The 53,671-nt window shown below is 72.3% G+C and carries 59 protein-coding genes and 4 pseudogenes (1 of these 63 cut by a window edge); 39 read left to right on the top strand and 24 right to left on the bottom strand.

Features of this window, described 5'->3' with window-relative positions:
- Window positions 1–86 carry the 3' end of a hypothetical protein gene (locus ACFY2B_RS31775; protein WP_390766516.1) on the top strand. It extends 133 nt beyond the left edge of the window, so only the last 86 of its 219 coding nucleotides appear in the window; its start codon lies beyond the left edge, outside the window; it ends in the stop codon at window positions 84–86.
- A gap of 68 nt (window positions 87–154) precedes the next feature.
- On the opposite strand, the gene tgmB is transcribed toward ACFY2B_RS31775, so the two are convergent.
- The 4 genes from tgmB to ACFY2B_RS31795 form a co-directional block, all read right to left on the bottom strand.
- Window positions 155–1,135, bottom strand: coding sequence for an ATP-grasp ribosomal peptide maturase (tgmB, locus tag ACFY2B_RS31780; protein WP_390766517.1), 981 nt, complete (start codon window positions 1,133–1,135; stop codon window positions 155–157).
- Between the two features lie 15 nt (window positions 1,136–1,150).
- Entirely contained in the window at window positions 1,151–1,342 is a 192-nt protein-coding gene (tgmA, locus tag ACFY2B_RS31785; protein WP_390766518.1) for a putative ATP-grasp-modified RiPP, read from the bottom strand.
- Between the two features lie 193 nt (window positions 1,343–1,535).
- On the bottom strand, window positions 1,536–2,402 hold the full coding sequence (locus ACFY2B_RS31790; protein WP_390766519.1) for a fructosamine kinase family protein: 867 nt from the start codon (window positions 2,400–2,402) through the stop codon (window positions 1,536–1,538).
- A 23-nt stretch (window positions 2,403–2,425) separates the two neighbouring features.
- Window positions 2,426–2,899: a hypothetical protein gene (locus tag ACFY2B_RS31795; RefSeq protein ID WP_390766520.1), complete on the bottom strand. Its 474-nt coding sequence runs from the start codon at window positions 2,897–2,899 to the stop codon at window positions 2,426–2,428.
- Window positions 2,900–3,036: 137 nt separating this feature from the next.
- On the opposite strand from ACFY2B_RS31795, the pseudogene ACFY2B_RS31800 reads away from it, so the two are divergent.
- A pseudogene (locus ACFY2B_RS31800) lies at window positions 3,037–3,610 on the top strand (alpha/beta fold hydrolase); the annotation flags it as partial.
- On the opposite strand, the gene ACFY2B_RS31805 reads toward ACFY2B_RS31800, so the two are convergent.
- The gene (locus tag ACFY2B_RS31805; RefSeq protein ID WP_390766521.1) at window positions 3,597–4,328 is read right to left on the bottom strand and encodes an ATP-binding protein; all 732 of its coding nucleotides are present in this window, start codon (window positions 4,326–4,328) and stop codon (window positions 3,597–3,599) included. The pseudogene ACFY2B_RS31800 and the gene ACFY2B_RS31805 sit on opposite strands and share 14 nt — an antisense overlap.
- Window positions 4,329–4,651: 323 nt before the next feature.
- Here ACFY2B_RS31805 and ACFY2B_RS31810 point away from each other — a divergent pair, with 323 nt between their 5' ends.
- The 3 genes from ACFY2B_RS31810 to ACFY2B_RS31820 all read left to right on the top strand — a co-directional run bounded on the left by ACFY2B_RS31810 (window position 4,652) and on the right by ACFY2B_RS31820 (window position 6,648).
- On the top strand, window positions 4,652–5,527 hold the full coding sequence (locus ACFY2B_RS31810; RefSeq protein WP_390766522.1) for a helix-turn-helix domain-containing protein: 876 nt from the start codon (window positions 4,652–4,654) through the stop codon (window positions 5,525–5,527).
- 25 nt (window positions 5,528–5,552) lie between these two features.
- A complete protein-coding gene (locus ACFY2B_RS31815; protein WP_389021184.1) occupies window positions 5,553–5,765 on the top strand; it encodes a DUF397 domain-containing protein in 213 nt (70 codons plus the stop codon).
- A 67-nt stretch (window positions 5,766–5,832) separates the two neighbouring features.
- Window positions 5,833–6,648 carry an SAM-dependent methyltransferase gene (locus tag ACFY2B_RS31820; protein ID WP_390766523.1) on the top strand — a complete coding sequence of 272 codons (816 nt, stop codon included), beginning with the start codon at window positions 5,833–5,835 and terminating at the stop codon, window positions 6,646–6,648.
- A 123-nt stretch (window positions 6,649–6,771) separates the two neighbouring features.
- On the opposite strand, the gene ACFY2B_RS31825 is transcribed toward ACFY2B_RS31820, so the two are convergent.
- Window positions 6,772–7,956 carry a PP2C family protein-serine/threonine phosphatase gene (locus tag ACFY2B_RS31825; protein WP_390766524.1) on the bottom strand — a complete coding sequence of 395 codons (1,185 nt, stop codon included), beginning with the start codon at window positions 7,954–7,956 and terminating at the stop codon, window positions 6,772–6,774.
- Between the two features lie 235 nt (window positions 7,957–8,191).
- On the opposite strand from ACFY2B_RS31825, the gene ACFY2B_RS31830 reads away from it, so the two are divergent.
- The 3 genes from ACFY2B_RS31830 to ACFY2B_RS31840 all read left to right on the top strand — a co-directional run bounded on the left by ACFY2B_RS31830 (window position 8,192) and on the right by ACFY2B_RS31840 (window position 12,361).
- A complete protein-coding gene (locus tag ACFY2B_RS31830; protein ID WP_390766525.1) occupies window positions 8,192–10,456 on the top strand; it encodes a heavy metal translocating P-type ATPase in 2,265 nt (754 codons plus the stop codon).
- A 499-nt stretch (window positions 10,457–10,955) separates the two neighbouring features.
- A complete protein-coding gene (locus ACFY2B_RS31835; RefSeq protein ID WP_390766526.1) occupies window positions 10,956–11,615 on the top strand; it encodes a hypothetical protein in 660 nt (219 codons plus the stop codon).
- 290 nt (window positions 11,616–11,905) lie between these two features.
- Window positions 11,906–12,361, top strand: a complete 456-nt coding sequence (locus ACFY2B_RS31840; protein WP_390766588.1) for a tellurite resistance TerB family protein — start codon at window positions 11,906–11,908, stop codon at window positions 12,359–12,361.
- 75 nt (window positions 12,362–12,436) lie between these two features.
- On the opposite strand, the gene ACFY2B_RS31845 is transcribed toward ACFY2B_RS31840, so the two are convergent.
- Together ACFY2B_RS31845 and ACFY2B_RS31850 are read right to left on the bottom strand one after the other, a co-directional pair.
- Window positions 12,437–13,378: a M56 family metallopeptidase gene (locus ACFY2B_RS31845; protein WP_390766527.1), complete on the bottom strand. Its 942-nt coding sequence runs from the start codon at window positions 13,376–13,378 to the stop codon at window positions 12,437–12,439.
- 5 nt (window positions 13,379–13,383) lie between these two features.
- Window positions 13,384–13,767, bottom strand: a complete 384-nt coding sequence (locus tag ACFY2B_RS31850; protein ID WP_390766528.1) for a BlaI/MecI/CopY family transcriptional regulator — start codon at window positions 13,765–13,767, stop codon at window positions 13,384–13,386.
- 334 nt (window positions 13,768–14,101) lie between these two features.
- Between ACFY2B_RS31850 and ACFY2B_RS31855 the strand changes: the two genes are divergently transcribed.
- From ACFY2B_RS31855 to ACFY2B_RS31875, 5 genes are all read left to right on the top strand, one after another.
- Window positions 14,102–14,677: a TerD family protein gene (locus ACFY2B_RS31855; RefSeq protein ID WP_390766529.1), complete on the top strand. Its 576-nt coding sequence runs from the start codon at window positions 14,102–14,104 to the stop codon at window positions 14,675–14,677.
- Between the two features lie 96 nt (window positions 14,678–14,773).
- Window positions 14,774–15,448: a hypothetical protein gene (locus tag ACFY2B_RS31860; protein WP_390766530.1), complete on the top strand. Its 675-nt coding sequence runs from the start codon at window positions 14,774–14,776 to the stop codon at window positions 15,446–15,448.
- Between the two features lie 37 nt (window positions 15,449–15,485).
- Window positions 15,486–16,070: a TerD family protein gene (locus ACFY2B_RS31865; protein ID WP_390766531.1), complete on the top strand. Its 585-nt coding sequence runs from the start codon at window positions 15,486–15,488 to the stop codon at window positions 16,068–16,070.
- 106 nt (window positions 16,071–16,176) lie between these two features.
- Entirely contained in the window at window positions 16,177–17,385 is a 1,209-nt protein-coding gene (locus ACFY2B_RS31870) for a TerD family protein (protein ID WP_390766532.1), read from the top strand.
- 171 nt (window positions 17,386–17,556) lie between these two features.
- Window positions 17,557–18,252, top strand: a complete 696-nt coding sequence (locus ACFY2B_RS31875) for a lytic transglycosylase domain-containing protein (protein ID WP_390766533.1) — start codon at window positions 17,557–17,559, stop codon at window positions 18,250–18,252.
- Between the two features lie 29 nt (window positions 18,253–18,281).
- Here ACFY2B_RS31875 and ACFY2B_RS31880 read toward each other — a convergent pair whose 3' ends face one another.
- The gene (locus tag ACFY2B_RS31880) at window positions 18,282–18,503 is read right to left on the bottom strand and encodes a twin-arginine translocase TatA/TatE family subunit (protein WP_390766534.1); all 222 of its coding nucleotides are present in this window, start codon (window positions 18,501–18,503) and stop codon (window positions 18,282–18,284) included.
- 231 nt (window positions 18,504–18,734) lie between these two features.
- Between ACFY2B_RS31880 and ACFY2B_RS31885 the strand changes: the two genes are divergently transcribed.
- The 5 genes from ACFY2B_RS31885 (at window position 18,735) to ACFY2B_RS31905 (ending at window position 23,101) form a co-directional block, all read left to right on the top strand.
- Window positions 18,735–19,130 (top strand): cold-shock protein, encoded by a 396-nt coding sequence (locus ACFY2B_RS31885; protein ID WP_390766535.1) that lies wholly within the window; start codon window positions 18,735–18,737, stop codon window positions 19,128–19,130.
- A 158-nt stretch (window positions 19,131–19,288) separates the two neighbouring features.
- A complete protein-coding gene (locus ACFY2B_RS31890; protein ID WP_390766536.1) occupies window positions 19,289–19,966 on the top strand; it encodes a hypothetical protein in 678 nt (225 codons plus the stop codon).
- A 218-nt stretch (window positions 19,967–20,184) separates the two neighbouring features.
- Entirely contained in the window at window positions 20,185–20,430 is a 246-nt protein-coding gene (locus tag ACFY2B_RS31895) for a ferredoxin (RefSeq protein ID WP_390766537.1), read from the top strand.
- Window positions 20,420–21,811, top strand: a complete 1,392-nt coding sequence (locus ACFY2B_RS31900; RefSeq protein ID WP_390766538.1) for an NAD(P)/FAD-dependent oxidoreductase — start codon at window positions 20,420–20,422, stop codon at window positions 21,809–21,811. The genes ACFY2B_RS31895 and ACFY2B_RS31900 overlap by 11 nt, the downstream gene beginning before the upstream one ends.
- A gap of 51 nt (window positions 21,812–21,862) precedes the next feature.
- Window positions 21,863–23,101 carry a cytochrome P450 gene (locus ACFY2B_RS31905; RefSeq protein ID WP_390766539.1) on the top strand — a complete coding sequence of 413 codons (1,239 nt, stop codon included), beginning with the start codon at window positions 21,863–21,865 and terminating at the stop codon, window positions 23,099–23,101.
- A 77-nt stretch (window positions 23,102–23,178) separates the two neighbouring features.
- Here the strand turns inward: ACFY2B_RS31905 and ACFY2B_RS31910 are convergent, their stop codons facing one another.
- The 3 genes from ACFY2B_RS31910 to ACFY2B_RS31920 all read right to left on the bottom strand — a co-directional run bounded on the left by ACFY2B_RS31910 (window position 23,179) and on the right by ACFY2B_RS31920 (window position 25,999).
- Window positions 23,179–24,087 (bottom strand): PfkB family carbohydrate kinase, encoded by a 909-nt coding sequence (locus ACFY2B_RS31910; protein WP_390766540.1) that lies wholly within the window; start codon window positions 24,085–24,087, stop codon window positions 23,179–23,181.
- Window positions 24,088–24,162: 75 nt separating this feature from the next.
- Window positions 24,163–25,140 (bottom strand): hypothetical protein, encoded by a 978-nt coding sequence (locus ACFY2B_RS31915; RefSeq protein ID WP_390766541.1) that lies wholly within the window; start codon window positions 25,138–25,140, stop codon window positions 24,163–24,165.
- A gap of 166 nt (window positions 25,141–25,306) precedes the next feature.
- Window positions 25,307–25,999, bottom strand: coding sequence for an alpha/beta fold hydrolase (locus tag ACFY2B_RS31920; RefSeq protein WP_390766542.1), 693 nt, complete (start codon window positions 25,997–25,999; stop codon window positions 25,307–25,309).
- A gap of 436 nt (window positions 26,000–26,435) precedes the next feature.
- Between ACFY2B_RS31920 and ACFY2B_RS31925 the strand changes: the two genes are divergently transcribed.
- Window positions 26,436–27,545, top strand: coding sequence for a GNAT family N-acetyltransferase (locus ACFY2B_RS31925; protein ID WP_390766543.1), 1,110 nt, complete (start codon window positions 26,436–26,438; stop codon window positions 27,543–27,545).
- A gap of 58 nt (window positions 27,546–27,603) precedes the next feature.
- Here the strand turns inward: ACFY2B_RS31925 and ACFY2B_RS31930 are convergent, their stop codons facing one another.
- From ACFY2B_RS31930 to ACFY2B_RS31945, 4 genes are read right to left on the bottom strand one after another with little or no spacing between them, the layout of a single operon-like run.
- The gene (locus ACFY2B_RS31930; protein WP_390766544.1) at window positions 27,604–28,764 is read right to left on the bottom strand and encodes an oxygenase MpaB family protein; all 1,161 of its coding nucleotides are present in this window, start codon (window positions 28,762–28,764) and stop codon (window positions 27,604–27,606) included.
- Window positions 28,761–28,910 carry a hypothetical protein gene (locus tag ACFY2B_RS31935; RefSeq protein WP_390766545.1) on the bottom strand — a complete coding sequence of 50 codons (150 nt, stop codon included), beginning with the start codon at window positions 28,908–28,910 and terminating at the stop codon, window positions 28,761–28,763. Before ACFY2B_RS31935 ends, ACFY2B_RS31930 begins: the two co-directional genes overlap by 4 nt.
- A 49-nt stretch (window positions 28,911–28,959) precedes the next feature.
- Window positions 28,960–30,015, bottom strand: coding sequence for a polyprenyl synthetase family protein (locus tag ACFY2B_RS31940; protein ID WP_390766546.1), 1,056 nt, complete (start codon window positions 30,013–30,015; stop codon window positions 28,960–28,962).
- Entirely contained in the window at window positions 30,005–30,283 is a 279-nt protein-coding gene (locus ACFY2B_RS31945; RefSeq protein ID WP_390766547.1) for a polyprenyl synthetase, read from the bottom strand. The genes ACFY2B_RS31940 and ACFY2B_RS31945 overlap by 11 nt, the downstream gene beginning before the upstream one ends.
- Before the next feature lie 188 nt (window positions 30,284–30,471).
- Between ACFY2B_RS31945 and ACFY2B_RS31950 the strand changes: the two genes are divergently transcribed.
- The 4 genes from ACFY2B_RS31950 to pgm all read left to right on the top strand — a co-directional run bounded on the left by ACFY2B_RS31950 (window position 30,472) and on the right by pgm (window position 34,445).
- A complete protein-coding gene (locus ACFY2B_RS31950) occupies window positions 30,472–31,086 on the top strand; it encodes an O-methyltransferase (RefSeq protein WP_390766548.1) in 615 nt (204 codons plus the stop codon).
- 42 nt (window positions 31,087–31,128) lie between these two features.
- Window positions 31,129–31,674: a kinase gene (locus ACFY2B_RS31955; protein WP_390766589.1), complete on the top strand. Its 546-nt coding sequence runs from the start codon at window positions 31,129–31,131 to the stop codon at window positions 31,672–31,674.
- 205 nt (window positions 31,675–31,879) lie between these two features.
- A complete protein-coding gene (locus ACFY2B_RS31960) occupies window positions 31,880–32,695 on the top strand; it encodes a DUF427 domain-containing protein (RefSeq protein ID WP_390766549.1) in 816 nt (271 codons plus the stop codon).
- Between the two features lie 109 nt (window positions 32,696–32,804).
- The gene (gene pgm, locus ACFY2B_RS31965) at window positions 32,805–34,445 is read left to right on the top strand and encodes a phosphoglucomutase (alpha-D-glucose-1,6-bisphosphate-dependent) (RefSeq protein WP_390766550.1); all 1,641 of its coding nucleotides are present in this window, start codon (window positions 32,805–32,807) and stop codon (window positions 34,443–34,445) included.
- A gap of 80 nt (window positions 34,446–34,525) precedes the next feature.
- Here the strand turns inward: pgm and ACFY2B_RS31970 are convergent, their stop codons facing one another.
- Window positions 34,526–34,672: a hypothetical protein gene (locus ACFY2B_RS31970; protein ID WP_390766551.1), complete on the bottom strand. Its 147-nt coding sequence runs from the start codon at window positions 34,670–34,672 to the stop codon at window positions 34,526–34,528.
- Between the two features lie 56 nt (window positions 34,673–34,728).
- Window positions 34,729–35,241, bottom strand: a complete 513-nt coding sequence (locus ACFY2B_RS31975; RefSeq protein ID WP_390766552.1) for a carboxymuconolactone decarboxylase family protein — start codon at window positions 35,239–35,241, stop codon at window positions 34,729–34,731.
- An 85-nt stretch (window positions 35,242–35,326) separates the two neighbouring features.
- Here ACFY2B_RS31975 and ACFY2B_RS31980 point away from each other — a divergent pair, with 85 nt between their 5' ends.
- From ACFY2B_RS31980 to ACFY2B_RS32000, 5 genes are all read left to right on the top strand, one after another.
- On the top strand, window positions 35,327–36,280 hold the full coding sequence (locus tag ACFY2B_RS31980) for a pirin family protein (protein ID WP_390766553.1): 954 nt from the start codon (window positions 35,327–35,329) through the stop codon (window positions 36,278–36,280).
- Window positions 36,281–36,390: 110 nt separating this feature from the next.
- Window positions 36,391–36,762 carry a hypothetical protein gene (locus ACFY2B_RS31985; RefSeq protein ID WP_390766554.1) on the top strand — a complete coding sequence of 124 codons (372 nt, stop codon included), beginning with the start codon at window positions 36,391–36,393 and terminating at the stop codon, window positions 36,760–36,762.
- Between the two features lie 2 nt (window positions 36,763–36,764).
- On the top strand, window positions 36,765–37,136 hold the full coding sequence (locus ACFY2B_RS31990; RefSeq protein ID WP_390766555.1) for a hypothetical protein: 372 nt from the start codon (window positions 36,765–36,767) through the stop codon (window positions 37,134–37,136).
- A gap of 66 nt (window positions 37,137–37,202) precedes the next feature.
- Window positions 37,203–37,874 carry a DUF3105 domain-containing protein gene (locus ACFY2B_RS31995; RefSeq protein WP_390766556.1) on the top strand — a complete coding sequence of 224 codons (672 nt, stop codon included), beginning with the start codon at window positions 37,203–37,205 and terminating at the stop codon, window positions 37,872–37,874.
- 62 nt (window positions 37,875–37,936) lie between these two features.
- The gene (locus ACFY2B_RS32000; protein WP_390766590.1) at window positions 37,937–38,593 is read left to right on the top strand and encodes a DUF305 domain-containing protein; all 657 of its coding nucleotides are present in this window, start codon (window positions 37,937–37,939) and stop codon (window positions 38,591–38,593) included.
- Between the two features lie 33 nt (window positions 38,594–38,626).
- On the opposite strand, the gene ACFY2B_RS32005 is transcribed toward ACFY2B_RS32000, so the two are convergent.
- Window positions 38,627–39,271, bottom strand: a complete 645-nt coding sequence (locus ACFY2B_RS32005) for a class I SAM-dependent methyltransferase (protein ID WP_390766557.1) — start codon at window positions 39,269–39,271, stop codon at window positions 38,627–38,629.
- A 434-nt stretch (window positions 39,272–39,705) separates the two neighbouring features.
- On the opposite strand from ACFY2B_RS32005, the pseudogene ACFY2B_RS32010 reads away from it, so the two are divergent.
- The 3 pseudogenes from ACFY2B_RS32010 to ACFY2B_RS32020 all read left to right on the top strand — a co-directional run.
- A pseudogene (locus ACFY2B_RS32010) lies at window positions 39,706–39,927 on the top strand (cytochrome c biogenesis CcdA family protein); the annotation flags it as partial.
- Window positions 39,928–39,971: 44 nt separating this feature from the next.
- Window positions 39,972–40,109 (top strand): annotated as a pseudogene (locus tag ACFY2B_RS32015) (transcriptional regulator); the annotation flags it as partial.
- A 2-nt stretch (window positions 40,110–40,111) separates the two neighbouring features.
- Window positions 40,112–40,842, top strand: a pseudogene (locus ACFY2B_RS32020) (cation transporter).
- 277 nt (window positions 40,843–41,119) lie between these two features.
- On the opposite strand, the gene ACFY2B_RS32025 reads toward ACFY2B_RS32020, so the two are convergent.
- Window positions 41,120–41,311: a hypothetical protein gene (locus tag ACFY2B_RS32025; RefSeq protein WP_390766558.1), complete on the bottom strand. Its 192-nt coding sequence runs from the start codon at window positions 41,309–41,311 to the stop codon at window positions 41,120–41,122.
- A gap of 287 nt (window positions 41,312–41,598) precedes the next feature.
- Here ACFY2B_RS32025 and ACFY2B_RS32030 point away from each other — a divergent pair, with 287 nt between their 5' ends.
- Entirely contained in the window at window positions 41,599–43,224 is a 1,626-nt protein-coding gene (locus tag ACFY2B_RS32030) for a multicopper oxidase family protein (RefSeq protein ID WP_390766559.1), read from the top strand.
- 590 nt (window positions 43,225–43,814) lie between these two features.
- The gene (locus ACFY2B_RS32035) at window positions 43,815–45,875 is read left to right on the top strand and encodes a SpoIIE family protein phosphatase (RefSeq protein ID WP_390766560.1); all 2,061 of its coding nucleotides are present in this window, start codon (window positions 43,815–43,817) and stop codon (window positions 45,873–45,875) included.
- Between the two features lie 136 nt (window positions 45,876–46,011).
- Here ACFY2B_RS32035 and ACFY2B_RS32040 read toward each other — a convergent pair whose 3' ends face one another.
- A complete protein-coding gene (locus ACFY2B_RS32040; protein WP_390766561.1) occupies window positions 46,012–46,479 on the bottom strand; it encodes a nuclear transport factor 2 family protein in 468 nt (155 codons plus the stop codon).
- 96 nt (window positions 46,480–46,575) lie between these two features.
- On the opposite strand from ACFY2B_RS32040, the gene ACFY2B_RS32045 reads away from it, so the two are divergent.
- The 4 genes from ACFY2B_RS32045 to ACFY2B_RS32060 are packed head-to-tail and all read left to right on the top strand — an operon-like array spanning window position 46,576 to window position 48,023.
- Entirely contained in the window at window positions 46,576–47,172 is a 597-nt protein-coding gene (locus ACFY2B_RS32045; protein ID WP_390766562.1) for a TetR/AcrR family transcriptional regulator, read from the top strand.
- Window positions 47,173–47,183: 11 nt separating this feature from the next.
- Window positions 47,184–47,429: a hypothetical protein gene (locus ACFY2B_RS32050; RefSeq protein ID WP_390766563.1), complete on the top strand. Its 246-nt coding sequence runs from the start codon at window positions 47,184–47,186 to the stop codon at window positions 47,427–47,429.
- A gap of 53 nt (window positions 47,430–47,482) precedes the next feature.
- Complete coding sequence (locus ACFY2B_RS32055) at window positions 47,483–47,779, top strand: DUF6400 family protein (protein WP_390766564.1); 297 nt, start codon at window positions 47,483–47,485, stop codon at window positions 47,777–47,779.
- Window positions 47,766–48,023: a hypothetical protein gene (locus ACFY2B_RS32060; protein WP_390766565.1), complete on the top strand. Its 258-nt coding sequence runs from the start codon at window positions 47,766–47,768 to the stop codon at window positions 48,021–48,023. The genes ACFY2B_RS32055 and ACFY2B_RS32060 overlap by 14 nt, the downstream gene beginning before the upstream one ends.
- Before the next feature lie 22 nt (window positions 48,024–48,045).
- Here ACFY2B_RS32060 and ACFY2B_RS32065 read toward each other — a convergent pair whose 3' ends face one another.
- Both ACFY2B_RS32065 and ACFY2B_RS32070 read right to left on the bottom strand, forming a co-directional pair.
- On the bottom strand, window positions 48,046–49,617 hold the full coding sequence (locus tag ACFY2B_RS32065; protein WP_390766566.1) for a glycerol-3-phosphate dehydrogenase/oxidase: 1,572 nt from the start codon (window positions 49,615–49,617) through the stop codon (window positions 48,046–48,048).
- Window positions 49,614–50,213, bottom strand: a complete 600-nt coding sequence (locus tag ACFY2B_RS32070) for a TetR/AcrR family transcriptional regulator (protein ID WP_390766567.1) — start codon at window positions 50,211–50,213, stop codon at window positions 49,614–49,616. The genes ACFY2B_RS32065 and ACFY2B_RS32070 overlap by 4 nt, the downstream gene beginning before the upstream one ends.
- Before the next feature lie 114 nt (window positions 50,214–50,327).
- On the opposite strand from ACFY2B_RS32070, the gene ACFY2B_RS32075 reads away from it, so the two are divergent.
- Together ACFY2B_RS32075 and ACFY2B_RS32080 are read left to right on the top strand one after the other, a co-directional pair.
- The gene (locus tag ACFY2B_RS32075) at window positions 50,328–51,941 is read left to right on the top strand and encodes an FAD-binding oxidoreductase (protein WP_390766568.1); all 1,614 of its coding nucleotides are present in this window, start codon (window positions 50,328–50,330) and stop codon (window positions 51,939–51,941) included.
- A 93-nt stretch (window positions 51,942–52,034) separates the two neighbouring features.
- A complete protein-coding gene (locus ACFY2B_RS32080; protein ID WP_390766569.1) occupies window positions 52,035–52,916 on the top strand; it encodes a diacylglycerol/lipid kinase family protein in 882 nt (293 codons plus the stop codon).
- Between the two features lie 59 nt (window positions 52,917–52,975).
- Here the strand turns inward: ACFY2B_RS32080 and ACFY2B_RS32085 are convergent, their stop codons facing one another.
- Entirely contained in the window at window positions 52,976–53,455 is a 480-nt protein-coding gene (locus ACFY2B_RS32085; RefSeq protein ID WP_390766570.1) for a hypothetical protein, read from the bottom strand.
- Between the last annotated feature and the right edge of the window lie 216 nt (window positions 53,456–53,671).

The following is a 53,671-nucleotide window of genomic DNA, read 5'->3' on the forward strand; positions in this document are numbered from 1 at the left end:
TGCCCGGCGGCCTGCCGGCGGTGCCCCCGAGCCGGCCCGGACAGTGGCAGCGGGTGCAGCAGTTGCCGGGCACCGGGGCGCCCTGAGCCCCGGAGAGGGCGCGGCGGGAGCCCGGACCGCCGCGGCGGGGCGGGGCCGTGCGTGGCGTGGGCCGTCACCGGGCCGGACCGGTCTCGCCGGCCGGTCGGCGCGGTTCGCCGGGCGGGCTCGCCAGCCACTGCGCGATGGCCCGGGCGATGGGCTGGTCGGTGTCCATCTCGACGAAGCCGAACTGGCCCGACTGGTTGCACTCCAGGAACCACCAGACGCCCTCCGTGTCCTCGGCGAAGTCGAACGCCCCGTAGGCGAGTCCGGCCTCCCGCAGATAGGTGTGGACGGCCGTCGCGACCGGTGGCCTCACCGCCGCCGGGGCCCACGGGGACAAGGACGGAGCGAACCTGACGTCCACGTCGTCCGGGTCGGCGTCCGGCTCGACCGCCTTGCGGGCGGCGAACAGCCGGTCGCCGACGGCGGTCAGCCGGATGTCGGCCCGCTTCGGCACCCGCCGCTGCAACAGGGTCGGACCGAACGCGACGGCCGAGAAGTCGGTGTCCGGCGCGACCCTGCTGGTCGGCACCGCCCGCGGCGGTTCCTGGGGGTGCGTGCCGGAGACGGGTTTGACCACGAGGTCCGGGAAGCGTTCCGAGAACTCGCGGGCGGCCTGCGGGAACGTCGTGATCAGGGTGGCGGGCACGGGCAGCCCGCTGCGTTGGGCGAGCCTCAGCTGCCACGGCTTGTGGCGGGCCCGCCGGGCGGCATCCGGATGGTTCATCCAGTGTGCGTCGGTGCAGCGCAGCATGCCGTACAGCGCCTGGGACGCCTCCTCGGTCAGCCAGGCGGACGGCTGGGCGGCCCGGGCGGCCGGTGCGCCCGGTCTGCGTACCCAGACGGAGCGCAGACCGCTCATGCTCACCAGACGGCCCGCGACGGACAGATGGCCGTGGCTGACGCCCTGCACGTACTCGGCGGACAGGGCGACCCGGCTGGGGAGATCCGCTGGATCGAGACGCACGACGGGCACGCCGGCCTCGTTGAGCCGGAGGACCACCATGTCCGCCGTGACGTCCTCTTCACTGGTCAGGATGAGCACGGTCATCGTGGGGGCTCGTGGTCAGTCGTCGAAGTGCGTCTTGGAGCCGGCGGTGGAGGTCGTGGTCCCCAGCGCTCTGAGTGTCGCGTGGTCGGTCGCGGCGATCCGGCCATCGGGGAGCACGTTCAACTGCAGTCCGGAGTCGTACATGTACTCATGGGTGACTTCCAACTGCACTGCCGGTCGGGCGTAGTTGAGCGTGAACGGTTGCATGGTCTCTCCCTGTTTCGGCTTCCATGCACTTATACGATTCGAACGCCTGGTTGGTTTCCTTACTCTCCGTAATCTCAGTCCTAATTAAGGACGTATTAAGGAAGTAACGGAGTCTTGTTCCACTGGTGGCCCGAAGAACGCACATCCGTCCGGCACATGACGACAAGGGGGAGCCTTCCCCGTGCGAACCGGGTCAGGCAGTCAGGATCCGCCGGGCCTCCGCGACGGCCTGCTCGGCGTAGCCGCGGCCGAACAGCACCGCGTGGACGAGTAGCGGGAACAGTTGGTGCAGTCCGACACGGTCGCGCCAGCCCTGTGCCAGGGGCCTGGTCTCCTGGTAGCCGTCGAGCACCCGGTCCAGGTGGGGGCAGCCGAACAGCCGGAGCATCGCCAGGTCGGTCTCGCGGTGCCCGCCGTGCGCGGCCGGATCGATGAGCCGGACGCGGCCGTCGGTCCCCCACAGCACATTGCCGGCCCACAGGTCGCCGTGCAGCCGGGCCGGTGGTTCGGCGGGGCCCGCCAGCCGCGGCAGTCGTTCGCAGACCCGCTCCAGCAGGCCGGCCTCCTCCCGGCCGATGGTGCCGTCGTCGACGGCGTGTCGCAAGTAGGGGAGCATCCGGTGCTCGGCGTACCAGGCCGGCCAGCCGGCGCCGGGGACGTTGCGCATCGGAGCCGGGCCGATGTACGCGTCCCTGGGGCCGTCGGGCGGCGCGGAACCGAAGGCGGGCGCGCCGGCGGCGTGCAGGCCGGCCAGCTCACGGCCGAACCGGACCGCGGCGTCCGCGTCGGGCCGCCCGGTGGGAACCCGGTCGACCACCAGCCACCGCGCGTCCTGGCCCCGGACGGCCGGTACCCGGACCGTGCCCGCGGCGGCCAGCCAGCGCAGCCCGGCCGCCTCGGCCGCGGTGGCACCCGGCGCGTGTCCGCGTTTGACCACCACGACCGGCCCGCCGTCGAGGGTGACCTCGCTCAGCGCCGCGGACAGCGGACGCTCGCCGCTCGCCGGTCGCCCGGTGAGCCGGGACGCCGCCGCCCCCGCTCCCTCGCCGCTCAGCACCATGCACTCCAGCGTATCCCCGGTGATCAGCTGCCCCAGGTTCCCTGGTCGACGGCGCAGTTCCAGCCGTTTCCCGACAGGGTGAACCTCGTCTTGTGCGTACGGGTGTCGAGCAGACGCGTGCGGACCGTGACGTCGAGGCTCGCCATTTTCTTCAGCGTCGCCGTGTGGACCGGCACCGACTTCGGCGTCTGGTGGCCGATCTTGCCGCCGTTGGCTTTCGCCGAACCGAACCGCACGTGCTTGGCCTTCGTGACGGTGAAAGCGACCTTCTTGAAGCTTTTCGTGGTGCGCTTGTTCTTGATCCCGAAATACCGGCCGCCGCCGGTCACCCGGCCGTGCGTGTCGACGGAGAAACGGGACGGATGCGCGACGGCGAGCGGGCAGTCGGAACTCTGGGCGGTGGGCTGCGCGGAGGCGGCCTGGGACAGGCCGAGTTGAGCGGCGGTGAGGAGTCCGGTCGTGGTCAGGACCGTGACGTCCGTACGGATGCGGTTCACGCGGTCTTACCTCCCCCTGTGGCCTCGACGGGCCGACAAAAAATTGTTAGCACGTGTTCGCGCACAGCAGGACGCGGAGAACGGCATTCCGCGCATCGGTGACAGAATCCGAACAAATGCGAGCCAGTCCGTGACCTGGACCGCTCGTGCTCCTCGTGCACGGATTCCCAGATTCCTGGATTCCCGGAGTCCTGGTACTCCCGGCGCCGTCGGCTGACCGTGCCGACGGCCGCCGGATACCGGGTCGTGGTCATCGACGTACGCGGCCACGGCCGCTCCGCCAAGCCCGCCGGGACCGGTGCCCACCGGATGCTCGAACTGGTGCCGGACGACGGCGCCGTGGTGGAGGCGCTGGGCGAGCGGTCCGGGGTGATCGGGGGACACGACCGGGGCGCCACCGTCGCCGCGACCTCGGCCCTGGTCAGGCCCCCCGTCCGTGCGGCGGAGTTCGAGCGCACCGGTCTGACCGGCGCGCTGAACCGCTGCCGCACCATGGACCGGACCGCCCCCGGCGGTGCGGGCGCGGGGGACGGGACGCGGGTTTCGGTGAGGGGGTCACGCGTGCGCGGCGCCCCCGACCGGGCCCGGTTTGGGACGCGCGCCCGTCCAGGACGGGTCGGCCGCGTGCAGACGTGCCGTGCGGTGGATCGGGATCGCCGCGGGGGCAACCGGGTGGGCGGCGCGCCTCAGGTCCCGGTCAGGGCTGGGTGAACCATGGTCCATGGGGCAGACGTCCTTCGGCCGAGTGGGGGATGGACCGATCGGGGTGCGGGGCCGACGGAGCGCCGGTGTCCGGGGCCGTGGTCAGCTCGGCCCACACGACGCGTCCGGAGCGGCGGGCGTCGGCGACACCCCAGTCACAGCTGAGTGCTTCGACGAGGAGCAGTCCGCGTCCGTTCTGGTCGTCCGGGTCGGGCCGCCGGGGCGTCGGCAGCGCGGCGGCACGGTTCTGGTCCTCGACCTCTATGCGGAGCCGGCCCGCGGTACTGCGCAGCCGGCAGGCGATCCGCTCGCTGGCCGAATGGTTGACCGCGTTGGTGACCAGCTCGGACGTGACGATGACGGCGTTGTCCAGGACGTCGTCGCCGGTACCCCACCCGGTCAGCAGTTCGCGTACGGCCCTGCGGGCCGCGCCGACCGATTCCGGGGTCGCGGGCAGGTCGAACGCGTGCAGACGGCCGGGTGGCTGAGCCCCGGAGGCGAGAGGGTCGGGACCGTCGGGCCCGGGGAGTCGACCGGCGTGCTCGCCTCCGGGTGGTCTGGTGGAGCCCGCCGACCGGGTCGAGCAGCACGAGCGGTCCGCTCCGTGCGAGCCGGCGAATTTCTCGCTGCCCGGCACCAGGCCGGGGCGCCAGTTCCCCGGCGGCCCGTCGGGGGATCGGTCGTCGGAGAGTCGGTCCAGCGGCTGGGGGAAGGAGGGCGGAGTCATCGCCGTACGCCTTTCGTCCGGCCTCGCAAAGTGGGGGGTGTCGGTCTCACCTCGGCCGGCCGCGCACGACGAACAGGCGGCAACCCGGGCCCGAGGGCGCACGGGTGCAGCCCGAAGTCCCCCAACTGGGCTGTCTTGCCTGCTCTTTCGTAGAGCCGGGTCGGTACGCCCACTCTGGCATCTGCCAACATCCGTTCGCAACCAGCAAGTTGAAATTTTCAGGTGGCCACGTGCATGCTGCATACGTCAACGGATGACCGGACGAGGGGCCTTGATCGACCGCGTGAGACTGTGAACCAGGAACCTGGTGTGAGGGGGTAGGCGTGGCCGCGGAGACCGACTGGGGTGGCGTCCCTTCCGTCCTGCGCATGATCCTTGGCAGGCAACTGGAGGAACTGCGCGTCCGGGCCGGTCTGACGTACGACCAGGCGGGCGCGGCCATCGGGGTCAGCCACTCCACCATCCGCCGGATGGAGGCCGCCAAGGTGGCCCGATTGCGGCTGGCCGACGCCGAGAAACTGCTCCAGGTCTACGGCGTGACGGACCCGGCGGAGGTGGCCACCTTCCTGCAGTCCGCGCGCGAGGCCAACAAGCGCGGCTGGTGGCACACGTACCGCGACGTCATGCCGGACTGGTTCGCCGCGTATCTGAGCCTGGAGCAGGCCGCACTGCAGATCCGCGTCTACGAGAACGAATTCGTCCACGGGCTGCTGCAGACACCGGAGTACGCGCGCGCCCTGCTGACCGCCGGCAACCCGCACGCCCCGGCGGAGGCCACGGAGCGGCGGGTCGCGCTGCGCCTGCGGCGCCAGGAACTCCTCACGCGCGAGGCGCCGCCGCGGCTGTGGGTCGTGATGGACGAGACGGTGCTGCGCTGGCCGGTCGGTGGATCCCCGGTGATGCGCGCGCAGATCGACCACCTGATCGAGGTCAACCGGTTGCCGCAGGTGACCGTGCAGATCATGCCGTTCGCCAGTGGCCCGCATCCCGCCATGCGGGCCGGTGCCTACCACCTCTTCCGGTTCCGGGCCCGTGAACTCCCGGACGTCGTCTACCTCAACGGCCTGGTGGGCGCGGTCTACCTGGACAAGAGCGACGACGTCGTGGTGTACCGCGAGGCCCTGGACCGGTTGGGCGCCCAGGCGGCGCCCGCCAGGAAGACCGAATCCGTCCTCGGTGCGATACGGAAGGAGTTCTGACGTGTGCGATCCCATACACAACGGCATGCCGTCCCGTGAACTCGGCACGTGTGGCTGGTCCAAGCCGTGGAGCGACGACGCCGGCGGCGCCTGCGTGGAAGTGAAGCGGCTCGCCGACGGGCGCGTCGCCGTACGCCAGTCGACCGATCCCGACGGCCCGGCGCTGGTCTTCACCCCGCGGGAGGTGACCAGCTTCCTGACCGGTGTGAAGGCGGGTGCCGCCGACTTCCTCCTGTGAACCGCCCTGTTATCGCTGTTGTTCCACCGACCCCTCTGCATTCCCGACTCGAATGGGAGACACGGCGTTGCCCGACAACGGATGGCCGGCCGACCGCATCGACACCGAGAACGCCCACTCCGCGCGGATCTACGACTACATACTGGGCGGCAAGGACTACTACCCCGCGGACAAGGAGGCGGGCGACGCCATGTCCCGGGAGTGGCCCGCCCTGCCCGTCCACATGCGCGCCAACCGGGACTGGATGAACCGGGCCGTGCGCTGGCTCGCCGAGGAGGCGGGCATGCGCCAGTTCCTGGACGTCGGCACCGGCATCCCGACCTCGCCGAACCTCCACGAGATCGCCCAGGCGGTGTCCCCTCGGGCACGGGTCGTCTACGTGGACAACGACCCCATCGTGCTCACCCTCTCCCAGGGCCTGCTGGCCAGCACGCCCGAGGGCAGGACGGCGTACATCGAGGCCGACTTCCGCGACCCGGCCGCCATCCTGGACGCCCCGGAGCTGCGCGAGACGCTCGACCTCGGCAGGCCGGTGGCGCTCACGGTGATCGCCATCGTCCACTTCATGCTCGACGAGGACGACGCGGTCGCCGTCGTGCGCCGTCTCCTGGAGTCGCTGCCCTCCGGCAGCTACCTGGCGATGTCCATCGGCACCGCCGAGTTCGCGCCCGAGGAGGTGGGCCGGGTCGCCCGCGAGTACGCGGCCCGCAACATGCCGATGCGGCTGCGCACCATCGACGAGGCAAACGAGTTCTTCGACGGCCTCGACCTGGTCGGGCCGGGCGTCGTCCAGGTCCATAAGTGGCACCCGGACGGCACGGGCGAGAAGGACATCCGCGACGAGGACATCGCGATGTACGGAGCGGTGGCCCGCAAGCCGTGAACCCCGGGGCCGGGGCACCGCCGGGACCCGGCGGCGCCCCGGCCCCGTTCCCGGCATGCCTTTCCGTCCGTCCCTTCGCCGGCTCCCGGGTGCGCCCGCCCACGTCCCGGTGCGCCGGTCCGGTCATCCGGTGGGGGAGCCGGGCCGGACGCCGAGGCGCAGCGCGTCCGCGCCGATGATCCGCCCGTGGTGCCGTCCGTGCTCGGCGGAGGTGCGGTGCAGGGCGACCAGCGCGGCGTCGTCGTTGAGGAGCCCGCCGGTATGGGCGACCAGATCCCGCCGGACCCGCTGGACGAGGGTCTCGGGCGGCGCGTCGGTCCACCGGGCGATGCGCTCGGCCAGCGGGTAGAACCGGCCGTCGGCGTCGCGGGCCTCGATGACGCCGTCCGTGTAGAGCAGCAGCGTGTCGCCCGGCTCGAAGGGGACCTCGTCCAGCACCCGCTCGCCCGGCTCGGTGGGCTGGACCCCCAAGGGGGGAGAGGGGTGCAGGGTCGGCACGGTGAGCGTGCGGCCCTGGCTGACGAGCAGCGGCGGCGGGTGGCCGCAGGACGCCAGCCGGACGATCGGATGGTCGTCGGGGATCTCCACCAGCAGGGCGGTCGCGAAGCGCTCGCCGGCCTCCTCGGGCGGCTCGAAGTCGGCGGCGTAGCGCTGCACGCTCTGCTCCAGGGCTTCGGCCAGGTCCGTCAGCACGGGGCGCCGGGGCGCCGCCTCGCGGAACGCCCCCAGCAGAGTGGCCGCCTCGCCGACCGCGGGCAGCCCCTTGCCGCGCACGTCCCCGATCAGGACCCGTACGCCGTCGAAGGCCCGGGTCGCCGCGTACAGGTCGCCGCCGATCTGGGCCTCGTCCTCGGCGGCCAGGTACAGGGAGGCGATCCGTACGAACCCCAGCTGCTCCGGCAGCGGCCACATCAGGACGTGCTGGGCGGCCTCGGCCACCGAACGGATCCGGGCGAGCTGGTCGCGCTTGCGGTCCCGGACCGCGCAGTAGAGCACGACCAGCACGGACAGCACCGAGAGGGTGATGATCTGCACGATGTTGTTGGCGGCGGACAGCCCGCCGTGCACGGCACCGATGAGGGTCTGCGCCGCCACGGCCAGCACCCCGACCGCCCCCGTGGTCCGCGGGCCGGCGAAGGACGCGGTGAGCGCCGGGGCGATGACCAGGGCGGGACCCAGGTGGATGTCGTCGGTGAACTGGGTGTCCACCACCGTGATCGCGGCGATGAGCGCGAACGGAAGCAGCAGCAGTACCTGACTCGACTGCCACGCCTGCCCGAGACCCGCCACGTCCTGCCGGTCACTCATGACATCAAGCCTGCCCCACCCCCGGGCGGTCGGCCATCCTGTGCCGGGCGAAAGGATCTGCCGGAGCCTGGGCCGCCCGGGCGAGGGCCCGGCAGCACCCGTGGATACCCCACAGGAGTACAAAAAAATCTCCCTCACCCTTGCGTCATATACCGGGTAGGGGTATAAGTGGAGTCATGGAGATACCCCTGAGGGGTATAGTGATCGTGGATACGGTCCGTGAGGAGGAGCAGACATGACCACCACCGCTTCCGATGCTGCCGAGGTCGAACTCGCCATCGGCGGCATGACCTGCGCCTCGTGCGCCGCGCGGATCGAGAAGAAACTCAACCGCATGGACGGAGTGCGGGCCACCGTCAACTATGCGACCGAGAAGGCCAAGGTCGCCTTCGACGACGGTGTCGCCGTGGCGGACCTCATCGCCACCGTCGAGGCCACGGGGTACACGGCTCAGGAGCCGACCCCCGAACCCGTCCGGGACGCCTCGGCCGGTTCCCCGGCCGACCGTCCGGACGACGAGCTGCGCACCCTGCGGCAGCGGCTGACCACCGCCGTGGTCCTCGCCGTGCCGGTGATCCTCATGGCGATGGTCCCGGCGTTGCAGTTCGAGTACTGGCAGTGGCTGTCCCTCACCCTGGCGGCGCCGGTCGTGACCTACGCGGCCTGGCCCTTCCACCGTGCCGCCTGGACCAACGCCCGGCACGGCGCCTCCACCATGGACACCCTGATCTCGGTCGGTGTGTCGGCCGCCTTCCTGTGGTCCCTGTGGGCACTGTTCCTCGGCACGGCGGGGACGCCCGGCATGACGCACCCCTTCGAGCTGACCATCGCCCGCACCGACGGAGCCGGGAACATCTACCTGGAGGCCGCCGCCGGCGTGACGGCCTTCATCCTGGCCGGACGGTACTTCGAGGCCCGGTCCAAGCGGAAGGCAGGCGCCGCGCTCAAGGCACTGCTGGAACTCGGCGCCAAGGAGGTCACCGTCCTCCGCGACGGCCGGGAACGCCCGCTCCCGATAGGGGAGTTGAAGGTCGGCGACCGCTTCGTCGTACGGCCCGGCGAGAAGATCGCCACCGACGGTACCGTCGTCGAGGGCTCGTCCGCGGTGGACGCGTCCATGCTCACCGGCGAGTCCGTCCCGGTCGAGGTGGGCGTCGGGGACGGCGTCACCGGGGCCACGCTGAACGCGGGGGGACGCCTCGTCGTGGAGGCCACCCGGGTGGGCGCCGACACCCAGCTCGCCCGCATGGCCCGGCTCGTCGAGGACGCCCAGAACGGCAAGGCGGCCGCGCAGCGGCTCGCCGACCGGATCTCCGGCGTCTTCGTCCCCGTGGTGATCGCCCTGGCCCTGGCCACCTTCGGCTTCTGGCTGGGCAACGGCGCCGGACTCACCGCCGCCTTCACCGCCGCGGTCGCCGTCCTGATCATCGCCTGCCCGTGCGCCCTGGGGCTCGCCACCCCGACGGCACTGCTGGTGGGAACCGGCCGAGGCGCACAGCTCGGCATCCTCATCAAGGGACCCGAGGTGCTGGAGAGCACCCGCAGGGCCGACACCGTCGTCCTCGACAAGACCGGCACCGTCACCACCGGCCGGATGACCCTGCTCGCCGTGCACCCCGCCGAGGGCACCGACGAACCGGAGGTGCTGCGCCTCGCCGGCGCCCTGGAGCACGCGTCCGAGCACCCCGTGGCACAGGCCGTCGCGGCCACCGCGGCGGACCGGGTCGGACCGCTGCCCGTACCGGAGGACTTCGCCAACGTCCCGGGGCGCGGAGTGCAGGGCGTCGTCGACGGGCATGCCGTCCTGGTCGGCCGCGAGCAGCTGCTCGCCGACTGGGCCATGTCCCTGCCGGAGGAACTGGCGCGGGCGAAGGCCGCCGCCGAGACCGCGGGTCGTACGGCCGTCGTGGTCGCCTGGGACGGGGAGGCCCGCGCGGTCCTTGAAGTCGCTGACGCGGTCAAGGAGACGAGCCCGGAGGCCGTACGGCGACTGCGCGACCTCGGACTCACCCCGATCCTGCTCACCGGGGACAACCGCGCCGTGGCCGAGGCCGTCGCCGCGGAGGTGGGCATCGCACCGGAGCACGTCTTCGCGGAGGTGCTGCCGCAGGACAAGGTGGACGTCGTCAAGCGCCTGCAGGGCGAAGGCCGTTCGGTCGCGATGGTCGGCGACGGGGTCAACGACGCCGCGGCGCTGGCCCAGGCCGACCTGGGCCTGGCCATGGGCACCGGGACCGACGCCGCGATCGAGGCGGGCGACCTGACGCTCGTCCGCGGGGACCTGCGCGTCGCCGCCGACGCCATCCGGCTCGCCCGCAGGACGCTCGGCGTCATCCGGTCCAACCTGTTCTGGGCCTTCGCCTACAACGTGGCGGCCCTGCCGCTCGCCGCGGCCGGGCTGCTGAACCCGATGATCGCCGGTGCGGCGATGGCCTTCTCCTCGGCCTTCGTGGTCGGCAACAGCCTCCGGCTGCGCCGCTTCCGGGCCACCGCCGGCTGACCGGTCCGGCCGGCCGGAGCCACGGGGCGTCCGCCCTGCCCACGCCGTACCGTTCGGCGCCGGCGGGGCGGAGGCCCCGTGGCTCCCTCGTTTCCACGGGCAGCCGGCAGGGCCCGTTCGCCGGCGGACGGAAGCTCGCGGGCCGGGGGCAGCGGAGCCACCGGGCCCCGGGCGGCGAGGTGCGACCCGTCCGTGCCCGGCGGCACGTTCGTGTACATCCCCGGTCGCGAAGGTGACGCGCACCGCGGCACCTGCTCGCGCGCACGGCGACGGCGTCCCTGCTGGGCACGGCCGCTCCGCCGTCCGCTTCCGCCCGCCTCGCCTCTCGCGGATCACGCAAGTGGCACGCTGCCCCGTCCGTCCGACGTGCGGATCCCCGGACGAGTCTTTAAAGGTTGCGCAATTCGGGAACCATTAGACTCGCCATTCCTCAACCGCCGTATGGTGCGGCAGCCGAGCATGCCGTGAGCGCCGCCGGCTTTCACTCTTCGGGGGACACATGTCGGATCCCGCGCTGTCGGGTACGGAGATCGGTGTCGTGTTCGAGCGGGTGCTCTCGCAGGCCCTGGGCTCCACGCAGATCGTGGACGCGCTGAAGCGCCCCGGCGCGACGCTCGACCGGGAGCGGCTGCGAGCCCGGGCGGCGAAGGCACGTACGGCCATCACCGCCGCGGCGGCCGTCGAGTACCAGGACTACCTCGTCGCGAGATCGGCGGACGCGGGACGGGGCGGGCCACCGGAGGCCGCGGGCCTCGCGGCGCCGTCGGTGAGCCGCACGGGCGGGCTGCTGGCCCTGTTCGCCGTGGCCGTACCGGGCCTGTCGGCCGTGGCCGCCGCCGTCTTCCTGATGTCCGGCTACGCCCTGCGTGTCGTCGGCGGCCGTCCTTACGTCGGCGACGGCCTGATCACGGTCGGCCTCCTCGCCGCCGCGGTGGCCGCCGGGGCGGCGATCGGCGACCTGGTCTGGATGCTGGCGACGGCGGCGCGCAACCATCCCGCCGGCGAGCCCGGCAGCGCCCTGGCCGACACCGGTCCGGAGGTGGCCGCGGCGCGGGCGGCGTGGGAACTCGCCCTGCTGGAGCGGGGGATGGTGCCGTTCCTGCTCGGCCGCATCGAGGAGGCGCGCATGCGGGAACGGGGCGATCACGCCGTGCGTTGAGTGCCCGCCGCACGGGCCGTGCCGCGCTGCCGTACGGGCGGTACGGCGTCGTCGTCCGGCCGGTACCGGCCGTGGGTGTTGCTGCCGTACGGGCCGCGCAGGTACCGGCCGTGCCCCGCGAGGCGTCGCCGGATCGCATCGGCCGCCTCGCTCGACCCGCCCCCGGCGAGGCGGAGGCGGGCGCCGGGCCGGACACCGGCCCTGCTATCTTCTACAGCACTGTAGAGGGAAGTTGGCTGCCGGTCCGCCTTGAGGCGTGGCGCGGCGGCCCCGGAGCGAGGGAAGCCGACATGGCCCTGTGGGACCGCATCAAGGACTCGGCGTCGCAGATGCAGACTCAGCTGGTGGCGAAGAAGAACGACCTGAAAAGCGGTGCGTTCCGGGACGCGAGCACGGCGATGTGCGCGCTCGTCGCCGCCGCCGACGGGACCATCGACCCGAGCGAGCGGCAGCGGGTCGCCCAGCTGATCGCCACCAACGAGGTGCTGCAGAACTTCCCGGCGGACGACCTGCGGCGCCGTTTCGAGGAGAACCTGGGCAAGCTGACCGCCGACTTCGACTTCGGCAAGGTCAGCGTGCTCCAGGAGATCGCCAAGGCGAAGAAGAAGCCCGCCGAGGCCCGGGCCGTGATCCAGATCGGCATCGTCATCGGCGGCGCCGACGGCGACTTCGACGCCACCGAGCGAGCCGTGGTCCGGGACGCCTGTTTCGCGCTGGACCTGCCGCCCCACGAGTTCGACCTGTGAGCGAGCCCCCTGTGGGCCGGACCGCGTCGCGGGGGCGAGGGACCGCGGCCCGCCCGCCGCGTCACCGGGACCGGATCACAGGGGTGTGGCCGCGTGCAGGAGCAGCAGCAGCGTGAAGGCCGAGTTGGCCGAGAACATCGCCGACAGCAGGGCTCCGGTCGCGGCGGTCCACAGGGCCAGGCCCACGGCGGTGAAGACGGGCGGCCAGGCGCGCCCGGCCGGTGCCGGCCCGAGCAGGGCCGCCACCCGGCGGGGGAGCGGCCCCGGCGAAGCGAACGCGGCGAACGCGGCGAACGGGGAGGCGGGCGTGGAGCGCGAGACGAGCGCCGCCTTGCCGATCGCCCGGGCGACCACCCGGCGGCTGCCGACGGCCTGGGCCGCCGCCTCGTCGGCCCAGCGCTCCGTCGTATAGGCCACGGCGCTCCGCAGCGGCCACAGGAACGGGTTGGCGCAGGCGGCCAGCCGGACCAGCAGCAGATGGCGGTGGTGCCGGGCCGTGAGATGGGTGCGCTCATGGGCGAACAGGGCCCGGCGTTCCGGCGGGGCGAGGTGGCCGAGCATGCCCGTCGAGACCACGACGCGGTCACGCGGGCCGCCCGGCAGCGCGTAGGCGTACGACTCGGTGGTGGGCAGCACCGCCACCTCCGTACGGGGCAGCCCGGCCAGGGCGCGGTGGGCGCGGCGCCGCAGCCAGTGGTGGCGCAGCAGCGTGCGCAGACCGCCGCCGAGCACCGCGAGCAGCGCGGGGATCGCGGCCTTGCCGACGATCTCGTGGCGCGGCACGCTCTCCCGCACCTCGGAGTCCGACCAGGCGTCCGGCAGCGGATTGCCGGGCAGCTGTGCGGTGCCGACCACCATCAGCAGCGCCAGGCACACCGTGCTGCACAGGGCCATGACCGAGGAGACACCGGTCAGCAGCAGTGTCGCGGTCCGGGGATGGAGACGGTGTTCGGCCAGGCGGGCGATCGGCCACGCGGTCAACGGCAGCAGCAACGGGAGGAAGACGAAGATCCCCATGGTGGTCAGTCCTCGTCGTCGGCCTGGTCCAGCAGCTCGCGCAGCAGCTGCTCGTCGTCCTGCGGCAGCGTGGTGACGAAGCTGGCCAGCACCGCCTTGCGGTCCCGTTCGCCGTCCAGGACCCGGTGCATCCTCAGCGCGGCGAGACCGGCCTCGTCCGCGGCGGGCAGCCACACGAACGAGCGGCCTTCACGCCGGCGTGTGACGGCGTCCTTGGCCAGCAACCGGGCCAGCACCGTCATCACGGTGGTGTAGGCGAGGCCGGCGGCCAGTCGGTCCTGCACCCAGCCGGCGGTCACCGGGCCCCCTGCCTCGTGGAGCGCCGCGAGCACCTGTGTCTCCAGTGCGCCCTGTGCCCGGCGCGGCCGGGTCGGATCCGGCTTCGCCACGTGCCCTCTCCCTTCTGCTCCCCCGCTGCCCGGCCTCTCCGGCCGACGGCGTCACATCGTATAGAGCCGGCGTACGGGGCCGGACCGCAGCGGTGGTCTGTCACCCCAGGGGCGTTTGGACCGGAGCCCGCCGGGAGCGCGGCGGCGCGGATCGCTGCCGCCGAAGGCCCGGGCCGGCTCCCGCCCTCCGGCCGCCCGCGGCTGTGCGGCGACCGCCTGGCGCATTCGATGAGGTCCGCACGCGCCGTCTCCACGATTACTTCTACAGTGTTGTAGATTCTAGTTCGGGTCCCGACACGGACCCGAACCGACCGTGCGTGTGGAGGAATGGAACATGGGTGTTTCCCTGGCCAAGGGCGGCAATGTCTCGCTGAGCAAGGAGGCGCCGGGCCTGAGCGCGGTGCTCGTGGGGCTGGGCTGGGACGTACGGACCACCACCGGGGCCGACTTCGACCTGGACGCGTCCGCGCTGCTGCTGAACTCCTCCGGCAAGGTCGTCTCGAACCAGCACTTCGTCTTCTACAACAACCTCAAGAGCCCGGAGGGTTCGGTGGAGCACACCGGCGACAACCTCACCGGCGAGGGAGAGGGCGACGACGAGTCCATCAAGGTCGATCTGGCCACCGTTCCCGTCGAGATCGAGCGGATCGTCTTCCCGGTCTCGATCCACGACGCCGAGTCGCGGGGCCAGAGCTTCGGCCAGGTCCGCAACGCCTTCATCCGCGTGGTGAACCAGGCGGGCGGCGCCGAGATCGCGCGCTACGACCTGTCCGAGGACGCCTCGACGGAGACGGCGATGGTCTTCGGCGAGCTGTACCGGGGCGGTGCCGAGTGGAAGTTCCGCGCGGTCGGGCAGGGATACGCCGCGGGCCTCGCGGGCATCGCCGCCGACTTCGGAGTCGATGTCTGAGCCGCCGGCGCACATCACAGACCCGTGTGAGGGCCGCGCCCCCGGCCCTCATACGCCTGTGCGGCCGGCGGGCCCGGGCGCCGGCCGGAGCGGAGCGTGAACGACCGGCCGTCGGGCCTGTGCCCGGCGGACCGGGCGGACTTCGCGCAGGTGGTCCTGGCGGCCCTGGACACCGCGGAGATCCGCGGCGCCCTGAGCACCGATCCCACCGGCAGGGCCGCGCTGCGGCTGCGGACCTGGGCGCTGGCGGCGGAGACGGAGATCGCCGCGGCCGTCCCCGACGAATACGGCGCCCATGTGGCAGCCCGGGCGCCCACCGACGGCGTCCGGACGGCTCCGCCCGCGCGTAACCGGCCCACCGGCCGGGATCTCCGGTTGCCGCCCGCCGCGCTGATGCCCCTGATCTCCGCCCTCTCCGCAGCCGTCCTGCTGCTCATCGGCTACGGGCTGCGCCTCGCCGGTGCGGCGACCCGGTTCGCAGGCTCGGTCCGCACGGCGGGCTGGACGCTGGCGGTGGTCGCGCTGGCCGGCGCGGGGATCGGCCTGTCGGCGCTGTCCCGGACGGTCCCGCGCACGGACGGCGGGCCGGACACGCGGAGCGCGCCCGGGACACCGCCCCGGCGGAGTGCGCCGGGGCAACCGGCCGGACCGGGCGGGTCCGGGGCGGCGGCGGACGCGGAGCGGGCCCGGCAGGCATGGCGGCAGGCACTCCTGGACCGTGGCGTCCTGCCGCATCTGCGGCGCCGGCTGCCCGAATCCCTCACCCCCTAGGCACCGAACACCCCCACGACAGAAAGAGAGACGACACATGTCGGTCAATTTGAGCAAGGGCCAGCAGATCAGTCTGAGCAAGTCCGACGGCAGCGCGCTGACCGCCGTCCGGATGGGACTCGGCTGGCAGGGCGCCCAGCGCAAGGGCTTCCTGGCCAAGCTGGCCGGCTCCCGGGACATCGACCTGGACGCCTCGGCGCTGCTCTTCGGCCGTCGGCAACTCGCCGATGTCGCCTTCTTCCAGCACCTGACCAGCGACGACGGATCCGTACGGCACCTCGGTGACAACCTCACCGGCGGCAGCGGCGCCGGCGACGACGACGAGGTCATCCTCGTCGACCTCGACCGGGTCCCCGGGCACGTCGACCAGATCGTGTTCACGGTCAACTCGTTCACCGGACAGACCTTCGCCGAGGTGCAGAACGCGTTCTGCCGCCTGGTCGACGAGAACACCGGACAGGAACTGGCCCGGTACACGCTCAGCGGCGGTGGCTCGTACACCGCGCAGATCATGGCCAAGCTGCACCGCGGGACGGGCGGCTGGCAGTTGCAGGCCATCGGCGAGCCCGCGGCCGGCCGCACCTTCCAGGACCTGCTGCCCGCGATCGTCGAACACCTGTGAGCCGGGCATGGCGTTATTCATTCATTGCGCAATCGGGGAACTGTATGGGTCCGCCCCCCGTTGATCACGATGGACGCGGGACGCGGAGCAGTAGCGGAGGACATGCATGAGTGTGCCCCTGACCAAGGGCGGCAACGTGGCACTGGGACGGCAGGCCCCCGGCCTGACCGCCGTGACGGTCGGCCTGGGCTGGCAGGCGAAGACGGGTTACGACCTGGACGCCAGCGCGCTCCTGTGCGACGCCTCGGGCAAGGCGCTGTCCGATGAACACTTCGTCTTCTTCAACAACCTGAGCAGCCCGGACGGTTCGGTCCGTCACTCCGGTGGCGGCCGCCCGGCGGGCCCGGACGACCAGCAGATCCAGGTCGACCTCGATCGTGTCCCGGTGGACGTGGTGAAGATCGTCTTCCCGGTCTCCCTCTACGAGGGCGTGGCCCGCGGCCAGTCCTTCGCACAGGTCCACCGGGCGCACATCCGCGTCCTCGACCAGCACGGCGGCGCCGAACTGGCCCGCTACGACCTCGCCGCGGGCGGCCTGTCGAACGAGACCGCGCTGGTCTTCGGCGAGTTGTACCGACAGGGCGCGGAGTGGAAGTTCCGCGCGGTCGGCCAGGGGTACGCCTCCGGGCTCACGGGCATCGCTGCCGACTACGGCGTGGACGTCCTGCGCGAGCCGGCGCCGGACCCGGTGCCCTTCGCCCCGGCGTCGGATCCTGCCGTCCCCGCCCCGCCCCCGCCGGCCACCGCTGTCCCCGCTCCGTCCCCACCTGGCGCGGCGGCCCCCGCCCAGCCCCCGGCCGCGTACGGATCACCGTCCGCCTCCATGGCACCGCCGCCGGCCGTCGTCGCCGCGCCTGTCCCGACATACCCCGCGTCATCCCCAGGGAGTTCCTCCGTGACCTGCTTCTTCGACCCCGACCACGGCCCCGGTGCGATGACGGTGAGCTGGTCCCCGCAGTGGGGCGTGCCGCGCCCGGTCCAGGTGTGCGGCGGTTGCGCGCAGCGCGTGCAGACCACGGCGCCGCCGTTCTACACACCGCCCCAGCCGGGGTATCCGCAGCCGATGCAGCAGGGGTATCCGCAACAGGCACCCGTGCAGCAGGGGTATCCGCAAACGGGCCCCGTGCAGCAGGGTTATCCGCAGCAGGGCTACCCGGCCCCGCACGACGACCAGCACCAGCAGGGCGGCCGTCGCTTCGGCACCGGCGCGCTCATCGGCGCGGGCGCCGCGGGCCTGGTCGGCGGCGCCCTGCTGAACGAGGCGTTCTCCGACGACGAACCGGACGTAGTGGTCAACAATTACTACGAGGAGTGACCGGCATCGGCGAAGAGTGACCGGATGTCATGAGAAGTGACCGGCCGTACCCCGCGGCAGCACGCCGTCCCGGGGCACGGCCGGGACCGCCCGGCGCCGCCTCACCTGGCCCCAGGCCCAGGTGAGGTACAAGGGTGCTGGTCGCGGGAGGGACACGAGGAAGGGCAGGACATGTCCGATGCCCGAGGGCCGAGGCGCCTGCGCTGGCTGCTGCCCGTAGTGGTCTTCGCCCTCGCGGTGTACGTCATCGTGCGCGCGGCCAACACTCCGCAGGGCGACGCCTCGCAGGGCGACCCCCCGCCGTCGCCGGGGCCGTCGGTCTCCTCCTCCGTCACCCAGGCCGGCCGGCCCACCGCCCCCGAGTCCCCGGTGGCCGCGTCCACCTACGACCCCGCCGACTACGCCTCCCAGGTCCGGGACTGGGCCCGGCGCACGGGGGTCGGCGCGCAGTTGCTGATGGCCGTCCTCTACAACGAGGCGTACAAACCCCACGACCCGAGCCTGGAGCGGGCCTGGCAGAAGATGAAACCGGACGCCGCCTTCGGGATCGCGAACATGCACCGCGCCACCTTCGACGAGGTCAAGAAGGGCCGCGACTTCGCCGGGCGCCGGTGGGAGGAACTGCCCGACGACCGGGACCTCGCGATCGAGTCCGAGGCGTGGTACCTGCACGACCTGGGCGCCCAGCTCCCCGCGCAGTGGCCCGCCTCCTACGACAGGGACGAACTGCTGGCCCTCGGATACAACACGGGCGCGAGCAACATGCTGGCCTTTGCCCGGGGGACGCCCCCGGGCAGTCAGGCCCGGTCCTACCTCGACAAGCTCCACGCCAACTGGGCCAAGGCGGGCCGGGCGGTCGGCACCTGACCCCCGGCGACCGGATGCCGGGGCGCCCGTCAGCTACGGGGTGTGCCGTCCCGGTCGACCACCCTGCCGGTGATCACGGTGCCGGCGGCGGACGAGCCGTTCGGCGGGTCCGTCTCCTTGAGCGCCTTGGCCTCGCTCTTGAAGATCCGCGCCGCCTTGCCCGCCGAGCGCGTCAGCTCGGGCAGCTTCTTGATGCCCAGGACCACGATGACGACGATGAGGATCACGGCCAGTTCACTCAAGCCGAACATCAGAGAAGCCCTTTCCCACGGTGGCGGAGCCGACCGGCACGGCGTACCGGCGACACCCTGCAATCTACACTGCTGTAGAAGTCTCTCCCGGAGGGAGACCGCTCGACAAGTCCGCCCGCCGGACGCGACGCCCGCCGGCCGTCACCGGCCCTGTGACGGAGCCCGGGGCGACTGCTAAACTTGCGGGTCGATTCATTTCGGGCAGGTGGCCCGGGTTGTTTGGGGGTTGGTGTGGCAACAGGTCGTGTGGTGAGGTTCGACAGCGCTCGCGGATATGGGTTCATCTCTCCGGATCACGGGGACGAGGACGTCTTTCTGCACGTGAACGACCTCAAGATCGCCGAGTCCATGGTGCGTACCGGACTTGAGGTCGAGTTCGAGATCGAGGAAGGGGAGCGCGGCCCCAAGGCGTCGTTCATCCGGCTGGCACCGGGAGCGAGCGCACGGCTCGGCTCCGCGGGGGCCGCCGACGACTCGCTCTGCGACGTCCTGCAGACGGTCGAGTTCACCAACGAGATCACGGAACTCCTGCTCCAGGCGGCGCCGACCCTGACGGGTCAGCAGATCGTGCAGATCCGCCGCGAGTTCCTTTCGTTCGCCAAGAAGCACGGCTGGACCGAGGACTGATCCTCCGGCCGGCCAGGACGGACGCCGGGGCGGCAGCCGCCCCGGCAGTTCCGTAGGACTCACCCGCGGCGGTTCCGTTCGGGTGTGCTCCGGTGGCGCCGGGGCTCGCGAAGCGGCTTGCTGGTGGCATCAGCCGCCGGACAGGAAGCGAGCCGCGGATGCAGACGACGGCGTCGGGCAAGCCGGTGCTGCGGACCCCACGGGCCGCCGGCGTCGCGGGAATCGTCTTCGCGCTGCTGCTCGGCGCGGCCATGGTACTCATCCGGCTCGGCATCCCCGAAGGCGCCGAGGCGGTCACCGCCGCCGGTTTCGCCGACACCACGCGGCGCGACGCGGTGCACGCGGCGCTCGTCCTCGTACCCTTCGCCGGGATCTTCTTCCTGTGGTTCGTCGGCGTCGTACGCAGCCACGTGGGCGAGGCCGAGGACCGGTTCGTCGCCACCGTCTTCATCGGCAGCGGCCTCGTCTTCGTCGCCACCCTGTTCGCGGCGGCAGCGGCGGCCCAAGCGGTACTGGCCACCGCGCACACCCACGGTCCGCCCCCGGGGTTGCCGACCTGGGACTTCGGCCGCCACCTGGCGTACACCCTGATGACCGGATACGCGACGCGCATGGCGGCCGTCTTCACCTGTTCCCTGTCGGTGATGGGCCACCGGTTCGGCGTCCTGCCGCGGTGGCTGACCCTGCTGGGCTTCCTCACCACCCTCACCCTGGCCTTCGTCTCCTCGAACGTCCCCTGGGCCGAGCTGGTGTTCCCGGCATGGGCGCTGGTCGTCAGCGTTTACATCCTCGTCGTCGGCGACCGCCCACCCCTGGCCCCGACGGCGGGGGCCTGACCGGCACGCGACCGTGGTCCCGCGATCCGCACGCCGCCCAGCGCCGCAGCCGCACCGCCCGTGGGTGTCCGGCCGCGTCCCTCACCCGATCGGTCCGCGCCGACGGGCGGGGCCCGCCCCGCCGCTCCCATCCTGGCGAGGGGAGATGACCGCCGTCCGGAAGTGGCCGCCGAGCGGGCGGCGCGCGACGGACCTGGCCGCCGGAGGGCCGAGCGCTGATGAGGCTTGTCGTCGATCTCAACAAGTGCCAGGGATACGCCCAGTGCGCCTTCCTCGCTCCGGACGTCTTCGCCATGCACGGCAATGAGTCGCTCATCTACGACCCGCGGGCCGAAGAGGAACAGCGCGAACGAGTCGCCCGGGCGGTCGCCGCCTGCCCCGTACAGGCGATCACGGCCGACGGTACGGACGGCCACCCGGACCGGCCCGCCGGTTCTGCCCAGGAGGCGACCCATGGCCGCTGACTACATCGAATGGCTCCGCCACGAGGGCCGGATCGTCGTCGTCGGCGCCTCGCTGGCCGGACTGCGGGCCGCCGAGACGCTGCGCGCCGAGGGCTTCACCGGGTCGCTCACCATGATCGGTGACGAGCCCTACGACCCCTACGACCGGCCGCCGCTGTCCAAGGCGGTCCTGCTCGGCATGGCCTCCGCGCACCACACCGAGCTGCCCAGGCGCCTGGAGATCGACGCGAAGTGGCGCCTCGGCGTAGCGGCGACCGGCCTCGACCTGACCGGCAAGAAGGTCCGGCTGGCGGACGGGGACGAGGTCGAGTACGACCGGCTGCTGATCACGACCGGCGTCCGGGCCCGGCCCTGGCCCGACAGGTCCGAGGCGTCCCTGGACGGCGTCTTCCTGCTGCGCACCCGGGACGACGCGGCCAACCTCTATCGCCGGCTGAAGGCCGGCCCGCGCCGGGTGTTCGTCATCGGCGCCGGTTTCTCCGGTTCGGAAGTCGCCTCCGCCTGCCGGGAGATGGGCATTCCGGTCACCGTGGCGGAACGAGCCGGTGGACCCCTGGTGGGCGCCCTCGGCGGGGTGATCGGCGCGGTCGCCGCCGACCTGCACCGGGAGCACGGCGTCGACCTGCGCACCGGCGTCACCGTCACCGCCCTGGAAGGCGACTCGGTGGGCAGGGTGCGCGCCGCGCACCTGTCCGACGGGAGCGTCGTCGAGACGGACGTCGTGATCGTCTCGCTCGGCGCGATCCGGAACACGGACTGGCTCACCGGTTCGGGGCTCGCCGCGGGACCGCGGGGCATCGCCTGCGACGCGGGCTGCCGCGCCTTCGACTTCCGGGGCATCGTCACCGACGACGTCTTCACGGCCGGTGACGTCGCCCGCTCCCCGCACGCCCTCTTCGGCTACCAGTTCCTCTCCCTCGAACACTGGGGCAACGCCGTCGCCCAGGCCGAGGTCGCCGCGCACAACATGGTCAGCCACGGCGCGGACCGACGGCCGCACCTGTGGGTGCCCGCGTTCTGGTCGTCCCAGTTCGGCGTGAGCATCAAGTCGGTCGGCGTGCCGCCGATGGGCGAGGAGATCATGATCACGCAGGGTTCGCTCGCCGAACGCCGGTTCGTCGGTGTCTACGGCCACCAGGGCCGGATCATCGCAGCCGTCAGCTTCGACAACACCCGGTGGCTGGAGTTCTACCAGCGGATGATCGAGGAGGGCGCGCCGTTCCCGGTGGAGTTCCCGACCGTCGACCGCCGGCCCGAGGGCCGCAGACCGGTCCCGGCCGACTTCCCCGATCCGTCCCTGCCGACGCACGGCCCGACCGTCACCCTCACCGGCTACTCACCGTCGGACCGGCGGCTGGTCTTCACCCCGGCCCGGCACTGACGGACCCCGGCCGCCGCCGCCCTCGACACCCCCACGCCCGAAGGACCCGTCATGACGCACGCCTCGCTCCTGCGCCAGATCACCGATTACGCCACCCGCGCCGACCCGTACCCGCTGTACGAGGAACTGCGCAAGACCCCGGTCCTGCACGAGGAAGAGGGCGGCCCGTACGCCATCAGCGGGTACTACGACATCGAGAGCCTCCTGCACGATCCGCGCATCAGTTCCGACGCCACCAACCTCGCCGCGATCGGTGACGATCAGCCGACCGGGCCGGAGGCGGCGGGACTGCCGCCGAGTTTCATCCGGCTCGACCCGCCGGAACACGACCGGCTGCGGCGGATCGCCAACAGCTCCTTCGGTCCGCCGCACCGCCCGCGGCGGCTGGACTCCATGCGCGACGAACTCCTGCAGATCGTGACGGACCTGATCGACGGCTTCGGGGACGCCCGCCGGATCGACCTGGTCGACCAGTTCGCCTACCCCTTCCCGGTGACCGTGATCTGCCGGCTGCTCGGGGTCCCGCGCGAGGACGAACCGCGCTTTCGCACCTGGGTCGACCCGATCGTCGCGAGCCTGGACCCGGCCCTCCACGCGCAGGAGAACGCCGACCAGCGCAGGGCGGCGCAGGAAGCGCGCGTCCAGCTCGGCATGTACCTGGCCGGACTGGTCGAGCAGCGCGCCAAGGACCCCCACGACGACATGCTCTCCGACCTGGTGACCAGCCACGGCGAGGACGGCGCCATGACGATGATGGAGGTGCTCAGCACCTCGGTGCTGCTGCTCATCGCGGGCCACGAGACCACGGTGAACCTGATCACCAACGGCATGCTCACCCTGCTGCGCCACCCCGAGTACCTGCACCGGCTGCGCGACGACCCCGGCCTGGCCGCCAGGATCGTGGAGGAACTGCTGCGCTACGAACCCCCCGTGCAACTCGTCACCCAGCGCACCTGCATCGCGGACGTCGACGTGCGCGGAGTGACCATCCCGCGGGGCTCACGCATCTGGCTCGTCCTCGCCGCGGGCAACCGCGACCCGGAGCGCTTCCACGAGCCCGACCGGTTCGACCCGGACCGCGGGGACATCCAGCACCTCGGCTTCGGCAGCGGCATCCACAGCTGCTTCGGCGCGCCGCTGGCCCGGATCGAGACCCAGATCGCGCTGTCGGAACTGGCCCGCCGCCTGGACAACCCCCGCCTCGTCGAGGACCCGCCGCCCTACCGGGAGAACGCGCTGCTGCGCGGCCCCCGCCACCTGGACGTCAGCTTCGACGACCTGCGGCCCTGACCGGCGGCGCACCACGGGGACGATCACCGACCCCGGCAGGCCCAGCCAGGAGGAGCCGGTCCGCCACGGCGGACACCTCACGTCCTGAACATCCAGGAACGGGTGCCGAACGCCGTGCACGACCGTGACGCCACCTCCGCGGCCCGCGCCAGGGCCACGGCGAAGTGGCCGGCGCGGTCCCGTTCGCCGTCCCGCCCGGCCGACGCCCAGTGGTAGGCGAACGCCCCGTGCAGGAAATCGCCCGCGCCGAGGGTGTCCACCACCGCCGTCGGCCCCACCTCGACCATGCCCTCTCCGTCGGGACCGGACCAGACCAGAGGTTCCGCGCCCCTGCTGACGGCGGCCCAGGTCACCCCCTGTTCATGCAGGTACGCCAGCGTCGAAGCGGGCGTCGTCGCGCCCGGCGGCCGGAAGTCGGCCGAGCAGACCGCCACGTCGACGAAGGACAGCAGGGTCTGCGTGCCCTCCTTCCAACTGCCGCCGTCCAGCACGGTGGGACGGCCCGCGGCACGCGCCGCCCGTGCGGCGGCGATCGCCACCTCCATGTGGTGACCGTCGAGTTCCACGACGTCGCAGTCGGCCACCAGGGCGTCAAGGCCGTCCGGCGCGACCAGCCGGTGGCGGGTGGCGTTGGTGGAGGCGACCGCCCGCCTGCCGGTCGCGGCGGTCACCAGGACCGACGAGACCGCGGGCGGCTCCGCCGTGTCACCCGCCAGGTCGTCCACCGTCACACCCAGGGCCGCCAGATCGGCCGTGGCCGTCAGCGCCAGCGGATGGCGGCCGAGCCCGGTGAGCAGTCCGGCCCGGCCGCCCAGATGGCCGAAGACGGCGGCGGCGTTGGCGGCGGGCCCGCCGGCGGCCACCGTCTGGTCGAGGGCCGTCAGTTTCTCGTCGGGTCCGGGTACCCGGTCCACCAACTGGACCACGTCCAGGGTGCACAGGCCGACGAACAGCCCCGCGGGACGCCGCCGTGTGCCGTGTTCCATCCGTCGGCTCTCCTCCCGCCGTGGCGCCAGGCGATCAGTGTACGAACGTGCCCGGCCCGCGGTGGGGTGCGCCCGCTACCTGCTGAAGTGCCGGCGCAACTGGGCGACGAGCAGGTTCGGGTCCTTGCGGGTGGAGCGGGCGGCGCCGGGCACGTAGACAGTGCGCCCGCGCACGGCCACGGAGGTCGGGTCGGACAGGCCGTCCCGCTGCACGAGCACGACCGTGTGGGTGCCGTCCGGGCGGACCAGAGCGACCCGGTTGGTCTCGGACAGCGCCGCGAAGACGGTCGTACCGGGCCCGGGGAAGGCGAAGTCGTCGATCCCGCCCAGCCCGGTCGCCCGGGTCTCGATCGCGCCCGCCGAACCGTCCGACCGGACCGGGATGCGCAGCAGCGTCCCGCGGTCGGAATTGGACACCCACACGGCGTCGCGGTGCACCTTGACCCCGTTGGCCCCGAAGCCGTCCGTCCGGCGGACGGAGGCCGGCCGCAGCGCGGACGCCCTGGCCCAGGCGGTGGGCGTGCCGCCGTCCCGCGGAATGCGCCACACCGTGCCCAGCACCGAGTCGGCCGCGTAGAGCACGCCCCGCCGCTCGTCCAGGGCCAGGCCGTTGGGCAGCCCGTCGGTGGGCAGCTGGGCGATCTGCCGGGGCGCGGAGCCGTCCCGGCCGATGCGCCAGACGCCGGTCCTGCCGGTCCCGGTGGCGTAGGTGACATACAGCGTGCCGTCCTGGGCGCGGACGATGCCGAAGACCAGGGCGTCGTGCACGACGGGCGTGTCCGGGCGGGCCTCGGCGGGCAGGGTGGCCAGCACCCGGGTGCGGCCCTGCGCGGTGACGTTGGCGACCTGCCGGGCGGACGCGAAGGTCAGATCGGCCGAGCCGTCGGGCTCCAGCGCGATGTTCTCCGGCGTCTGACCGGCGGCCAGGTCGAAGTGGGCGACGACCCGCGGAGCCGACATCAGCGGCTCGCCGCTCACCGCGGGAGCCGACGTGAGCACGCTGAGGCCGACCGCGGCCGCGGCGACACCGGCCAGGCGGGGGAGTCGGGGCATGGGTACCTCTCTTCGGGCGGAGCGGGTGGCACCGGGCGTGCGGCGCGGCGCGACACCAACATGGCGGCGGTCGTCCCGGGCGGCGGCAGCCGTGGCCGGAATGTCGCCCGAGCGGCCCATGCCGGTCGGCTGCTTGCCACGCGCCCGGGTGATGCCTCGACCGCCCTCAGACCCAGCCGTCCAGCGCCTCCATGAAGCCGTCGAAGTCGTCGCGGTGCAGGGTGTGGCCGGCCCCGCTGACCGTCCGCACCTCGAAGCCACGCCGCGTCAACTGCCCCTGCAGGGCGGCGGTCACGAGAGAACTGGGATCGGCCGCCAGCACCAGCGAGGGCACCACGGCACGCGCCGGGGTCCGGCTGACCGCGTACACATCGGCGATCGCGTACGCGGTCGTGGGATCCCAGTCCGCGAGTGTGGCCAGTTCCACCTCCACGTCAGCCTCCTCCCAGCGCGGGTTGAGGCCGGAGATCACCTCCCGGGTGGCGTGCTTGAACGCGGTGAACCGCGCCGCCCCGGCCCCGGCCGCCGGCCTCATCTCCCAGGCCGGGTCGCAGTAGACGGCACGGGCCGGAGCGAGCCGTTCGACGGCGCCGGCCAGCGCCATCGCCCCCAGCGAATGCCCGATCGCCAGCTCCGGAGCGGCCGGAAGGGTGTCGACCAGGTCGTCGGTCCAGCTGTCGGCGCCGTACTCGCCCCGTCCGCTCGCGCCGTGGCCGCGCAGGTCCACCGCGACCACCCGGTAGCCCCGGTCGGCCAGCGCCGGACCGACACGGCGCCAGGTCCTGTGGTCCGCCATGATCCCGTGGACCAGTACGGCGACCCGCTCGCCGTCGCCCCACTCACGGGTGTGCAGCTTCATCGGCATGTCCCTTCCGGCCCGGTTCGCCACGATCCTGGGCACCGGGTTCCGCCGATCCTGTCACCGGACCGACGCCGGGACCGGGAACGGCGTCACCGACGGCCTCCGTCCGCGGCGCGGGCGTCCCCGTCCCGGCGCGCCGGTCCGCGGTCCGCGGACTTCCGCTGCTTCAGGCGCCCTTGACAGTGTGCGTACTGTTTCGCGACGTTTGACGCTCATGCGACGATGCGGAAACCGGCGCCACGGGCCGACGACCGGGGACGGGCGCGCGCCGGCCGAGACGCACGGAAGCGGCGGGACGCGGCCACCGCGTCACAGGGGGGAAGGTCGACGATGCGAGCCATGAACAGTGAACCGGACGGCACACACGTCCTGTCAGCCCGGTACGAGACCGGAACGTCCTGCGCGCAGCCCGCGGAAGGGCGGTCGAGCTGAGGTGGACATCACCATCCACAGACCCGAGGAGCTGACCGCCGCCCAGCTGCGCTCCTGGCACCGGGCGATGGACGAATCACCCGAGTACGCCAATCCCTTCCTGGCACCCGAGTTCGCGCTGGGGATCGGCCGGCACCGCGGTGGCGCGCGGGTGGCCGTGCTGCACGAGGACGGCGGGCCCGTGGGGTTCCTGCCCTACGAGCGCACCGCCCTCGGCGTCGGCCGGGCGATCGGTCTCGGCCTGTCCGACTGCCAGGCGCTCGTGCACCGGCCCGGTGTCTCGTGGGACACCCGCGAGCTGCTGCGCGCCTGCGGTCTCTCCCTCTTCGAGTTCGACCACCTCGTCGAGGGGCAGCGGCCGTTCGCCGCGCACGTCACGGGGCTGTTCGCCTCACCGGTGATCGATGTGAAACCCGGTGACGGCGGCTATCCGGAATGGCTGCGCGGCGCCTACCCGTCGCTGGCCAGGACGACGCTGAAGAAGGAACGCCGCATCGGTCGCGACGTGGGCGAGGTGCGGTTCGTCTTCGACGAGCGCGACCCCCGGATGCTGCGGCTGCTCATGCGCTGGAAGTCCGCCCAGTACCGCAGGACGGGACGCATGGACCGGTTCGCGCGGCCGTGGATCGTCGACCTGACGGAGCACCTGTTCCAGGTCCGTGAGGAGCACTTCACCGGGGTGCTGTCCGCGCTCTACGCCGGCGACCGGCCGGTGGCGGCGCACTTCGGACCGCGGTCGAGCACGGTGCTGGCGGCCTGGTTCACCGCCTACGACCCCGACCTCCACTACTACTCGCCGGGCCTGATGATGCATCTGCGCACCACCGAGGCAGCGGGCCGGCACGGGGTGACGCTCGTGGACCTGGGGCGCGGGGACAAGGAGTACAAGGACTGGCTCAAGACCCGCGAACTGCGGGTGGGGGAGGGGTTCGTCACCCGCCCGCACCCGGTGGCGGCGGTCCACCGGCTGTGGCGCCGGCCGGTGCGCGGCCTGCGGAACACCGTCCTCGCCCATCCTGGGCTGCGCGCTCCGGCCGACCGGCTGCTGAAGACGGTCGGCGCACTGCGCACGTCCCGCAGCGCGGGCCCCGGGCGTCCTTCCGCTTCGTGATCCGCCGGCGGGTGCTCCCTTCCTGCCCGCGCGCCCCGGGCCGGGACCGGGGTCGGGTTCAGCGCAGCGTGGGGGCCGGCGGGGTCCAGCGCCGGCTGCGGGGCGGGCTGGTGGAGACGCCGTAGTGCTTCTTCAGCTGTTCCGGGACGGCGTAGTGCATGACGCGACCGCGGGTGAGGGACGACAGCTCGAAGACGGTGGTGAGATGGCCGAGCCGGTCCAGGGCCCACGCGCCGAGCGGGGAGCGGTCCTCGATGGCCTCCAGGACGCCGAGCAGGTGGGGGACCGCCTTGACGACCGTGTCCCAGGGGGTGCGCGGCACGTCCAGCCAGTCGGCGCAGGTGTCGCCGACGAGGTGGCGGATCAGGGCGGAGACGATCGGGTCGAAGAAGGTGCCGGGCACGACCTCCTCGTACAGGTCGATCAACTGCCGGGTCAGCTCGGCGCCTTCCTCGGACGGCCCCATGTGGGTGACCATGTACAGGTCCAGGAACGCGCGGGCCTCGGCCAGGTTCTTCGGCACGGCGTCCTGGTCGACGCCGAGGATCGCGCCGACCACACGCCAGGCATAGAAGTACGCCTCCGCGCCCTCCGTGCTCATGTGGATGCCCAGCCGGTGCAGGCTGTCCAGGACCACCAGGGAGAAGAACATCTGCCCGCCGATCATGTCCTCCTGGCAGATCGGCGTCCCCCACTCCGCGACGTCCCAGCGGTTCTCGCGCTTCAGGTGGTGGCGGATGGACGCGTGCAGCAGGCGGACCTTCTGGGCCGCCGGGATGAACCGGCTGCCGGCCTCGAACGCGTCGGGCTGCATGAGGTAGACCGTGAACTGCCCGGTCTCCGCCATCCGTTTGGACGGGTAGCGCAGTGAATGGGTCGCCGACAGCAGCCGGGCCACCCGGGGGACGACGTAGCAGGCGGGCATGGCGGCGAAGGACAGCGCGGTGGAGATGTGGACGTTGTTGTCGATGAAGAACAGCCGTGCCTTCTCCATCTCCGCCCAGTCCACCCAGTCCGGCGGGGCGCTCGTCGCCGCCAGGTACTCGCGGGCCGCCTCGGGCAGCCCGTCGGGCAGCGGGGCACCGGCCGTGGAGACGTACCGCATCAGGGTGTTGAACTTTCCGACCTCCCCGCGCTCGAAGAGTGCGGCCACGGTGGCGTCGGCGAGTTCGTCGCCGCGGTGCCGCAGCGCGTGCATCGACGCCTCGGTGTAGGTCATCGCAGAACTCCTTGTCTCACCGGGACGTACTGGTCCTGGACGTACTGGTCCTGGACGTACTGGTCCTGGACGTACCGGTCCTGGGCGAATCGGTGCTGGAGGAATGGGTGCTGGAGGAATCGGCCCTGGGGGAACCGGTCCCGCACGGACCGGTTCCGGCAACCGGGGAACGGGCGGGCCGCCTGGGGCGGGCGGTCAGTGCCGGCGTACTGTCGCGGTGTGCGCCAGGACGGTCAAGGCGTCGGCGGCGTGGTCCGGGACGTCCATGTCGTGCACGGCGCGGACGGCCTCCTCGACCCGGGCACCGATCATGCTCTCGACGCGGTCGGGCGCCTTCAGCCGGTCCATCACCTCGCGCACCGACCGCAGCCGGTCCGCGTCCGGGCCGCGCCGGCCCAGCGCGGAACGCAACTGCGCGCGCTCGGCCTCGTCCGCGAGCCGCCACGCCTCGGCCAGTACCGCGGTCGGCCGGCTCGCCCGCAGGTCGTCCGCGCTGGCCTTGCCGGTACGGGCGGGATCGCCGAACAGGCCGAGCAGGTCGTCCCGCAACTGGAACGCCTCGCCCAGCGGCACCCCGTACGCCGAGTAGTCCTCGCGCAGTCGGCGCGAGGCGCCGGCCAGCGCACCGCCGATCAGCAGCGGCTGCTCCACGGTGTACTTGGCCGTCTTGTACCGGATCACCTTCAGCGAGGCCGACGTGTCCGGCGCGGACCCGGTGCGCAGGATCTCCAGGCACTCACCGGCGACCAGGTCACGAGCCAGCGCCGCCCACAAGGGGCGGGCCCGCGCCAGATAGGCGGCGGGCAGCCCGCTGGCCGCGAACAACTGCCCGGCCAGCGACATCAGCAGGTCGCCCACCAGCATCGCCAGCGAGCGGGCCGCGCTTGCCGCCCGCGGCCGTCTGCGCAGCGCCTCCCGCAGGGCCACATGGACGGTCGGCCGGCCGTGCCGCAGCGGACTGTCGTCGATGAGGTCGTCGTGCACCACGGCCGCCGCGTGCACGAGTTCCATGGAGGCCGCGGCCCGCAGCAGCGCCTCGCTGTCGGGCTGGCCGACGGCCCGCCATCCCCAGTAGCAGAAGGCCGACCGCAGCCGTTTGCCGTCCGCGACCGCGGCCTCCACCTGCTCGGCGACCGGGCCCAGGTCGGCGTCGATGGCCAGCAGCTGGTCCGTTTCCTGTGCCACGAACCGCGTGAGCACCTCGTCGACCCGGGCCTTGAACGCGGCCGGCTCGTAGCGGTCACCCGCCATTACGGGCCTGTCGGGCCACGACGTGCCGGGCCAGCACCTCCAGGTGGGCCGGCGGGACGACCGCGTACCGGTCGAGGGCCAGCCGGCCGCGTGCCGCCAGATCCCGTTCCGCGTCCGACGCCAGTTCCGCCGCGTCCGAGCGGCGCAGCAGCCCGCGCACCGTCCCCACGGCCGAACCCAGCGTGCTCACCGCCAGATCGGCCAGTCCCGCAGCCAGCAGCACCGCCTGCCGGTCCAGTGCCCCGCCCTGCCCAGACTCGCGCGTCATGTCCCTCCCCGCCCGAAGGCCACCGGGCCGGCGCCGGTCGTGCGCCGCCCCCGTCCAGCGTCGCCCCGTCCGGCCGGTCGCGGGCGGCCGAACTCACCAACGAGTGAGCATCGCGTACGCATGTACGAAAATCTCGGAGTTGCGCGGCTGGGCCGGGAGCCGGTTCCCGGACCGGGGAGACTGGAGCCATGTCGATGGAGGGCACCGCCGCCTACCGCGCCTGCCGCGGACCACTGCCGGGTCTCGTCGAACGGGCCCTGCGGGCCGCCCGTGCGCACGGCTTCGGGTTTTCCTGCCGGCCCGAACAGGGACGGTTGCTCCAGGTGCTGGCGGCCGGAGCCCGCGGGCGGATCGCGGAGACCGGGACCGGGTGCGGGGTGGGCCTCGCCTGGCTTGCCGAAGGCGCCGGACCGGACGTGGAGTTGGTCAGCGTCGAACGGGACCCGGTGCGGGCGCGGGTGGCCGCCGAGGTGTTCGCCGGTCTGCCCCGGGTGCGGGTGCTGTGCGCGGACTGGACCGCGGTGTACGAGCACGGTCCCTACGATCTCCTGGTGCTCGACGGCGGCGGCCAGGCGAAGGCGGACGGCGCCGCCGACCCACGGCTGCTGCTGGCGCCCGGCGGGGTGCTGGTCGTCGACGACTTCACCCCTTCCCGGTCGTGGCCGCCCACCCACGGCGGCCGGCCCGACACCGCACGGCTGCACTGGCTGGCCCATCCGGCGCTGCGCACCGTCGAACTGCCGCTCGCGGCCGATCTGAGCGCGCTGGTCGCCGTGCGGCGTGCTGACGGCGAGGACGGCTGACACCCGTGCGGGCAGTCGGCGCAGGGGCCGGAGCCGGGTAGCCTGACGGCCGTGAAGGTGGGCACTGCGGAGACCCGGCTGATCGTGCTGCGCGGCAACAGCGCCTCCGGCAAGTCGTCGGTCGCGGCGGGTCTGCGGGAGCGGTTCGGCCGCGGCCTGGCCCTGGTCGGCCAGGACAACCTGCGCCGCGTCGTCCTGCGCGAACACGACCGGCCCGGCGCGGCGAACATCGGCCTGATCGACCTGACGGCCCGCTATGCCCTGGACGCCGGGTACCACGTGGTGGTGGAGGGCATCCTCTACGCCGACCACTACGGCGACATGCTCGCCCGGCTGCGCGCCGACCACCGTGGCCGGACCCACGGCTATTACCTCGACGTGCCGTTCGAGGAGACCCTCGCCCGGCACGCCGGCAAACCGATCGCCGACGAGGTCGACGCGGACCGGCTGCGCGAGTGGTACCGGCCGTCGGACCTCCTGCCCGGCGGCGTCGAGACGGTCGTCGGCGGCGACAGCACCCTGGTCGCGACCGTCGACCGCGTCATGGTGGACACCGGCCTCGCGGGACTGCCGGCCCGGGACCGCTGACGGCTCTGCCGTGCCTCGCCCGCGGCCCGGTCGCGGTCCGAGGCATCCGCGTGGGCCCCGCCGCTGCCGTGCCCGTGCATCGGCGCCTCGCCCGGCCGTGGTGCGCGAGCCGTCGTACGCTGCCGGAGTCGGCTGCCGGGACCGTCCGAGGGGAATCCACAGGCGATCCACAGGCGAGCCGCAGGGAATCCGAAGGGAACGGGACATGAGCACACTCCGCACCGCTGCACCGGTCCGTGTCACGCCCGAGGGCCTGGGCTGGGAGCCCAGCGGACGCTGGGTGCGGGGCCGTACGAAGGGCGTCACCGTCGTCGACAGCCGGCACCCCGTGCTCGTGTGGGAGCCCGGCGTGCCCGTGCCGCTGTACGCCTTCCCGCGCGAGGAGGTCCGCGAGGATCTGCTGCGCCCGGCCCAGCACCCCCGCACCGGCACCCACACCGGTTCGCGGATCTTCTACGACCTCCGCGTCGACGGCGAGTGGCTGGAGAACGCGGCCTGGACCTTCCCGGCCGCCGACCTGGCCGGCCACCTCGCCTTCGAGTGGTCCGCGCGCACCGGCCGGGGCCTGGACCACTGGTACGAGGAGGAGGAAGAGATCTTCGTCCACCCCCGGGACCCGTACAAACGGGTGGACGCCCTGCCCAGCAGCAGGCACGTCCTGGTCGAGATCGACGGCACGGTCGTGGCCGACACCCGGCACCCGGTCCTGCTCTTCGAGACGGGCCTGCCGACCCGCTACTACCTCCCCCGCGAGGACGTCCGCCTCGACCTGCTCCGCCCCACCAGCCACAGCACGGCGTGCCCGTACAAGGGCACCGCCGAGTACTGGTCCTGGCGGGGCGGGGCCGACGTCCCGGCGGACATCGTCTGGAGCTATCCCGAGCCCCTTGCGGCGGTCGCGGCGGTCAAGGGCCTGCTCGCCTTCTACAACGAGGCCGTCGACATCACCGTGGACGGCGAGCGTCCGGCCCGCCCCGACACGCACTTCGGCGCGGCGCTGTCGGGACGGTCCGCGGACTGAACCCCCTCCGGCGCCGCGCCCCGGACGGGGGGCCGCTCGCGAACCGGGGCCGCGGGGAGGAAAGAATGGGACGCCGAGCGATGGATCAACGACGCGGAGGAACGGACCCATGCCGCACGAGCGAGCGGGCACGCCGGCCCGGCCCGAGGACCTGGTGGATGTGGCCCGGCTGGTCACGGCGTACTACGCGCTGCACCCCGACCCTGCCGAGCCGGCCCAGCGGGTGGCGTTCGGCACCTCGGGACACCGCGGGTCGTCCCTGGCGACCGCGTTCAACGAGGACCACATCGCCGCCACCAGCCAGGCGATCTGCGAGTACCGCGACAGCCAGGGCGTGACCGGTCCCCTGTTCCTCGGCGCTGACACCCACGCGCTGTCGGAGCCCGCGAAGGTCACCGCGCTGGAGGTGTTCGCGGCAGGCGGCGTGCGCGTGCTGATCGACGAGGCGGACGGCTACACCCCTACACCGGCCGTCTCGCACGCGATCCTCACCCACAACCGGGACCGCTCCTCGGGCCTCGCCGACGGAGTGGTGGTCACTCCCTCGCACAACCCGCCCGCCGACGGCGGCTTCAAGTACAACCCGCCCAGCGGCGGCCCCGCCGCCTCCGACGCGACGGCCTGGATCCAGGACCGCGCCAACCAGATCATCGCGGGCGGCCTGAAGGACGTACGGCGGATCCCCTACGCCCGAGCGCTCGCCGCGGACACCACCGGGCGCCACGACTTCCTCGGCCGCTACGTCGCCGACCTGCCGAGCGTGCTGGACCTGGACGCGATCCGGGCGGCCGGTGTGCGTATCGGCGCCGACCCGCTGGGCGGGGCGTCGGTCGCCTACTGGGGCCGGATCGCCGAGGAGCACCGGCTCGATCTGACGGTGGTCAATCCGTACACCGATCCCACCTGGCGGTTCATGACGCTGGACTGGGACGGCCAGATCCGGATGGACTGCTCGTCGCCGTACGCGATGGCCTCGCTCATCGCACAGCGGGACCGCTTCGACATCGCCACCGGCAACGACGCCGACGCGGACCGGCACGGCATCGTCACACCGGACGCGGGTCTGATGAACCCCAACCACTATCTCGCCGTCGCCATCTCCTACCTTTACGGCCACCGCCCGCAGTGGCCCGTGGGCACGGGGATCGGCAAGACCCTGGTGTCGTCCTCGATGATCGACCGGGTCGCCGCCGACCTCGGCCGTCGGCTGGTCGAGGTTCCGGTCGGGTTCAAGTGGTTCGTGGACGGGCTCTCGGACGGGACGCTCGGCTTCGGCGGCGAGGAGTCGGCAGGCGCGTCGTTCCTGCGCCGGGACGGATCGGTGTGGACGACGGACAAGGACGGCGTCCTCCTGGCCCTCCTCGCCTCCGAGATCACGGCCGTCACCGGTCACACGCCCTCCGAGCACTACACCCGGCTCACCGCCCGCTTCGGTGAGCCCGCGTACGCCCGTGTCGACGCGCCCGCCTCCCGCGAGGAGAAGGCCCTCCTGGCGAAGCTCTCCCCGGCGCAGGTCACCGCCGAGACCCTGGCCGGGGAACCCGTGACCGCCGTCCTCACCGAAGCCCCGGGCAACGGCGCCGCCATCGGCGGCATCAAGGTGACCACCGAGCACGCCTGGTTCGCGGCCCGGCCCTCGGGCACCGAGGACGTCTACAAGGTCTACGCCGAGTCCTTCCGCGGCCCAGACCACCTCCACCAGGTCCAGGAGGAGGCCAAAGCGGTGGTCCTTGCCGCGCTGAAGGGCTGAGCGACCGCCCCGGAAGGGCCGTGGTCACCCCGCCTTCGCCGGATGGATTCCGTGCAGGGCGGCGGTGGCCACGGCCTGGTTCACGTCGGCGGTATCGGGCGGGGCGCCGCGGCGGAGTCCATGCGCAGCCAGTGGCAGCCGCCGGCGGTCCGCCGGGCAAGGACATGCACGCCGACACCGCCGGTTCTGCCGGAGACCGCGCCCACCGTCCCCAGTGGATGGGTCATCCGTCGAAACGCGACGAGCCCAGGGGCACCTGGTGACCAGCGGGGCTGATCTCCGGTCACCCGCCGGTCAGGGGGGCGGTGCCGTGCGGGACCGCGGCGCGCACCGGGTGCTTGCTCATGACCGAGACCCGGTTGAAGGCGTTGATGGAGATCGCCACCCAGATCACCGCGGATGTCTCGGCGTCCGACAGCACGGCCCGCGCCTGCGCGTAGGCGGCGGTCTGGGCGGCGTCGTCCGCGGGGTGCGTGGTGGCCTCCGCGAGGGCGAGCGCCGCGCGCTCCCGGGGTGAGAACAGCTCGGTGTCCCGCCAGGCGGGCAGTACGCCGAGCCGCTGGGTGGTCTCACCGGCCCGCAGGGCGGCCCTGGTGTGCAGGCTGAGGCAGTAGGCGCAGGCGTTGAGCTGGGACACCCGGATGTTGAGCAGTTCGACGAGGGTGCGTTCGAGGCCCGCTTCGGCCGCCGCGTCCCGCACCGCTTCGGCCGTCGCGGTCAGCGCGCGGTACGCGCCGGGGCTCTGCTTGTCCACGTAGACCCGCCGGTCGGTGGCCGCCGCTGCCGTCTCTGTCACCGGTACTCCCTCATTCCGGACCGCTTCTGGCGCGTCTCGTGCGGTCCCTTGTCTGATCGATCGTTGTCCGTCCTATCATCGCCCTATGACTGTTGAAAGCGGAACTACCCTTCGTGGGGGTGACGGGTCCGGCGCGGGTGTCGAGATCCTCGGCGCGCGGGACGTACCGCTCGGCGGCCCGCGGGCGATGACGGTACGGCGCACGCTCCCGCAGCGGGGCCGCACGCTCATCGGGGCATGGTGCTTCGCCGACCACTACGGCCCCGACGACGTCACCGCGACGGGCGGGATGGACGTCGCCCCCCACCCGCACACCGGCCTGCAGACGGTGAGCTGGCTGTTCAACGGGGAGATCGAGCACCGCGACAGTCTCGGCAGCCACGCCTTCGTCAGGCCGGGCGAGCTGAACCTCATGACGGGCGGATCCGGGATCAGCCACTCCGAGGTGTCGACGCCCGGCACCACGACCCTGCACGGGGTACAGCTGTGGGTGGCGCTGCCCGACGAACACCGGGACGCCGCACGGGACTTCCAGCACCACGTCCCGGACCCCGTGCCCCTGGACGGCGCCGAACTGCGTGTCTTCCTCGGCTCGCTCGCCGGCGTCACGTCCCCCGTTCGCACCTTCACCCCGCTGCTGGGTGCCGAGCTGACCCTGGCCGCGGGCGCCTCGGTGCTCCTCGACCTCGACCCCGGCTTCGAGCACGGGATCCTCGTCGACGCGGGCGATGTCCACGTCGACGGGACCGCCGTGCGGCCCGCCGAACTCGCCTACGTCACGCCGGGACGCACGACGCTGACCGTGACGAACGGGGCGCGCGAGGCCGCCCGGCTGATACTGCTCGGCGGTCCGCCGTTCGGCGAGGAGATCGTCATGTGGTGGAACTTCGTCGGCCGCACGGACGAGGACATCAGGCAGGCGCGTGAGGACTGGGAGCACGGTGACAGATTCGGCGTGGTACATGGCTACGACGGGGACCGGCTGTCTGCGCCGACGCTGCCCAACACACTGCTGAAGCCTCGGCGAAACCCGCTGTGACACTGGGCGGACTGGTGGGTCGGTGGCCGGTAGCCCGGCGCCGGATCCGTTCCCCTCGGCCCTGGCTGCGAGCGGGTGCGGTCGGCGGGCTGGTGGCTTCGCTCGGGCTCATGGTGCTGATCGCTGGTGGCGGGAGCCTGGTCGAGGGCCTGTCCTCACCGTCCGGATCGGCGCTGTTGGGTGGGCGGGCCGGAATGCTCGCCGTGGTCGAGACGGCCGGATGGTTGCCGGCCGCCGTGGCGCTGTTCCGTGGGTGGCGTCCGGTGGCCTGGACCGGGCCGGTGGCAGCCGTGGTGTGCGAGGGGCTGCGGGCCCATCCGGCCAGTGCCTCCGCCCTGCGGGGTCCGGTGCTGACGACGGTGCACCTGGTCGCGGCCGCGATCTGGTTCGGCGCGCTCGCGCATCTCGTTCGGGTCGGTGTCGTCCGTCGCTGGGACGCGCGGTTCCGGGCCACCTGCCCGGAGCCGGGAGGGGCCGGCTGACGATGAGCGTGCGGCGGCGGAGTGGAGGCGTGGTGCTGGGCCTGCTGGTGGCCCTGGCCACGCTGCTCGGCGTGGCCTGCCTGTGCTCCCACGGGCACGCGATCCAGGCCGAGCCCGTGGCCGTCGTCTCCGTCACCCACGACAGTCCCGTCGGCCACGTGCGTGAGCACGCGTGCCTGTCTCCCGGCCACGAGCAGTGCGGTGCGAAGCCGGCGGTGGACACCCCGACCACCGGGCCCGGGCCGCAGCCGCACCCACTGGGCGTGCCCGTCCAGGTGGAATTCCGGCCCGTCCTCGCCCTCACGGTCACCGCCCGGTATGAGGCGGCCCCGCGTGCGCCCGACCTGCATGTCCTGCAGGTGCTGCGGACCTAGAGCGGATGCCCTTCCCCCTGATTCACCGGCATCCGTCCACTTCCGCTGTACCCGAAGGACTTCATCATGGCTTCCGCCAGTTCCAACAAATCCAACGCAGGCAAGGGCAAGCAGAGCGGCAAGGCCAAGGCCGAGGCCCGCCGCGCCCGAATAGAGGAACAACGCCGCGCCGAACGGGCCCGCGAGCGCCGCAACCGGGCCATCACGATCGTGGCGTCCACCGCGATCCTGGCCGGGCTGGTCGGCGGCGGCTGGTACCTCGTCGACCGCGCCGACCAGAAGGAGCAGGCCAAGGCCGCGCCGATCGCCGGCGAGAAGACGTGGTCGAACCTGAGCCGCAACCACGTCACCACGAAGGTCGACTACCCGATGACCCCGCCCGTGGGCGGCAACCACGCAGCCGTCTGGCAGGACTGCAACGGCAACGTCTACACCCAGCCGCTGCAGAACGAGAACGCCGTGCACTCCCTGGAGCACGGCGCGGTCTGGGTCACCTACAACAGCAAGGCCACCGCTGCGGACGTCAAGGCGCTCACGGCCAAGGTGCAAAAGACCCCGTACACGCTGATGAGCCCGTACCCCGGCGAGTCCTCTCCGATCACGCTGTCGGCCTGGGGCCACCAGCTGAACGTGACGACGGCGTCCGACTCGCGGGTGAACGAGTTCTTCGACAAGTACGTCCAGGGCAAGCAGACCCCCGAGCCCGGCGCGGCCTGCACGGGTGGGAAGTCCTCGTGAGCACCGGTGAGACGGCCCCGGACGAGGACCGGGTCCACGGCACGGCCGCGGACGCGTCACCGGTGCGCGGCCGGGAGGCGAAGCGGCTGTCACGGTTGCTGATCGGCGTGGCTCTCGCAGCGGTGCCGGCCGCCGTGGCTGTGGCCGCTGCACTGCTGTGGCCGAGAAGCAGCACCGCTTCCGCCACGCCGGCCCAGGACTCGGCCGACGCCGGATTCGCACGGGACATGGCGATCCACCATCAGCAGGCCGTGGAGCTGTCGTTCATCGTGCGCGACCGTACCAGCGATGAGGACGTGCGCCGTCTGGCGTACGACGTCATCAACACCCAGGCCAACCAGCGCGGCATGCTGCTGGGCCGGCTGGACGCGTGGGACCTGCCGAAGTCCTCACAGCAGTCGCCCATGTCCTGGATGCAGCACGACATGCCCGGGATGGAGGGCATGGGCTACAAGCCGCACGACGGCTCGCTCATGCCCGGCATGGCCACCAACACCCAGATGGACCAGCTGCGCACGGCCGGCGGTAGACAGGCGGAGATCCGCTACCTGCGGCTGCTCACCGCGCACCACAAGGGCGGTATCGCGATGTCCCAGGCCGCTGCGGGTATGGCGAAGACCGAGCAGGTACGGCGGCTGGCCCAGGGCATGGTGGAAAGCCAGGAGGCGGAGATGAAGCTGATGGCGGACATGCTCAAGGAGCGCGGCGCCACGGCGTGACGGTTACGGCGGCCGGGAATCAGCGCCCGGCCGTCAAGGCCGTACGGCGCTCCCCACGATGTGCAGCGTGTTCGGCACGAGCGGCGAGAAGGAGAAGCCGAACCGGTCGATGCCGGTGACAGTGAATCCGGCGGCCCGGATGGCGGTTTCGGTGTCCCGGTTGGGGTGGCAGCCGCCTGCGGCCCTGCTCCACAGCGGGGTGATCGCATCCTCCAGCCGGCCCGCCCACCGGTGAGGGGAGCGCACGTGCTCGTAGAAGCGCAGTTCGCCGCCGGGCCGCAGGACGCGGGCGATCTCCGCCAGCGCACCGGGCACGTCGGCAAACGAGCAGAGCACCAGCGAGGCCACGACGGCGTCGAACTCGCCGTCCTCGCCCGGCAGGTCGGCTGCCTCACCGGCAACCACCGTGATGTTCAGCGGTGCTGCGGCGGCGGCCTGCCCGGCGATGGCGCGCAGGGTGTCGTCGGGTTCGACGGCGACCACCTCGGTCACGGTGTCCGGGTAATGCCCGAAGTTGCGGCCCTGCCCGGCACCGACCTCCAGTACCCGCCCGGTCAGTGCGGTGAGCAGCCGGTTGCGGTGCTGGGCGCCGCCGCGCCGGTCGGACTCGGCGGCGATCTTCAGATACTGGCGGGCGAAGCGCGGGTGTTGCAGTTCCTTGCGGCCGGTGGTGGTCACATGTCCTCCTTACGGCTGGTGCTCTGCTGCGATGCCCTGGACGATGGGGGCGGAACTCCCGGTGGGTCAGGGGCCCCCGACGGAGTAGGCGGCCACTTCCTGTCGCGGTCCTCCTGAAGTCGGGAATGGTGCGGCCATCCGGTTCGTACAGGCTCGGACAGCCGATTCCATAGTCCCGCTCGAAGCCGCGGGCCGCGTCCTTGCTCTCGCGAATGTCGACACCGAGGAAGTGCACGTCCCAAGGCGGCGGTGCCCTTCGCGAGGGGGCCAGCTGCGGGGCTTCCTGTGCAGGGCGCGCATACGATCCCTGCACGTTGATGACAGTCACGTCACCACTCCACTGGGCGATGTCCGGGTGCTTCCTCGCCAGGGTCGTCCCGGACACGTCGCGCGCGGACACGCGGACCTTAAGGGATCGGCTTGGCGCGACCTGTATGGGTCTTCACCTCGCGGCTCAGGCGGCGCACCTCGTCTCGCAGGGCGCCGATTTCCGTGCCCGCAGCCGGTGGCCGATCGGCGACCGGAGTGCGGCGGGCTGGACCCCCTGTACCGGCCCGACCCTGGCCGCCGTGGTCTCCCTTTCCATGAACACCGGCCCCGCCGGCCGGGGCGCCTTCCTGTCCTTCCTCTACGCCGTGGGCATCGGCATCCCCTTCCTGCTGCTCACCCACCACCCGCTCCAGACGCGGTTCAGTGAGCTGTCCCCGACGGCCGCCGCAGCCGCTACGAACTCGCCGACGAACGCCTCCGCCACGCCCTTGACGACCTACGCGCCGCCGTGGTGGCCGTCGAGACCGACCGCACCTGCCCTGACGCCGAGACGAAGGGCTGCTGCTGACCATGACTGCCGACATATTGCTGTCCCTCGGGCCTTCCCCGGCCCGCCGTGACGCGCTCACCCGCCGGATACCGGATACGCCTGCTGGTCGCGGCCACGATCACCTACAACGTCATCGAGGCGATGGTCGCCATCACCGCCGGCACCCTGGCCTCCTCCACCGCGCTGATCGGCTTCGGACTCGACTCCGTCATCGAGGTCTCTTCCGCCGCCGCGGTCGCCTGGCAGTTCTCCGCCCGCGATCACGCCGTACGCGAGGCGCGCGAGCAGCGCACCCTGCGGATCATCGCGGTGTCGTTCTTCGCGCTCGCCGCCTACGTCGGCGTCCACGCCGTCCGCACGCTCACCGGTACCGGGGAGGCCGAGCGGTCGGTCCCCGGCATCGTCATCGCGGCCCTGTCACTGGCGATCATGACGTTCCTGTCCGCCGCCCAGCGCAAGGCAGGGCGCGAACTCGGCTCCGCCTCCGCGGTCGCCGACTCCAAGCAGACGCTCCTGTGCACGTACCTGTCCGCCGTGCTTCTGCTCGGCCTAGCTAGTCCTCAATGCCACCCTCGGCTGGTCCTGGGCCGACCCCATCGCCGCCCTCGTCATCGCCGCGATCGCCGTGAAGGAAGGACGCGACGCCTGGCAGAGCAAGGGCTGCTGCGCACCCACCCCCGCGGTGGTCCCGTCCGTCAGCTCCGAGACGGACGCGTGCGGCTGCCGTCCGGGCTGCGACTGCTGCACCTGACCGACCCGCGCGCTGGGGTCCCCGGCGTCATCCGACGCCGGGGACCTGGAAGCCACTGATGTCCTCAGCAGCTGGGCTCAGGGACCGACTGCGTGCTGTCCGCATGTGATGGTTACCCCCTTGGGGTATATTCGGCAACGGCGGTCTCACCGGAGCTCGGAGGGAAGCGGATGACAGCACGGGGAGCCTGGGCTCCGTGGGCCCGTGCGTTGCACGGCGCCGTCCGCTGGGCGCGTGCTGTCGTCATCGCTCTGCTCGCGGCACTCGCTGTGCTGATTCACCACGAGACGGCCGCCGCCGCGATGGGTTCGGCCTCTTCGGCCGCCGTACATCTCATGACGTCCGGCACGGTGATGTCGGACCACCGTGCGGCGTCTGCGGCCGCCATGCCCGCGCATGGAATCACCGCCGTGCAGGACATGTCGCGGACGACGGCCTCCGCCCACACGATGATCAGTGCCGATGGCACGCCCTGTTCCGGTATGACCATGCAGCACTGCTCGACCGGAAGCTTCGAGACGGTGAAGCTCCCGGTACCGGCACAGACCATGACGTCACTGGGTCTCGTCGTGCACGGAGCCGTTGCCGCAGGGAACAACACTGCCGGGACAGCAGACCGGGCGCCCCCGGATCTGTCCGCTCTCTCGCAGCTGCGCATTTAGGCCGTGACCAGCGGTTTCCTCGCGTTCGTTGTCACGCCGAGGAGCCGTTACGTGACGCCTGGACCCGTATGCGCACATGAGATCGAGGACACCCATGAACAGCATCAACCGCCGCTCCGTCCTGCTCGCCGGACTTGGCATCGCGGGCGCAGGCGCGCTCGCTGCCTGCAGCAGCGGTCCCAGCGGGACGCCCGCTCTGGTCAACCCCTCCGGCTCGGCCGTCGCCGCAGCCGAGAAGAGGCGCACAAACACCGGCCGGACACAGATTGTGACGCTGACCGCCGCGGCCACCATGCTCGACCTCGGGGGTGGGGTCATGGCCAAGACCTGGGCCTTCAGCGGGCAGGCCCCGGGCAAGGAGGTCCGCCTCTCGGCCGGCGACACCCTGGCTGCTGAACTCTCCAACCAACTGCCCAACAAGACCACGACATCCATCCACTGGCACGGCATCGCCCTGCGCGACGACATGGACGGCGTACCCCCGGTCACCCAGGCCGCGGTACGGGCCGGCAGCAACTTCACCTACCGTTTCACCACCGACACTCCCGGCACCTACTTCTTCCACCCGCACGTCGGCGTCCAGCTCGACCGCGGCCTGTATGCCCCACTGATCGTGGAGGATCCGAAGGAGCCGCTGTCGTACGACGATGAGTGGGTGGTTGTACTCGACGACTGGGTCGACGGCGTCACCGGTACCCCCGACGCGGTCTTCGCCGAGCTCACGCAGGGCATGGGTGGCATGGACACGGCCAACTCCAGCGCCGGCACGAGCGGTTCGTCCTCGGACGACATGGGGGACATGAGCGGGATGGACATGAGCGGCGGGAGTATGGACGGGATGAGCGCCTCTCCGTCCGCCTCCGCCTCTGGCAGCAGTTCGATGAAGTTCATGCTCATGGGCGCCCACAGCGAACTGCTCGGCGGCGACGCCGGCGACGTCAAGTACCCGTACCACCTGGTCAACGGCCGTGTCCCGACCGACCCGGACAGCTACACCAGCAAGCCCGGTACACGCGTCCGGCTGCGCATCATCAACGCAGGCGGCGACACCGCGTACCGGGTGGCGCTCGGCGGTCACAAGATGACTGTCACCCACACCGACGGTTACCCGGTCCAGCTCCAGCAGGCCGATGCCCTGCTGGTCGGTATGGGGGAACGGTACGACGTTCTGGTAACCCTCGCCGACGGCGTGTTCCCGTTGGTCGCGCTGGCCGAGGGCAAGAACGCCAATGGCATGGCGCTGGTGCGCACCGGCTCCGGGAGTACACCGGCACCGACCGTTCGTCCGGTGGAGCTGAGCGGCATGATCATGACTGCCTCCCAGCTGAAGCCGGCGGAGGACGTCCGGCTGGCGACGAAGAAGACGGACCGAGTGCACCGCATCGAACTGACCGGCGGCATGGACAAGTACAACTGGGGCATCAATGGCACGCAATTCGACATGAACAACCCGGCCGAGAATCCCCTTCTCGTCGAGCAGGGACAGCGGGTCCGGCTGGACTTCGTCAACAAGACCAGCATGTGGCATCCCCTGCACCTGCACGGCCACACCTATCAGCTCGGTACGAGCGGCCCGCGCAAGGACACCACGATCGTGCTGCCGAAGAAAACGGTGTCCGTCTACTTCGACGCAGACAACCCGGGGCAATGGCTGCTGCACTGCCACAACGCGTACCACGGAGAGGCGGGGATGATGGCGCTGGTGGCCTACCAGGCATGACAGAGCGAGGGGGGAGCGGGCAGCACGCCCCGCTCCCCCCTCGGGCTTCGCAAATCACCCAAGGACGGCTGCCGCAGTCCGCCGTCGTTGCGGTACCTGATCTTGTCGAGGTGCGGGCACTTGGGCCTCCGGGTGGCGGGGTGCTCGCAGTCTTTGAAGCACGAGCCCATGCCGTGACCCAGGGACTAGAAGCCCCGGGGAAACCTATCCTGACCTGTGGCTTTGGATCGTTTCAAACTCATTTTTTGTAAGTTGCTGCGGAAACTTGTCAACCCCGCAGGACGGAGAACGAACCGCCTGTTAGCGTGTGAGAAGTGACCAGCCTTTCCAGGAAACGCCTGGAGGCTTGATGGTCTCAGGCGGCATTGACCTCGTGTGCCTGTGATCGGACTGTGGCTGACGGGTCGGCGCAGTCTGTTCTGGTGCTCGTGCTCCCGGCAACACCACTCCTCGGCTGTGAGTTCCACGTTCATACCGACGGTCGTTCGGGCCCGCCTCGGGATGCGCCGGCGCCTTTCTCCAGCGTCGCTGGGGTTCCCTGCACGGCGCATGAGCCAGGGGACTCACGTCCGGGCAAGGGAGAGCAGAATATGGCGATCACCCGTCGAAGGGATGAGTGGGTAGCCGCTGTCCTCGTCGGGTACATTGCGTTGTTCTCAGCCCTGGTCGTCGAAGTTTCGGGCAACGGCCTCCTGCGGTGGGCTGTCTATGCGGCGGTCGCACCGCTCGTGGCTGCTGCGTTGCTGCCGCTCCGGCACACCCTGATGATCGGTGTTCTCTCCCTGGCGGCGGCCGCCTGCATCTACGGCGTCGCCTTGCCTGTCATCTCCGTGGGTGGCCGCGTCGTGGTCATCACGGGTGTGGCGCTGGCGGGGGTCATCAGCATCGCGGGCTGCCGGGTCCGGATGCGGGTCATGGTCGCCCGACGTCGACTGTCTCTGCTGAGCAAGGCGAGCGAGCGCCTCGGCAGAACGCTGGATGTGAGGCAGAACGCCCGGGAACTGGCAGAGGTTGCCGTACCTGCATTCGCGGACTACGTCAGTGTGGACCTCTTCGATGCCGTCCTGGACGGCGGAGAGCCCCCCGCCAAGCCGTTCACGGAGCCCGTGGCCCTGCGCCACGTCGCCCACCGTCCCGATCTCCCCGTACGCACCGACAGCGAGTCGAAGGCCGAAGAGAAGGAGGGGCTCCGGGGCGTATCGCTACCGGCGCGCTACCTGACCCCGTCCGCACCCGCACGCGCGAGCTATGTGGACACCGCCGACATCGAGTGCTGGCCGGCGCGAGACCACACTGTTCAGACAGATGTAAGCCGCAAGCGCTCAGCCATCGCTGTTCCACTGTGCGCCGGAGGGAGGGCCCTTGGTACGGCGATGCTTCTGCGGCACCGGCCGCCCTGTGCATTCGACGCCGACGACCTCGCTCTCGCTGAGGAGATCGGGACACGGGCCGCCATCTGCCTGGACAACGCCCGACGATACGCCCGCGAGCGCGACACCGCGTTGGTCTTGCAGCTCAGCCTCCTGCCCCGACGCATGCCCGAACTCGCCGCGGCCGAGGTGGCAAGCCAGTACATCCCGGCGAGGCACAGCGCCGGTGTGGGCGGCGACTGGTTCGACGTGATACCGCTGGCCGGCGCGCGCGTCGCGCTCGTCGTCGGCGACGTCATCGGGCACGGACTGCACGCCTCCGCCACCATGACCCGGCTGCGTGCCGCTGTGCGGACACTGGCCAACATCGACCTGCAACCCGACGAACTCCTCACCCACCTCGACGACGTCGTCCTTCGGCTCAGTGCTGAAAGCAGACCCGGATCCGAGGCCGCGGACGCCCCGGACACCGACGCCACAGCAGGAGAGGTGGGAGCAACCTGCCTCTACGCGGTCTACGACCCCGTCGCCGGCCGCTGCACCCTCGCGAGCGCCGGCCACCTTCCACCCGCCATCGTCACACCGGATCAGCACGCCCACATCGTCGACACTCCCTTGGGCCCTTCCCTCGGCCTGGGGAACCTGCCATTCGAATCAGTGGACGTGCCCGTGCCGGAAGGCAGCCTCCTGGCCCTGTACACCGACGGCCTCATCCGCGAACACCATCGCGACCCGGAGAGCGGACTCCAGAAGCTGCTGCAAGCACTGAGCATCCCGAAGCCATCGCTGGACGGGCGGTGCCGGGCCGTTCTCGGCGCGCTGCTCAACGATCAGCCCACCGACGACGTGGCCCTGCTCATCGCACGCACCCGGGTCCTGGACGCCGACCACGTCGCCACCTGGAACCTCCCGACCGATCCCGCCGTCGTCGCCGACACCCGCGCGCACGTCTCCGACCAGCTCAACAAGTGGGGGCTCAAGGACGCCGTTTTCACGACCGAACTCATAGCCAGTGAGCTGGTCACCAACGCCATCCGCTACGCGCAGCCCCCGATCCAGCTCCGCCTCATCCTCGAAGAGCACAGTCTGACCTGCGAAGTCTCGGATGGCACTACCACCACCCCCCACCTGCGGCGGGCTCGAACCTACGACGAAGGCGGCCGCGGCCTGTTCATCGTCGCCCAGCTCGCCGAGCACTGGGGCACGCGACACGGCCGTCATGGCAAGACGATCTGGGCGGAACTGAGCACAGGTCCGGCTCCGGTCTCTCGGCCCAGTTGACGACTGTCGCCGCGCCGTCTTCCCTCCGGACCGATGAACTGGTCCCCCTCTCCCAAGCCTTTCAAGGTGGTTGGGGCGACCCGGCGGTTTCCGTGCTCGGTGCCACCTCCCGGCCGAGAGCTGTCCCGCGGCCGGTTCACGGAGCGCAGGAGCGGGTCTCCGTCCAGTCGACCATCAGGCGGCGCTCGGCGAAGAACCAGTCGCCGTCCTGCTTGACGAATTCGTCGAGATAGCGAATGGACGCGATCATGATCGTCCGTTCGGCGTCCGCGCCGTGGGAGATGTGGTGTGCCAGGCAGTAACTCTCACCGCGGGCCCGGTCGCCGTCGAGGGAGACGGTGCTCTGGCCGTTGAAGTGGGTCGTGGCCCGGTAGCTGTTCAGGTTGTCGAAGACAGGGGCGAGGGACTCACGGCCGTGCAGTTCCTGGGTCGGCTCGGCCGCGGTCGCGTCCATGAAGACCAGGAAGCGAGTGTCCTCGGTGAACAGGGCCATCTGCCCCTTGGCGTCCCGACGGTCAGCGCACCGGGCGTAGGCGTCGACGAGCTCGCGAAGGGCCAGCCGGTCGGCGGCTTCCTCGGGCGAGATCGCGATGTGGGAGGGCATGCGGTTTCCCTATCCGTGCGAAACTATTTGACATCTGCATAAGAACACTGGTCGCGGGCCTCCCGCAACCCGACCGATGGAACAGGAGGACGCGCCGTGAGTTCTGTTGGCCACAAGACCGATCCACGCGTCACACGGACCACCGCCGCACTGCGGCAGGCGGTCGTAGAGCTCGCCTCGCAGCGGCCGGTCTCCCAGATCACCGTCGCTGAGTTGGCGAAGCACGCCGGGGTCACCCGGGCGACCTTCTACAACCGCTACAGCACCGCGCTCGACCCCCTGATCGAGGCACTCGACGCCGATCTTGAGAGGGGTCATCGGCTGGAGGACCGGCGCCGAGCCGAGGGTCGCCCGGGAACCGAGCTGGTGAGGCTGGCCGTCGCCGAGGTGGCTGACCACGTCGAGCGTTTCGCCGACGTCTACCGGCAGGCCCTCGACGACCCTGCTGACCGGGGGGTCTACGACGCGTTGGTCCGCCACTTCGACGGCTATGCCCAGGCGTTCTTCGCGCGGGCCGACGGTCAAGGGCTCCCCGATGTCGATCACCGTGTGGTGGCGCGGTTCCTGGCCCACGGCTTCGCCGGCGCGATCAAGGCGTGGCTCGGCGATCCGTACCTCACCATGGACGACCTGGTCGCCGCGAGCGTGGCGTGCACACCCGCTTGGTGGGCGGCGGCGGCCGAGCCTGAGTAGGGCGGGCGCCTGTGCGGGCTTCCACGTGCGGTGACCTCGCGTACGGACAGTCCAAGACCGGGAACGTACCGCTGGCCGTGGAGGCGGCCGAGCGGTGGGCGATCACCGCCGACGCCCTGATGCCCGGCGGTATCCGCACCAACCTCCAGCGCCGCCAGCTCGGGAACATCACGCCGGGGATCCGCCGCCCTGCTGGGCCACTGACGGCTCACCGCGCGCCGGCGCCGGTCCGTCGTTGCCCGGTGCCGGGTCTGTGACTTCGCCCACCTGCTCTTGCCGTAGCGGGGAAGGCAAACCTAAGTTCGGCCACATGTCCGCCTTCGACCCCCCACCCCCCACCGGTCCCGGTGAACCCGCCGCAGGACACCCGGGCGGCTCCGCCCGGTTCGATTTCGATGTCGACCTCACCCGGCACGAGGTGCTGCGGCGGGTGCATGTCCTGGAGGCCCTCGGCCCGGACTGGGATCCGATCGAGGCGCTGCGCGGCGAGGAAGCGGCCCAGGACCTGCTCTACTCGGGTCTGGACCAGGAACAGCAGCGCGTCTACGACGACCTGGTCGCGGCCGGTGTGCTGCCGCCGCGCGGAGGTGGCCGTGCTGCCGCTTGATCCGCAGGCGGACATCGGCCGCCGAGCCTGGGTGCCCTGCCCGCACTGCGACGACAGCCGCGGCTGCGCGACCTGCGAACAGGGCCGTACCTGCGCCGACCACTGGCGCTACCTGCTTTCCAACACCGGCAGCCTGCTGCATCTGCAGTGCCCTGCGTGCGCCCACGTCTGGGACCACGAGACCGGCTTCGGTGCCACCCGCTCCGGCTGGCGGCGCACCACCAGCGGCCTGCCCCGCGCCTGATCCCGGGCGCCGCCCCGCGACGTCAGGCGGACGTGGCCGCCGCCCGGTCGAGCGCGTCCCGCGCCGCGCCCAGCGCGGCGGCCCGGTCCTGCGGCACGAGCCCGATACGGGTACGCCGGTCGAGCAGGTCGGCCACGTCGAGTGCGCCCTCGTGCCGGACGGCCCACACCAGGTCGGCACGGGTGACCGGGTGGCCGGGCAGGACGGGCTCGGCCAGGTGCGGCTCGCACTCGGCGAGCGCCTGCACGGCGGGCGCCTCGGTGCCGTGCCGGCGGACGAGCCGGGCGGGCGCGGCCAGTGTGCCGAGCCGGTCCGGCGGAGCCGCTCCGACCAGCGGCAGCGACGCGGTGGGGGACGGTCCCGCGGGCAGACGACGGGTGGCCACGGCGGCGTCGACCGCGTCCTGCGCCATCCGCCGGTACGTCGTGAGCTTGCCGCCCACCACCGTGATCACGCCCTCCGCCGAGGTCAGCACCGCATGCCTGCGTGAGATGTCCGAGGTCCGGGCGGGTGCACCGGAACCCGCGGTGTCCAGCAGGGGCCGCAGCCCCGCGAAGACACCGGCGACATCGGCACGCCGGACGGGCATGTCCAGGACCGACCCGAGCACGTCCAGCAGGAACCCGATGTCGGTCTCCGGCACCTCGGGCACGTCGGGGACGCCGCCCTCGACCGGCTCGTCGGTGAGACCCACGTATACCCGCCCGTCGTCCTGCGGCAGCACGAGTACGAAACGGTTCGTCTCGCCGGGGACCGGGATGTGCAGGCCCGCCGGGAGCGCGCCGAGACGGTCCGAGCGCAGCACCAGATGGGTTCCCCGCGAGGGGCGTATCCGGATGCCGTCCACCAGCCCGTCCGCCCACACACCGGCGGCGTTGATCACCGCGCGGGCGCGGATCTCGCCCTCCTCGCCGGTGAGTTCGTCGCGGACCCGGGCGCCCGTGCGGGTCAGCTCCAGTGCCCTGACCCGGGTGAGGACCTTCGCGCCGCGGGCGGCGGCGGTCCGGGCCAGCGCCGTGACCAGGCGGGCGTCGTCGACGACCCGGCCGTCCCAGGAGAGCAGCCCGCCGCGCAGCCCGGCGGCCCGTACCGACGGCGCCAGACGGCGGGCCCCGCCGGCGGACAGCCGGCGTGGCACGGGCAGTGTCGCCCGGGACGTGCGGGCGGCCCGCCGCAGGGCGTCCCCGGCCAGGAAGCCGGCCCACGCCAGGGACGCCTGGCCGCGTGGAACCAGCGGGGTCAGCGGCAGCACGAAGGGCTGGGCGCGTACGAGGTGCGGTGCGGTGCGTGCCATCAGCACCCCGCGCTCGACGGCGCTTTCGTGGGCGACGTCGTACTGCGCGGCGGCCAGATAGCGCAGCCCGCCGTGGATGAGCTTGGAACTCCAGCGCGAGGTGCCGAAGGCGAGGTCGTGGGCGTCCACGACGACGACGTCCAGCCCGCGGGCCGCGGCGTCCAGGGCGGCCCCCGCACCGGTCGCACCCAGGCCGACGACGAGGACGTCGGCCGTGCCGTCGGCCGCCGCCGCGAGGTCACGGACGCGACGGGCCGCGGAGAGCGACGAGCCGGGGACGGGGGCGTGGGCCGGGCTCATGGCGTCAGGATCCTCTCCAGGACGAGGCGCAGTTCGGCGAGGAACGCGGCGGCGGTCAGGTCGGTGTCGGCCTCGTCGGTCATGGTCCGCAGAGACAGCGTGAAGGACTGGACGATCAACAGCAGGGAACGGGCCTGCCGTTCGACGGGGGCGGGGCGCACCGAGCCGTCGGCGTGCCCCTCGCGCAGGGCCTCGGTCAGCAGGTCGAGCAGGGCGTCCTGGCTCGCCCCGCGGCGGTCGAGCACATAGGGGAGGAGCAGTTCGGGATCGACATCGACGATCTTGCGGAACAGCGGGTGCGCGCGGAAGGCCCCGACCCCCGTGACCAGTCCGTCGACGATCAGGGCGCGGGTCTCCCGCCCGGGCCGCCGCTCGGGCAGCGCCGCGGTGGCCACGCCGATCCACTCACGGGTCATCAGGTCCCCCACCAGGGACCGGATGTCGGGCCACCGCCGGTACAGCGTCATCCGCGAGACACCGGCGCGGCGGGCCACGTCGGTCAGGGTGGTGCGCCGGACCCCGACCGCCAGAACGCAGTCGCGCACCGCGTCCAGGATCGGATCGCTGTCCGAGTCATTGTGACGAATGGGCGTCATGTGTCACAGTGTAACGGCGCCACCGCCGGCCCGCGGAGTGCGGGGGAGACACGGCCTCGCGGGCCGGGCCGACCCGGGCCGGCGTCGCGATCCGACCGATGAGGACGACCGTTCATGGACATGCTGTGGAACGGCTGGGGCGACCCGGCGAAGGCGGCCCCGCTGCCCGACGCGGTGATCGGACTGCTCGGCCAACTGCTCGGCGTCGCACCGCGCGACGGCCGCGCACTCGCCCTCGACGACATCCACGTCCCGGAATCCCCGCTCGACGCCGCCGCCTCCGGGGCCCTGGCGGACGCCGTCGGCGGCGCGGCCCACGTGCGCACCGACGCGGACAGCCGCATCCGGCACACCCGGGGCAAGTCCACCCCGGACCTGCTGCGGATCCGGGCCGGTGACGTCACGGACGTCCCGGCGGCCGTCGTCCTGCCCGCGAGCCACGACGAGGTGCTGGCCGTGCTGCGCGCGTGCGCCCGGCACCGTCTGGCCGTGGTCCCGTTCGGCGGCGGCACCTCCGTGGTGGGAGGGCTCGCCCCCGTCCCCGCCCGCCACCGCGACGTCGTCGCCGTCGACCTGCGCCGCATGAAGGACCTGCTCGACCTCGATCCGGTCTCCCGGATGGCCACCCTGCAGCCCGGCCTGCGCGCCCCGCAGGCCGAGGCCCTGCTCGCCGAGCACGGCTTCACCCTCGGCCACTTCCCCCAGTCCTACGAGTGGGCCACCATCGGCGGCTTCGCCGCGGCCCGTTCCAGCGGGCAGTCCTCCGCGGGATACGGCCGGTTCGACGACATGGTCCTCGGCCTCACCGTGGCCACCCCCGAAGGCACCCTCGACATCGGCCGCGCCCCGCGCTCGGCGGCCGGCCCCGACCTGCGCCAGCTGATCCTCGGTTCCGAGGGCGCGTTCGGCGTCATCACCGCGGTCACCGTACGCGTCCGCCCCGTCCCCGCGGCCCGGCACTACGAGGGCTGGCGCTTCGCCTCGTTCGCGGAGGGAGCCACCGCGCTGCGCCGGCTCGCCCAGGACGGGCCGCTGCCCACGGTGCTGCGGCTGTCCGACGAGACCGAGACGCTGGTCGGACTCGCCGAGCCCGCCGCCATCGGCTCCGCCGGCGCCGAGCGGAACACGGGCTGCCTGGCCGTCGCCGGTTACGAGGGCACCGAGGAGGAGACCGCGCACCGGCGGGAGCGGGCCGCGGCCGTGCTGAGCGCGTGCGGCGGCACCCACCTCGGCGCCGGTCCCGGCGAACGCTGGGCCCACGGCCGCTACGCGGCCCCGTACCTGCGCGACTCCCTGCTGGACGCGGGCGCGTTCGCCGAGACGCTGGAGACCGCGGCCTTCTGGTCCCGTCTCCCCGGGCTGTACACCGCCGTCCGGGAAGCGCTCACCGGCACCCTCACCGAGGCGGGCACGCCACCGCTGGTGATGTGCCACATCTCGCACGTCTACGAGAACGGCGCCTCCCTGTACTTCACGGCGGTCGGCGCTCAGGGCAAGGACCCCGTCGCGCACTGGGCGCCCGCCAAGCGCGCCGCGAACGAGGCCGTCCTCGCGGCCGGCGGCACGATCAGCCACCACCACGGTGTGGGCACCGACCACCGCGACTGGTACGTCAGGGAGGCGGGCCCGCTCGGCGTCGAGGCGCTGCGCGCGGTCAAACGCCGGCTGGACCCCGAGGGGCTGCTGAACCCCGGCATCCTGCTGCCCGTCGACGGGCCGGCGGGCTGACCCGTCCGGGTCCTGCCGCACCACATGTCCCGTCCGTCCGGCCCGCGCCTTCGTCCCTGTCCGGTCCGTACCCCCGTCTCCGGAGGCTCACCGATGCGACAGTTCACGGCCGTCGTCAACCCCACCGCGGGCGGCTCCTCGGGAGCGGCGGCCCTGCTGCGCGTGGGCCGGCTGCTGCGGGAGGCCGGGGCGGAGCTGGAGACCGAGTACAGCCGCAGCCTGGCCCACGCCCAGGACCTCGCCCGCCGGGCGGGCGAGCGCGACCGGGTGGTGCTCGCGGTGGGCGGCGACGGCATGGCCGGATGCGTCGGCGGCGCCCTCAGCGGGACCGGCAGCGTGCTCGGCCTGGTCCCCGCGGGGCGCGGCAATGACTTCGCCCGCGCCCTCGGCCTGCCCGCCGACCCCGTGGCGCTGGCCCGGATCCTGCTCGACCACTCCCCGCGCGCCGTCGACACCATCGAAGTGGAGTCGGCCGTCCACCGGGGCACCGTGGTGCTGGGCAGCGTGTACGCGGGTGTCGACGCGCTCGCCAACCGGCATGCCAACAACGCGCGCCTGCTGCGCGGCGCCGCGTCCTACTACGCCGGCGGGCTGCGCGCGGTGACCACCTGGCGCCCGGCGACCTACCGCGTCACCGTGGACGGACGGGACCACGCCCACCGCGGCTACACCGTGGTGGCCGCCAACTCCGCGTACTACGGCTCCGGCCGGGCCATCGCCCCCGCCGCCCTCCTCGACGACGGACTCCTCGACGTCGTGCTGATCCGCGAGGCCCCGCGCCGGCTGTTCTTCGCCCTCATGAACGAGCTGTCGACCGGCGCCCATGTCGACCGGCCCGAGGTACGGGTGCTGCGTGGCCGGGAGATCCGTATCGAGGCCGACCGGCCCGTCCCGTACGGCGCCGACGGGGAGGTCGAGGCCACCCTGCCCGTCACGGCCAGGGTGCGGCCCGGCGACCTGGCGGTGCTGTGCTGACGCCGCGGGCGCAGAGGGTCCCGCGGCCTGCGGGAGCCGGGCACACCGGCCGCCCGCACCTATGCGTCCCGCGGCCCGGCGACGCGCGTGTACGTCACGTCGAAGTCCGGGATCCACAGCTCGCCGTCCTCCGACCGTTCCCAGCCACCCTCGACGGTGTCGCCCCCGGCGCCGATGACGGCGGTGAAGCGCTGGTGGAAACCGGGCGCGGCGCGCCACTGCCGCCACACGCCCTCGCTCAGGCTCGTCCGGTAGGCGCGGGCGACGCCGCGGCCGTCCGCGTACAGGGTGGTGAAGGTGTCGGCGGTCTCGTCGTAGCCGGTCAGCGTCACGGTCGGGAAGGGCACGTGCGCGCCCCACTCGGCGGGCAGGGCCGTGTCCGGCCCCACGTCCGCGCGTTGCACGAGGAAGGCGCCGCCCTCCAGCCACGCGAACTCGGTCCGGACCGGACCGGCACGGCGGTCGGCGGCCCACATGTCCCACGTACCCACGAGGACGTCGAGCCGGCGTAGCGCTTCGTGGGGTGTCGGTGGCCGCATCGGGCCCTCCTCCGTCTCGTCGAACCCTGCCGACAGGTCATGACCGGCGACCCGCGCCGAAACTCATCGGTCCGAACTCCTTCTGGCATGGTCGTGACAAATCTGGCAGGCTTCCGGCAGCCGTCGCCCCCACCATCAGGACGCGGCCGGCACCGCACGCCGATGATCGCGCAACCGAACCGCGTCACCCACGGTCGCCCGCCGGCCCACCCGGCC

Source organism: Streptomyces sp. NPDC001270 (genome assembly GCF_042896695.1).
In the GTDB taxonomy this organism is placed as follows: Bacteria; Actinomycetota; Actinomycetes; order Streptomycetales; family Streptomycetaceae; genus Streptomyces.

Excerpts from the sequence above, each read along its gene's own strand:
- tgmB (WP_390766517.1), bottom strand. The coding sequence starts at position 1,135 with ATGACCGTGCTCATCCTGACCAGTGAAGAGGACGTCACGGCGGACATG.
- tgmA (WP_390766518.1), bottom strand. The coding sequence starts at position 1,342 with ATGCAACCGTTCACGCTCAACTACGCCCGACCGGCAGTGCAGTTGGAA.
- ACFY2B_RS31790 (WP_390766519.1), bottom strand. The coding sequence starts at position 2,402 with ATGGTGCTGAGCGGCGAGGGAGCGGGGGCGGCGGCGTCCCGGCTCACC.
- ACFY2B_RS31805 (WP_390766521.1), bottom strand. The coding sequence starts at position 4,328 with ATGACTCCGCCCTCCTTCCCCCAGCCGCTGGACCGACTCTCCGACGAC.
- ACFY2B_RS31815 (WP_389021184.1), top strand. The coding sequence starts at position 5,553 with ATGCCGTCCCGTGAACTCGGCACGTGTGGCTGGTCCAAGCCGTGGAGC.
- ACFY2B_RS31825 (WP_390766524.1), bottom strand. The coding sequence starts at position 7,956 with ATGAGTGACCGGCAGGACGTGGCGGGTCTCGGGCAGGCGTGGCAGTCG.
- ACFY2B_RS31830 (WP_390766525.1), top strand. The coding sequence starts at position 8,192 with ATGACCACCACCGCTTCCGATGCTGCCGAGGTCGAACTCGCCATCGGC.
- ACFY2B_RS31835 (WP_390766526.1), top strand. The coding sequence starts at position 10,956 with ATGTCGGATCCCGCGCTGTCGGGTACGGAGATCGGTGTCGTGTTCGAG.
- ACFY2B_RS31840 (WP_390766588.1), top strand. The coding sequence starts at position 11,906 with ATGGCCCTGTGGGACCGCATCAAGGACTCGGCGTCGCAGATGCAGACT.
- ACFY2B_RS31845 (WP_390766527.1), bottom strand. The coding sequence starts at position 13,378 with ATGGGGATCTTCGTCTTCCTCCCGTTGCTGCTGCCGTTGACCGCGTGG.
- ACFY2B_RS31855 (WP_390766529.1), top strand. The coding sequence starts at position 14,102 with ATGGGTGTTTCCCTGGCCAAGGGCGGCAATGTCTCGCTGAGCAAGGAG.
- ACFY2B_RS31865 (WP_390766531.1), top strand. The coding sequence starts at position 15,486 with ATGTCGGTCAATTTGAGCAAGGGCCAGCAGATCAGTCTGAGCAAGTCC.
- ACFY2B_RS31870 (WP_390766532.1), top strand. The coding sequence starts at position 16,177 with ATGAGTGTGCCCCTGACCAAGGGCGGCAACGTGGCACTGGGACGGCAG.
- ACFY2B_RS31875 (WP_390766533.1), top strand. The coding sequence starts at position 17,557 with ATGTCCGATGCCCGAGGGCCGAGGCGCCTGCGCTGGCTGCTGCCCGTA.
- ACFY2B_RS31880 (WP_390766534.1), bottom strand. The coding sequence starts at position 18,503 with ATGTTCGGCTTGAGTGAACTGGCCGTGATCCTCATCGTCGTCATCGTG.
- ACFY2B_RS31890 (WP_390766536.1), top strand. The coding sequence starts at position 19,289 with ATGCAGACGACGGCGTCGGGCAAGCCGGTGCTGCGGACCCCACGGGCC.
- ACFY2B_RS31895 (WP_390766537.1), top strand. The coding sequence starts at position 20,185 with ATGAGGCTTGTCGTCGATCTCAACAAGTGCCAGGGATACGCCCAGTGC.
- ACFY2B_RS31900 (WP_390766538.1), top strand. The coding sequence starts at position 20,420 with ATGGCCGCTGACTACATCGAATGGCTCCGCCACGAGGGCCGGATCGTC.
- ACFY2B_RS31905 (WP_390766539.1), top strand. The coding sequence starts at position 21,863 with ATGACGCACGCCTCGCTCCTGCGCCAGATCACCGATTACGCCACCCGC.
- ACFY2B_RS31910 (WP_390766540.1), bottom strand. The coding sequence starts at position 24,087 with ATGGAACACGGCACACGGCGGCGTCCCGCGGGGCTGTTCGTCGGCCTG.
- ACFY2B_RS31915 (WP_390766541.1), bottom strand. The coding sequence starts at position 25,140 with ATGCCCCGACTCCCCCGCCTGGCCGGTGTCGCCGCGGCCGCGGTCGGC.
- ACFY2B_RS31920 (WP_390766542.1), bottom strand. The coding sequence starts at position 25,999 with ATGAAGCTGCACACCCGTGAGTGGGGCGACGGCGAGCGGGTCGCCGTA.
- ACFY2B_RS31930 (WP_390766544.1), bottom strand. The coding sequence starts at position 28,764 with ATGACCTACACCGAGGCGTCGATGCACGCGCTGCGGCACCGCGGCGAC.
- ACFY2B_RS31940 (WP_390766546.1), bottom strand. The coding sequence starts at position 30,015 with ATGGCGGGTGACCGCTACGAGCCGGCCGCGTTCAAGGCCCGGGTCGAC.
- ACFY2B_RS31945 (WP_390766547.1), bottom strand. The coding sequence starts at position 30,283 with ATGACGCGCGAGTCTGGGCAGGGCGGGGCACTGGACCGGCAGGCGGTG.
- ACFY2B_RS31950 (WP_390766548.1), top strand. The coding sequence starts at position 30,472 with ATGTCGATGGAGGGCACCGCCGCCTACCGCGCCTGCCGCGGACCACTG.
- ACFY2B_RS31960 (WP_390766549.1), top strand. The coding sequence starts at position 31,880 with ATGAGCACACTCCGCACCGCTGCACCGGTCCGTGTCACGCCCGAGGGC.
- pgm (WP_390766550.1), top strand. The coding sequence starts at position 32,805 with ATGCCGCACGAGCGAGCGGGCACGCCGGCCCGGCCCGAGGACCTGGTG.
- ACFY2B_RS31970 (WP_390766551.1), bottom strand. The coding sequence starts at position 34,672 with ATGACCCATCCACTGGGGACGGTGGGCGCGGTCTCCGGCAGAACCGGC.
- ACFY2B_RS31980 (WP_390766553.1), top strand. The coding sequence starts at position 35,327 with ATGACTGTTGAAAGCGGAACTACCCTTCGTGGGGGTGACGGGTCCGGC.
- ACFY2B_RS31985 (WP_390766554.1), top strand. The coding sequence starts at position 36,391 with ATGGTGCTGATCGCTGGTGGCGGGAGCCTGGTCGAGGGCCTGTCCTCA.
- ACFY2B_RS31990 (WP_390766555.1), top strand. The coding sequence starts at position 36,765 with ATGAGCGTGCGGCGGCGGAGTGGAGGCGTGGTGCTGGGCCTGCTGGTG.
- ACFY2B_RS31995 (WP_390766556.1), top strand. The coding sequence starts at position 37,203 with ATGGCTTCCGCCAGTTCCAACAAATCCAACGCAGGCAAGGGCAAGCAG.
- ACFY2B_RS32030 (WP_390766559.1), top strand. The coding sequence starts at position 41,599 with ATGAACAGCATCAACCGCCGCTCCGTCCTGCTCGCCGGACTTGGCATC.
- ACFY2B_RS32035 (WP_390766560.1), top strand. The coding sequence starts at position 43,815 with ATGGCGATCACCCGTCGAAGGGATGAGTGGGTAGCCGCTGTCCTCGTC.
- ACFY2B_RS32040 (WP_390766561.1), bottom strand. The coding sequence starts at position 46,479 with ATGCCCTCCCACATCGCGATCTCGCCCGAGGAAGCCGCCGACCGGCTG.
- ACFY2B_RS32055 (WP_390766564.1), top strand. The coding sequence starts at position 47,483 with ATGTCCGCCTTCGACCCCCCACCCCCCACCGGTCCCGGTGAACCCGCC.
- ACFY2B_RS32065 (WP_390766566.1), bottom strand. The coding sequence starts at position 49,617 with ATGAGCCCGGCCCACGCCCCCGTCCCCGGCTCGTCGCTCTCCGCGGCC.
- ACFY2B_RS32070 (WP_390766567.1), bottom strand. The coding sequence starts at position 50,213 with ATGACGCCCATTCGTCACAATGACTCGGACAGCGATCCGATCCTGGAC.
- ACFY2B_RS32075 (WP_390766568.1), top strand. The coding sequence starts at position 50,328 with ATGGACATGCTGTGGAACGGCTGGGGCGACCCGGCGAAGGCGGCCCCG.
- ACFY2B_RS32080 (WP_390766569.1), top strand. The coding sequence starts at position 52,035 with ATGCGACAGTTCACGGCCGTCGTCAACCCCACCGCGGGCGGCTCCTCG.
- ACFY2B_RS32085 (WP_390766570.1), bottom strand. The coding sequence starts at position 53,455 with ATGCGGCCACCGACACCCCACGAAGCGCTACGCCGGCTCGACGTCCTC.